The 56,182-nt window shown below is 65.6% G+C and carries 49 protein-coding genes and 1 riboswitch (1 of these 50 cut by a window edge); of the genes, 25 read left to right on the top strand and 24 right to left on the bottom strand.

The features are described from left to right. From F3I16_RS16585 to F3I16_RS16575, 3 genes are all read right to left on the bottom strand, one after another. A protein-coding gene (locus F3I16_RS16585; protein WP_160494813.1) for a TMEM165/GDT1 family protein crosses the window boundary here: on the bottom strand, window positions 1–140 show its start. The gene continues 442 nt to the left of window position 1, outside the view; the window shows 140 of its 582 coding nt (coding positions 1–140); it begins with the start codon at window positions 138–140; its stop codon lies beyond the left edge, outside the window. 49 nt (window positions 141–189) lie between these two features. After that, window positions 190–349: riboswitch (yybP-ykoY riboswitch) on the bottom strand. A gap of 111 nt (window positions 350–460) precedes the next feature. Further along, window positions 461–1,459 carry a class I SAM-dependent methyltransferase gene (locus tag F3I16_RS16580; protein WP_160494670.1) on the bottom strand — a complete coding sequence of 333 codons (999 nt, stop codon included), beginning with the start codon at window positions 1,457–1,459 and terminating at the stop codon, window positions 461–463. A gap of 35 nt (window positions 1,460–1,494) precedes the next feature. Beyond that, window positions 1,495–2,460 carry a 2-hydroxyacid dehydrogenase gene (locus F3I16_RS16575; protein WP_160494669.1) on the bottom strand — a complete coding sequence of 322 codons (966 nt, stop codon included), beginning with the start codon at window positions 2,458–2,460 and terminating at the stop codon, window positions 1,495–1,497. An 83-nt stretch (window positions 2,461–2,543) separates the two neighbouring features. On the opposite strand from F3I16_RS16575, the gene F3I16_RS16570 reads away from it, so the two are divergent. Beyond that, window positions 2,544–3,173, top strand: a complete 630-nt coding sequence (locus F3I16_RS16570; RefSeq protein ID WP_160494668.1) for a LysE family transporter — start codon at window positions 2,544–2,546, stop codon at window positions 3,171–3,173. Between the two features lie 59 nt (window positions 3,174–3,232). Here the strand turns inward: F3I16_RS16570 and F3I16_RS16565 are convergent, their stop codons facing one another. After that, window positions 3,233–4,408, bottom strand: coding sequence for an acetyl-CoA C-acyltransferase (locus F3I16_RS16565; protein WP_160494667.1), 1,176 nt, complete (start codon window positions 4,406–4,408; stop codon window positions 3,233–3,235). 173 nt (window positions 4,409–4,581) lie between these two features. On the opposite strand from F3I16_RS16565, the gene F3I16_RS16560 reads away from it, so the two are divergent. From F3I16_RS16560 to F3I16_RS16545, 4 genes are all read left to right on the top strand, one after another. Further along, window positions 4,582–6,264, top strand: a complete 1,683-nt coding sequence (locus F3I16_RS16560) for a fatty acid--CoA ligase (RefSeq protein ID WP_160494666.1) — start codon at window positions 4,582–4,584, stop codon at window positions 6,262–6,264. Between the two features lie 219 nt (window positions 6,265–6,483). Continuing rightward, on the top strand, window positions 6,484–8,397 hold the full coding sequence (locus F3I16_RS16555; protein WP_160494665.1) for a DUF1302 domain-containing protein: 1,914 nt from the start codon (window positions 6,484–6,486) through the stop codon (window positions 8,395–8,397). 31 nt (window positions 8,398–8,428) lie between these two features. After that, window positions 8,429–9,796 carry a DUF1329 domain-containing protein gene (locus F3I16_RS16550; RefSeq protein ID WP_160494664.1) on the top strand — a complete coding sequence of 456 codons (1,368 nt, stop codon included), beginning with the start codon at window positions 8,429–8,431 and terminating at the stop codon, window positions 9,794–9,796. A gap of 133 nt (window positions 9,797–9,929) precedes the next feature. After that, complete coding sequence (locus F3I16_RS16545; RefSeq protein WP_160494663.1) at window positions 9,930–12,668, top strand: LuxR C-terminal-related transcriptional regulator; 2,739 nt, start codon at window positions 9,930–9,932, stop codon at window positions 12,666–12,668. On the opposite strand, the gene F3I16_RS16540 is transcribed toward F3I16_RS16545, so the two are convergent. Next, complete coding sequence (locus tag F3I16_RS16540) at window positions 12,669–13,502, bottom strand: metal-dependent hydrolase (RefSeq protein ID WP_160494662.1); 834 nt, start codon at window positions 13,500–13,502, stop codon at window positions 12,669–12,671. A gap of 123 nt (window positions 13,503–13,625) precedes the next feature. On the opposite strand from F3I16_RS16540, the gene F3I16_RS16535 reads away from it, so the two are divergent. The 5 genes from F3I16_RS16535 to F3I16_RS16515 all read left to right on the top strand — a co-directional run bounded on the left by F3I16_RS16535 (window position 13,626) and on the right by F3I16_RS16515 (window position 22,244). Beyond that, entirely contained in the window at window positions 13,626–14,654 is a 1,029-nt protein-coding gene (locus F3I16_RS16535; protein ID WP_160494661.1) for an AraC family transcriptional regulator, read from the top strand. A gap of 10 nt (window positions 14,655–14,664) precedes the next feature. Next, a complete protein-coding gene (locus F3I16_RS16530; RefSeq protein ID WP_160494660.1) occupies window positions 14,665–15,312 on the top strand; it encodes an MBL fold metallo-hydrolase in 648 nt (215 codons plus the stop codon). Window positions 15,313–15,397: 85 nt separating this feature from the next. Then, window positions 15,398–16,084 carry an OmpA family protein gene (locus tag F3I16_RS16525; RefSeq protein ID WP_160494659.1) on the top strand — a complete coding sequence of 229 codons (687 nt, stop codon included), beginning with the start codon at window positions 15,398–15,400 and terminating at the stop codon, window positions 16,082–16,084. A gap of 178 nt (window positions 16,085–16,262) precedes the next feature. Next, window positions 16,263–20,021, top strand: a complete 3,759-nt coding sequence (locus F3I16_RS16520) for a PAS domain S-box protein (RefSeq protein WP_160494658.1) — start codon at window positions 16,263–16,265, stop codon at window positions 20,019–20,021. Between the two features lie 87 nt (window positions 20,022–20,108). After that, a complete protein-coding gene (locus tag F3I16_RS16515; protein WP_160494657.1) occupies window positions 20,109–22,244 on the top strand; it encodes a bifunctional diguanylate cyclase/phosphodiesterase in 2,136 nt (711 codons plus the stop codon). A gap of 57 nt (window positions 22,245–22,301) precedes the next feature. On the opposite strand, the gene F3I16_RS16510 is transcribed toward F3I16_RS16515, so the two are convergent. The 4 genes from F3I16_RS16510 to F3I16_RS16495 all read right to left on the bottom strand — a co-directional run bounded on the left by F3I16_RS16510 (window position 22,302) and on the right by F3I16_RS16495 (window position 27,120). Further along, a complete protein-coding gene (locus tag F3I16_RS16510) occupies window positions 22,302–23,213 on the bottom strand; it encodes an acyltransferase (protein ID WP_160494656.1) in 912 nt (303 codons plus the stop codon). Between the two features lie 237 nt (window positions 23,214–23,450). After that, on the bottom strand, window positions 23,451–25,538 hold the full coding sequence (gene pta, locus F3I16_RS16505) for a phosphate acetyltransferase (RefSeq protein ID WP_160494655.1): 2,088 nt from the start codon (window positions 25,536–25,538) through the stop codon (window positions 23,451–23,453). Window positions 25,539–25,576: 38 nt separating this feature from the next. Next, window positions 25,577–26,764 carry an acetate kinase gene (locus F3I16_RS16500; RefSeq protein WP_160494654.1) on the bottom strand — a complete coding sequence of 396 codons (1,188 nt, stop codon included), beginning with the start codon at window positions 26,762–26,764 and terminating at the stop codon, window positions 25,577–25,579. Between the two features lie 2 nt (window positions 26,765–26,766). Next, complete coding sequence (locus F3I16_RS16495) at window positions 26,767–27,120, bottom strand: DUF3565 domain-containing protein (protein WP_160494653.1); 354 nt, start codon at window positions 27,118–27,120, stop codon at window positions 26,767–26,769. On the opposite strand from F3I16_RS16495, the gene F3I16_RS16490 reads away from it, so the two are divergent. From F3I16_RS16490 to F3I16_RS16470, 5 genes are all read left to right on the top strand, one after another. After that, a complete protein-coding gene (locus F3I16_RS16490; protein ID WP_160490005.1) occupies window positions 27,089–27,574 on the top strand; it encodes a peptidylprolyl isomerase in 486 nt (161 codons plus the stop codon). The two genes, F3I16_RS16495 and F3I16_RS16490, sit on opposite strands and share 32 nt — an antisense overlap. A gap of 149 nt (window positions 27,575–27,723) precedes the next feature. After that, window positions 27,724–28,206, top strand: a complete 483-nt coding sequence (locus tag F3I16_RS16485; RefSeq protein WP_160490006.1) for a glutathione peroxidase — start codon at window positions 27,724–27,726, stop codon at window positions 28,204–28,206. Between the two features lie 123 nt (window positions 28,207–28,329). Next, window positions 28,330–29,067 (top strand): nitroreductase family protein, encoded by a 738-nt coding sequence (locus F3I16_RS16480; protein ID WP_160494652.1) that lies wholly within the window; start codon window positions 28,330–28,332, stop codon window positions 29,065–29,067. 278 nt (window positions 29,068–29,345) lie between these two features. Continuing rightward, complete coding sequence (locus tag F3I16_RS16475) at window positions 29,346–29,951, top strand: TetR/AcrR family transcriptional regulator (RefSeq protein WP_160494651.1); 606 nt, start codon at window positions 29,346–29,348, stop codon at window positions 29,949–29,951. Between the two features lie 57 nt (window positions 29,952–30,008). After that, a complete protein-coding gene (locus F3I16_RS16470; protein WP_160494650.1) occupies window positions 30,009–31,118 on the top strand; it encodes an NADH:flavin oxidoreductase in 1,110 nt (369 codons plus the stop codon). Window positions 31,119–31,277: 159 nt separating this feature from the next. On the opposite strand, the gene F3I16_RS16465 is transcribed toward F3I16_RS16470, so the two are convergent. Genes F3I16_RS16465 through F3I16_RS16455 form a run of 3 tightly spaced genes read right to left on the bottom strand, consistent with a single transcriptional unit; the run spans window position 31,278 to window position 35,225 of the window. Then, window positions 31,278–32,447, bottom strand: coding sequence for a glycosyltransferase family 1 protein (locus F3I16_RS16465; protein ID WP_160494649.1), 1,170 nt, complete (start codon window positions 32,445–32,447; stop codon window positions 31,278–31,280). Between the two features lie 21 nt (window positions 32,448–32,468). Next, on the bottom strand, window positions 32,469–33,218 hold the full coding sequence (gene cysZ, locus F3I16_RS16460; protein ID WP_160494648.1) for a sulfate transporter CysZ: 750 nt from the start codon (window positions 33,216–33,218) through the stop codon (window positions 32,469–32,471). Between the two features lie 42 nt (window positions 33,219–33,260). Then, window positions 33,261–35,225: a diguanylate cyclase domain-containing protein gene (locus F3I16_RS16455; protein ID WP_160494647.1), complete on the bottom strand. Its 1,965-nt coding sequence runs from the start codon at window positions 35,223–35,225 to the stop codon at window positions 33,261–33,263. 219 nt (window positions 35,226–35,444) lie between these two features. Between F3I16_RS16455 and trxB the strand changes: the two genes are divergently transcribed. Next, complete coding sequence (gene trxB / locus F3I16_RS16450; RefSeq protein WP_160494646.1) at window positions 35,445–36,410, top strand: thioredoxin-disulfide reductase; 966 nt, start codon at window positions 35,445–35,447, stop codon at window positions 36,408–36,410. Window positions 36,411–36,472: 62 nt separating this feature from the next. Here trxB and F3I16_RS16445 read toward each other — a convergent pair whose 3' ends face one another. The 6 genes from F3I16_RS16445 to folM form a co-directional block, all read right to left on the bottom strand. Beyond that, entirely contained in the window at window positions 36,473–37,060 is a 588-nt protein-coding gene (locus F3I16_RS16445) for a putative glycolipid-binding domain-containing protein (RefSeq protein ID WP_160494645.1), read from the bottom strand. 243 nt (window positions 37,061–37,303) lie between these two features. Then, window positions 37,304–37,645 (bottom strand): HopJ type III effector protein, encoded by a 342-nt coding sequence (locus tag F3I16_RS16440; protein ID WP_160494644.1) that lies wholly within the window; start codon window positions 37,643–37,645, stop codon window positions 37,304–37,306. Beyond that, entirely contained in the window at window positions 37,645–37,935 is a 291-nt protein-coding gene (locus tag F3I16_RS16435) for a DUF1244 domain-containing protein (protein ID WP_160494643.1), read from the bottom strand. The genes F3I16_RS16440 and F3I16_RS16435 overlap by 1 nt, the downstream gene beginning before the upstream one ends. 94 nt (window positions 37,936–38,029) lie before the next feature. Then, window positions 38,030–38,401, bottom strand: a complete 372-nt coding sequence (gene folX, locus F3I16_RS16430; RefSeq protein WP_160079081.1) for a dihydroneopterin triphosphate 2'-epimerase — start codon at window positions 38,399–38,401, stop codon at window positions 38,030–38,032. Further along, window positions 38,402–38,959 carry a GTP cyclohydrolase I FolE gene (folE, locus tag F3I16_RS16425; protein ID WP_160494642.1) on the bottom strand — a complete coding sequence of 186 codons (558 nt, stop codon included), beginning with the start codon at window positions 38,957–38,959 and terminating at the stop codon, window positions 38,402–38,404. It abuts the gene before it with no gap. 21 nt (window positions 38,960–38,980) lie between these two features. Then, window positions 38,981–39,691 carry a dihydromonapterin reductase gene (gene folM, locus F3I16_RS16420; RefSeq protein ID WP_160494641.1) on the bottom strand — a complete coding sequence of 237 codons (711 nt, stop codon included), beginning with the start codon at window positions 39,689–39,691 and terminating at the stop codon, window positions 38,981–38,983. Between the two features lie 372 nt (window positions 39,692–40,063). On the opposite strand from folM, the gene F3I16_RS16415 reads away from it, so the two are divergent. Together F3I16_RS16415 and F3I16_RS16410 are read left to right on the top strand one after the other, a co-directional pair. After that, the gene (locus F3I16_RS16415; RefSeq protein ID WP_160494640.1) at window positions 40,064–41,008 is read left to right on the top strand and encodes a MerR family transcriptional regulator; all 945 of its coding nucleotides are present in this window, start codon (window positions 40,064–40,066) and stop codon (window positions 41,006–41,008) included. 171 nt (window positions 41,009–41,179) lie between these two features. Continuing rightward, window positions 41,180–42,958, top strand: a complete 1,779-nt coding sequence (locus tag F3I16_RS16410) for an acyl-CoA dehydrogenase C-terminal domain-containing protein (RefSeq protein ID WP_160494639.1) — start codon at window positions 41,180–41,182, stop codon at window positions 42,956–42,958. A 347-nt stretch (window positions 42,959–43,305) separates the two neighbouring features. On the opposite strand, the gene F3I16_RS16405 is transcribed toward F3I16_RS16410, so the two are convergent. Continuing rightward, complete coding sequence (locus F3I16_RS16405) at window positions 43,306–44,829, bottom strand: fumarate hydratase (RefSeq protein ID WP_160494638.1); 1,524 nt, start codon at window positions 44,827–44,829, stop codon at window positions 43,306–43,308. Window positions 44,830–45,065: 236 nt separating this feature from the next. Between F3I16_RS16405 and F3I16_RS16400 the strand changes: the two genes are divergently transcribed. The 3 genes from F3I16_RS16400 to F3I16_RS16390 are packed head-to-tail and all read left to right on the top strand — an operon-like array spanning window position 45,066 to window position 47,940. Beyond that, window positions 45,066–46,193, top strand: coding sequence for a diguanylate cyclase (locus tag F3I16_RS16400; protein ID WP_160494637.1), 1,128 nt, complete (start codon window positions 45,066–45,068; stop codon window positions 46,191–46,193). Continuing rightward, on the top strand, window positions 46,186–47,124 hold the full coding sequence (locus tag F3I16_RS16395; protein WP_160494636.1) for an iron-sulfur-binding ferredoxin reductase: 939 nt from the start codon (window positions 46,186–46,188) through the stop codon (window positions 47,122–47,124). The genes F3I16_RS16400 and F3I16_RS16395 overlap by 8 nt, the downstream gene beginning before the upstream one ends. Window positions 47,125–47,166: 42 nt before the next feature. Then, window positions 47,167–47,940, top strand: a complete 774-nt coding sequence (locus F3I16_RS16390; RefSeq protein ID WP_160494635.1) for an enoyl-CoA hydratase — start codon at window positions 47,167–47,169, stop codon at window positions 47,938–47,940. Window positions 47,941–47,997: 57 nt separating this feature from the next. Here F3I16_RS16390 and pyk read toward each other — a convergent pair whose 3' ends face one another. Continuing rightward, window positions 47,998–49,449, bottom strand: a complete 1,452-nt coding sequence (gene pyk / locus F3I16_RS16385) for a pyruvate kinase (RefSeq protein ID WP_160494634.1) — start codon at window positions 49,447–49,449, stop codon at window positions 47,998–48,000. A 165-nt stretch (window positions 49,450–49,614) separates the two neighbouring features. Here pyk and F3I16_RS16380 point away from each other — a divergent pair, with 165 nt between their 5' ends. The 3 genes from F3I16_RS16380 to F3I16_RS16370 all read left to right on the top strand — a co-directional run bounded on the left by F3I16_RS16380 (window position 49,615) and on the right by F3I16_RS16370 (window position 50,892). Beyond that, a complete protein-coding gene (locus F3I16_RS16380) occupies window positions 49,615–49,989 on the top strand; it encodes a tol-pal system YbgF family protein (protein WP_160078873.1) in 375 nt (124 codons plus the stop codon). A gap of 56 nt (window positions 49,990–50,045) precedes the next feature. Then, window positions 50,046–50,471: a DUF4124 domain-containing protein gene (locus F3I16_RS16375; RefSeq protein ID WP_160494633.1), complete on the top strand. Its 426-nt coding sequence runs from the start codon at window positions 50,046–50,048 to the stop codon at window positions 50,469–50,471. Window positions 50,472–50,532: 61 nt separating this feature from the next. Beyond that, the gene (locus tag F3I16_RS16370; protein WP_160494632.1) at window positions 50,533–50,892 is read left to right on the top strand and encodes a PilZ domain-containing protein; all 360 of its coding nucleotides are present in this window, start codon (window positions 50,533–50,535) and stop codon (window positions 50,890–50,892) included. Window positions 50,893–50,979: 87 nt separating this feature from the next. On the opposite strand, the gene F3I16_RS16365 is transcribed toward F3I16_RS16370, so the two are convergent. Beyond that, window positions 50,980–51,906, bottom strand: a complete 927-nt coding sequence (locus F3I16_RS16365) for a LysR family transcriptional regulator (RefSeq protein WP_160494631.1) — start codon at window positions 51,904–51,906, stop codon at window positions 50,980–50,982. Window positions 51,907–52,122: 216 nt separating this feature from the next. Between F3I16_RS16365 and fpr the strand changes: the two genes are divergently transcribed. Further along, complete coding sequence (gene fpr / locus F3I16_RS16360; protein WP_160078876.1) at window positions 52,123–52,902, top strand: ferredoxin-NADP reductase; 780 nt, start codon at window positions 52,123–52,125, stop codon at window positions 52,900–52,902. 265 nt (window positions 52,903–53,167) lie between these two features. On the opposite strand, the gene tsaA is transcribed toward fpr, so the two are convergent. From tsaA to F3I16_RS16345, 3 genes are all read right to left on the bottom strand, one after another. Next, window positions 53,168–53,860, bottom strand: a complete 693-nt coding sequence (gene tsaA / locus F3I16_RS16355) for a tRNA (N6-threonylcarbamoyladenosine(37)-N6)-methyltransferase TrmO (RefSeq protein WP_160494630.1) — start codon at window positions 53,858–53,860, stop codon at window positions 53,168–53,170. 379 nt (window positions 53,861–54,239) lie between these two features. Beyond that, the gene (locus F3I16_RS16350) at window positions 54,240–54,680 is read right to left on the bottom strand and encodes a DUF4345 domain-containing protein (protein ID WP_160494629.1); all 441 of its coding nucleotides are present in this window, start codon (window positions 54,678–54,680) and stop codon (window positions 54,240–54,242) included. A gap of 670 nt (window positions 54,681–55,350) precedes the next feature. After that, window positions 55,351–55,827, bottom strand: a complete 477-nt coding sequence (locus tag F3I16_RS16345) for a DUF2846 domain-containing protein (protein ID WP_160494628.1) — start codon at window positions 55,825–55,827, stop codon at window positions 55,351–55,353. Window positions 55,828–56,182 lie beyond the last annotated feature (355 nt).

Below are 56,182 nucleotides of genomic sequence, written 5' to 3'. Positions count from 1 at the left end.
GCCAGGGTGGCGATGACGATGCCCCAGATGATCGGCCAGGGACGGCGGAAACGTGCGGCCAGGACCAGCGCGAGCAGCTGCGTCTTGTCGCCGATTTCGGCCAGGGCAACGATTCCGGTGGAGACGAACAGGGATTCCAGCATCAGGCATTCCTAAGGGGCGGGTTCGACGGTTAGCTATGACACGTACGACCTCCCCGCCCCGGGTAAGGTGTGCGTGTCATAGGTCTTGTCAAACCCAGGCCTGCTGCAGGCCGGAGGTCGCATGCGCCATGCTCTGTGGAGCAAGTGTGTTGACGCATGCCGGGTGAGCGGGCGCTCACGGGAGACTACTCCCCTAGGACGGGCGGCATTGTGCCCAACTCGCTCTGCTTGGGCAACCCACGTGGGGCGTTGGCTTCCGAGTGGTCGAGTGAAACCCGCGGTAGCGCTGGTACGGGTTTCACTTGCCCTCTCTCTGGCTAGCGGCGAATGGCCCGGTAGATGCGAAAACCCTCGGCGTCCTTGAGCGTCTGGCAGCTACCCAGGTGCTGCTCGATCAGCGGCGGGTATTTGAGGAAGCTGTTGGCCACCAGGCGCAACTCGCCGCCCGGCTGCAGGTGCTGGGCGGCCTGGCGCAGCAGCTGCTCGGTGGCCTGGTAGCTGGTGTGCACGCCCTGGTGGAACGGCGGGTTGCTGAGAATGGCGGCCAGCCCGCTGGGTGCCGCATCGATACCGTCACCGGCGATGACCTCGGCCTCCAGGCCATTGGCGGCCAGGGTCAGGCGGCTGCTGGCGACGGCGAAGGCGTCCACGTCCAGCAGGCTGACCCGGCTGTGCGGGTAGCGGCGCTTGAGCGTGGCGCCGAGTACGCCGGCGCCGCAGCCGAAGTCGAGCAGGTGGCCGGCCGGCATGCCATCCAGCTGATCGAGCAGCAGGGCGGTGCCGCGATCCAGGCGACCATGGCTGAACACGCCCGGCAGGCTGACCACCTGCAGCGGGCCATCGTGCAGCTGCAGCTGGTAGTGCCGGGCCAGGCCTTCCAGGTCGGGGCTGGCCGGCGCCCGGCTCACGCTGACCTGCCACAGCTGGCAGTGGCGGGCGCTGTCCAGCTTGCGCGCATGGCCATAGGCCGCCAGTTGCTTGGCTGCGCGCTCGATACCGCCACGTTTTTCGCCGACCAGGAGCAGCTCGCGGCCGCCCAGGCGGGCGGCCAGGGCTTGCAGCAGGTAGTCGGTTAGCTCGCGCGACTTCGGCAGGAACAGCACGGCGCTATCAAATGCGCGCTCGGGAACAGCAGTGCCGAACTGGCAGCGCCCGGCGAAACGGGCCTGCAGCAGGGCCTGTTCGCCGGCGTGCCAGCTCCAGCCGCGGGCGTTCGGCAGCCGGCCGAGCAGGTCGTCGGCGGGCAGCCCGGCGAGCAGCAGCGGGCCTTGGAACAGCTCCGCCTGGCGCAGCAGTACTTCGCTTCGAGGGTCCATGGGCGGCTCTCCGCTCGGGAAAAAGGGCGCGTAGCTTAGCCGACCACTCGCTGCGCTGCACCGGCGAAGAAGGCCTGGGCATTCTCCGCCAGCTGGCCGACGATGCGCTGGCGCGCCTCGCGGCTGCCCCAGGCGTTGTGCGGGGTGATGATCAGGCGCGGGATATCGGCGGCCAGCAGCGGGTTGCCGTGGCGCGGCGGCTCCTCGCTGAGCACGTCGCAGGCCGCGCCGCCCAGGTGGCCGGCCCGCAGGGCATCGGCCAGCGCCTGCTCGTCGACCAGGCCGCCGCGGGCGGTGTTGATCAGCAGCGCCTGGGGTTTCATCAGGGCCAGTTCGGCGGCGCCGATCAGGTTGCGCGTCTGCTCGGTGAGCGGGCAATGCAGGCTCAGGGCATCGACTTGGGGCAGCAGTTCGGCCAGCGCCAGGCGGTCGGCGCGAGCCGGGCGGCCGGGCAGGGCACCGAGCAGCACGCGCATGCCGAAGGCTTCGGCCAGGTGCGCCACGGCGCCGCCCAGCTCGCCATGGCCGAGCAGGCCGAGGGTCTTGCCCTGCAGTTCGATGATCGGAAAGTCCAGCAGGCAGAACTGGCTGGCCCGTTGCCAGGCCCCGCCGCGCACGGCGGCCTGGTAGTCGGGCAGGCGGGTGGCCAGGGCGAGCAGCAGCATCAGGCAGTGCTGGGCAACCGAGGGCGTGCCGTAGCCCTGGCAGTTGCACACGCGGATGCCCAGCCGGCGTGCTGCGTCCAGGTCGACATTGTTGGTGCCGGTGGCGGCGATCAGGATCAGCTTGAGCTGCGGGCAGGCGGCGAGGGTCTGGGCGTCGAGGCGGACCTTGTTGCTGATCACCACCTGGGCGCCCTGCAGGCGTTCCACGACCTGCGCCGGGGTACTGGCGTCATGCAGGGTCAGGCTGGCGAAGGCCTGGCGCAGGGGCGTCAGGTCGAGGTCGCCGAGATCGAGCGAGAGGTGGTCGAGGAAGACCGCGTGGGCGCTGTTGTGCATCAGCTGTACCTGTTGTCGGCAAGGGGGATTGGCGTAAGGTTGCCAGCCTGAGTCGGTCTTTCCCACTGTTCGTTGGAGGTTGCATGTACTGGGCGGAGTTTCTCACCGTGGCCTTGATCCATCTGCTGGCCGTGGCCAGCCCGGGGCCGGATTTCGCCATCGTGGTGCGCGAGAGCGTGGCCCATGGCCGGCGTGCCGGGACCTGGACGGCGCTGGGCGTCGGCACGGGGATCTTCGTGCATGTCGGTTATTCGCTGCTGGGCATCGGCCTGATCGTGTCGCAGTCGATCGTGCTGTTCAACGCGCTAAAGTGGCTGGCCGCGGCCTACCTGTTCTATATCGGCATCAAGGCCCTGCGCGCGCGCCCGGCGGCAGCGGGGGCGCTGGAGGCGCTGGGCGAGGCTGGCGAGCGTTCGCCGCGGTCGGCATTCATGACCGGCTTCATCACCAATGGCCTGAACCCCAAGGCCACGCTGTTCTTCCTGTCGCTGTTCACCGTGGTGATCAACCCGCACACGCCGCTGTCGGTGCAGGCCGGTTACGGGCTCTACCTGGCGGCCGCGACGGCGCTGTGGTTCTGCCTGGTGGCGCTGCTGTTCAGCCAGGCGCGGGTGCGCGCCGGCTTCGCGCGCCTGGGCCACTGGTTCGATCGGCTGATGGGCGCGGTGCTGGTCGGCCTGGGAGTGAAGCTGGCCTTTACCGAGCTGCGCTGATTCGGCGCCCGAAAAAAAGCCCCTGGCGCAAACCAGGGGCTTTTTCGTTAGCGCTGGGGTTACAGCAGTTCGATGGCGATCGCGGTGGCTTCGCCGCCGCCGATGCACAGCGAGGCCACGCCGCGCTTGCCGCCCTTGTTCTGCAGGGCGTTGATCAGGGTGACGATCAGGCGCGAGCCGGTGGAGCCGACCGGGTGGCCCTGGGCGCAGGCGCCGCCGTAGACGTTGACCTTGGCGTGATCCAGGCCGTGTTCGCGCATGGCCAGCATGGTGACCATGGCGAAGGCTTCGTTGATCTCGTACAGGTCGACGTCGTCCTTGCTCCAGCCGGTCTTCTTGAACAGGTTGGTCATGGCGCCGATCGGGGCGATGGTGAACTCGCTCGGGTCCTGGCTCTGGGTGGCGTGGGCGACGATCCTGGCCAGCGGCTGGAGGCCGCGCTTGGCCGCTTCCTCGGCGGTCATCAGGACCAGGGCGCTGGCGCCGTCGGAGATCGAGCTGGCGTTGGCGGCGGTGATGCTGCCGTCCTTGCGGAAGGCCGGCTTGAGGCCGGGAATCTTGTCCAGGTTGGCGTTGAGCGGCTGCTCGTCGTCCTTGACCACCACCTCACCCTTGCGGCTGGTGACGGTGACCGGGACGATCTCGGCAGCGAGGGCGCCGCTCTGGATGGCGGCCTGGGCGCGCTTGAGCGATTCGATGGCGTAGGCGTCCATCTCCTCGCGGGTGATGCCGTACTGGTCGGCGGTTTCCTGGGCGAAGGAGCCCATCAGGCGGCCGGTGCGGGCGTCTTCCAGGCCGTCGAAGAACATGTGGTCCTTGATCTCACCGTGGCCCATGCGCAGGCCGCTGCGGGCCTTCTCGATGATGTAGGGGGCGTTGGACATGCTCTCCATGCCGCCGGCGACCATCACGCTGTTGGTCCCGGCCTTGAGCAGGTCGTGGGCCAGCATCACGGCCTTCATGCCCGAGCCGCACAGCTTGTTGATGGTGGTGCAGCCGGTGGCGGCCGGCAGGCCGGCGTTCAGCGCCGCCTGGCGGGCCGGGCCCTGCTTGAGGCCGGCGGGCAGCACGCAGCCCATGATCACTTCCTGCACGTCGGCAGGCGCGATGCCGGCGCGGGCCACGGCTTCGCGAATGGCGATGGCGCCCAGTTCCACGGCGGGAACGCTGGACAGGCTGCCTTGGAAGCCGCCCATCGGGGTGCGGGCGCCACTGACGATGACGATATCGGACATCGGTATTACCTCTTGCTGGTGAAGCCAGGTACGGCCAGGTGACGACGATTCTACTCCGTGACCAAAAGAGGCCAAAGAGTCACGTGGAAAATCATTCTTTGGGCTGATTAATGCGCAGGTCGCGCCGCTCTAGATTGAGCGCCATAGAAAAACTCCAAGAAAAGGACCCCGCCATGCTGCAGACCCGTGTCATCCCGCCGGCTGATAACGCGCACGAAGCGCCGCTGCTGATCAAGCGCCTGTTGCTCTCCGGCATCCGCTACGAGAAGACCCGCGAGATCGTCTACCGCGACCAGATGCGCTACAGCTACGCCACCTTCAACGAGCGCGTGGCGCGTCTGGCCAATGTGCTGAGCGCGGCCGGGGTGAAGGCGGGCGACACCGTGGCGGTGATGGACTGGGACAGCCACCGTTACCTGGAATGCATGTTCGCCATCCCGATGATCGGCGCGGTGCTGCACACCATCAACATCCGCCTGTCGGCCGAGCAGATCCTCTACACCATGAACCATGCCGAGGATAAGTTCGTGCTGGTCAACAGCGAGTTCGTGCCGCTGTATCAGTCGGTTGCCAGCCAGCTGACCACCGTGGAGAAGACCCTGCTGCTCACCGATGGCGCCGAGAAGAGCGCCGAACTGCCCAACCTGGTGGGCGAGTACGAGAGCCTGCTGGCTGGCGCCAGCGCGCAGTACGACTTCCCGGATTTCGACGAGAACTCGGTCGCCACTACCTTCTATACCACCGGTACCACCGGCAACCCCAAGGGCGTGTACTTCACCCATCGCCAACTGGTGCTGCACACCCTGGCCGAAGCCAGCGTGCTGGGCAGCCTGGACAGCGTGCGCCTGCTCGGCACCAACGACGTGTACATGCCGATCACCCCGATGTTCCACGTACATGCCTGGGGCATTCCCTACGTTGCCACCATGCTCGGCATCAAGCAGGTTTACCCGGGGCGTTACGAGCCGGAGTTGCTGGTGCAGCTGTGGCAGAAGGAGAAGGTCACGTTCTCCCACTGCGTGCCGACCATCCTGCAGATGGTGCTCAACGCCAAGGCCGGCCAGGGCCTGGATTTCGCCGGCTGGAAGATCATCATCGGCGGCAGCGCGCTGAATCGTGCCCTGTACGAGGCGGCCAAGGCGCGCGGCATCCAGCTGACGGCGGCCTATGGCATGTCCGAGACCTGCCCGCTGATCTCCTGCGCGCACATCAACGACGAGCTGCTGGCGGGCAGCGAGGACGAGCGCACCACCTACCGGATCAAGGCCGGTGTACCGGTGCCGCTGGTCGAGGCGGCCATCATGGCCGCGGACGGGCGCCTGCTGCCCGCCGATGGCGAGACCCAGGGCGAGCTGGTGCTGCGCGCGCCCTGGCTGACCCAAGGCTACTTCCGCGAGCCGGAGAAGGGTGCAGAGCTGTGGGAACATGGCTGGCTGCACACCGGTGACGTCGCCACCCTGGACGACTTCGGCTTCATCGATATCCGTGACCGTATCAAGGATGTGATCAAGACCGGTGGCGAGTGGCTGTCCTCCCTGGAGCTGGAGGACCTGATCAGTCGTCACCCGGCGGTACGCGAGGTGGCGGTGGTGGGTATCCCCGATCCGCAGTGGGGTGAGCGGCCGTTCGCCCTGCTGGTGTTGCGCGAGGGTCAGAGCCTGGATGCGCGGGGCCTGAAGGAACACCTGAAACCCTTCGTCGAGCAGGGGCATATCAACAAGTGGGCGATACCCAGTCAGATTGCACTTGTTACCGATATTCCCAAGACCAGCGTCGGCAAGCTGGACAAGAAACGCATTCGCCTGGATATCGCCCAGTGGCAGGCTTCGGGTAGTGCCTTCCTGTCGACCCTGTGACCGCCATTTCGGGTCTTTTCAGGCTTTTTGCCGGGGCCAAGCAAACGCTTGGCTTACATATTGCTGTCGCAGAGCGGGCTTTCAACCGGCACCAGATTTTGTGACTCAGCGGTCTAGAGAGGTTGGCGCCCGGAAATCACACTTTCGGGGGATCAAGCCGAGAAAGCCGCTGGCTATAGTCCGCACCATCCATAACAAAAAACACATGGAGTAGCGTCGATGACAACAACTCAACCGTTCTGGCGGATGGCCAAGCTGCCGCTGGCCGTAAGTCTTGCCTCCACACTCGCTGCCCCGGCATTCGGTGTCACCTTCAATGTCGGCGAGATCGAGGGGCAACTCGATTCCTCTCTCTCCGTTGGTGCCAGCTGGTCGGTTCGTGGCGCGGACCCAGATCTGATCGGGGTCAACAATGGTGGCCAGGGCCTCTCGCAAACTACCGATGATGGCCACCTGAACTTCAAGAAGGGCGAGACCTTCTCGAAGATCTTCAAGGGCATCCACGACCTGGAACTGAAGTACGGCGACACCGGCGTCTTCGTTCGCGGCAAGTACTGGTACGACTTCGAGCTGAAGGACGAGAGCCGTCTGTTCAAGGACATCGACGACAGCAACCGCAAAGAGGGCGCGCAGTCCTCCGGCGCCGAGATCCTCGACGCCTTCGTCTACCACAACTACTCCATCGGCGATCAGCCGGGCTCCGTGCGTCTCGGCAAGCAGGTAGTGAGCTGGGGTGAAAGTACCTTCATCCAGAACAGCATCAACGCCATCAACCCGGTTGACGTCTCCGCATTCCGTCGCCCGGGCGCCGAAATCAAGGAAGGCCTGATCCCGGTCAACATGTTCTACGTGTCGCAGAGCCTGACCGAGAACCTGTCTGCCGAAGCCTTCTACCAGCTCGAGTGGAGCCAGACCGTAGTCGACAACTGCGGCACCTTCTTCTCGAATGCGGACGTGGCCGCCGATGGTTGCGATGACAACCTGCGTCTGCTGACCAACAACGAAGCGCTGGTCGGAACTCTGAACAGTGTTCTGACGGCTCGTGGTCTGGATCCGCTGGATGTTAACTCGGAAGGCAACCTGGTCAAACGTTCTGGTGACGTCGATGCGCGCGACAGTGGCCAATGGGGCCTGGCGTTCCGCTACTTCTTCGAGCCGCTGGACACCGAATTCGGTGCCTATGCGATGAACTACCACAGCCGCGCGCCGATCCTCAGTGCTACCGCACCGGGGCAGGACGTTTACAACGTGGCTAACGCCCTCCTGCCGGCATTCAATGGTGCGGCCTCCGCCTTGGCGATTGCCGGCAACTCAAGCTATTTCATGGAGTATCCGGAAGATATCCGCCTGTATGGCCTGAGCTTCTCCACCACGCTGCCTACCGGTACCGCATGGAGCGGTGAAGTCAGCTACCGGCCGAATGCGCCGGTTGCCCTGAATACCACCGACGTTCTCTACTCCGCCGTACGTCCGCTGAACAACCCATTGGTTGATAACCCCTATGCCGATGCCTCCGTGCTGGATGGCGCTCCGGGTGCGACTCGTCACGGTTACAACCGCAAGGAAGTCACCCAGATCCAGACTACCTTCACCCACTTCCTCGATCAGGTCATGGGCGCCAGTCGTTTGACCCTGGTCGGTGAGGTCGGCATGACCTTCGTCGGCGGCCTGGAGCACACCAGTGAAGCCCGCTATGGTCGTGACCCGGTCTTCGGTCCGGGCGAGTTGCCGAACGGCTCCTGCGAGCTGTTGAACGATGTGACCCTGGGGCGTGCGGTGGTAGACGGTCAGGCCAACACCGACTTCTCCAACGCCACCAAAGACTGCAACGACGACGGTTACACCACGCACAGCTCCTGGGGCTACCGTGCCCGCGCCATCTGGGATTACCCGGACGTGTTTGCCGGTATCAACCTCAAGCCAAGCGTAGCCTGGTCGCATGACGTGGACGGTTACTCGCCTGGTCCGGGTGCCAACTTCGAGGAAGGCCGCAAGGCTGTCAGCCTGGGTCTGGAAGCCGAGTATCAGAACACCTACACCGCCAACCTGTCCTACACCGACTTCTTCGGTGGCGACTACAACACTTCGATCGACCGTGACTTCGTAGCGCTCAGCTTCGGCGCGAACTTCTAAGCGCTCAGGATCATTGAGGAAAGACATGCAAATGAAAACAACAAAGTTCTTGCTGCAATCCGGTGCTCTGGCCCTGTCTCTGCTGGCTACCAGCGTGATGGCCGCCGTATCGGCCGACGAAGTGGCCAAGCTGGGCAACAGCCTGACCCCTCTGGGCGCGGAAAAAGCCGGCAATGCCGATGGCAGCATTCCGGAGTGGACCGGCGGTCTGCCGAAGAACGCCGGTACTGCGGATGACCGCGGTTTCCTGTCCAACCCGTTCGCCGGTGAGAAGCCGCTGTTCACCATCACCGCGCAGAACGTCGACCAGTACAAGGACAAGCTGACCCCCGGCCAGCTGGCAATGTTCAAGCGCTACCCGGACAGCTACAAGATCCCGGTGTACACGACCCACCGTTCCGCCACCGTGCCACAGAACGTGCAGGACGATGCCAAGTTCAACGCCGCCAACACCAAGCTGGTCGAAGGTGGTAACGGTCTGGAGAACTTCAAGTCCGCCAACCCCTTCCCGATCCCGCAGAACGGCCTGGAAGCGATCTGGAACCAGATCACCCGTTATCGCGGCGGCAGCGTGCGCCGTCTGGTCACCCAGGCCACTCCGCAGCCGAACGGTTCCTACAGCCTGGTGTACTTCCAGGACGAGTTCACTTTCCCGACCAGTCTGACCGACTACGACGCGAGCAAGCCGAGCAACATCCTGTTCTACTTCAAGCAGCGGGTAACCGCGCCGTCGCGTCTGGCCGGTAACGTGCTGCTGGTGCACGAAACCCTCAACCAGGTGAAGGAGCCGCGTCTGGCCTGGCTGTACAACGCCGGTCAGCGCCGCGTGCGTCGCGCCCCGCAGGTTTCCTACGACGGCCCAGGCACCGCTGCCGACGGTCTGCGTACTTCCGACAACTTCGACATGTACAACGGTGCGCCTGACCGTTACGACTGGAAGCTGGTCGGCAAGAAGGAAATCTACATCCCGTACAACACCTATGACCTCGATTCGCCGAAGCTGAAGTACGCCGATATCGTCAAGGCTGGCCACATCAACCAGGACCTGACCCGCTACGAGCTGCACCGCGTGTGGCACGTGACCGGTACCCTGAAGTCCGGCGAGCGTCACATTTACGCCAAGCGTGATGTGTACATGGACGAGGATACCTGGCAGGCTGCGGTGATCGACCACTACGACGGTCGTGGCGCCCTGTGGCGTGTTGCCGAAGCCCACTCGCAGTACTACTACGACAAGCAAGTACCGTGGTACACCGTGGAAACCCTGTACGACATCATCTCCGGTCGTTACCTGGCCCTGGGCATGAAGAACGAGGAAAAACAATCCTACGACTTCAACTACAAGGCCGGCACCAGCGATTACACCCCTGCCGCCCTGCGTCAGGCTGGCGTGCGTTAATCCGCGACCCGCTCCAGGAAAAAGCCGGCCTTGTGCCGGCTTTTTTCTTTCTGGATACAAAGCGGGCTTCAAATGCGCGGAACAAGGGGATAGGCTGCGGGCACTTAGTCTGCCAAGAGCCACCCTGCGCCCCGTGTCCGATCTGTCCCGTTCGCCCAGCCTCGCCAGCTTCCCCCTCAGCTCGGGGGATGGGCGTTTCTTCCGTCCGCCACTGCCCGCCGGCCATGTGCTGCGCCCGCGCCTGTGCGAACGGCTGGCCGAGGGCATGCACGGGCGTCTGCTGCTGGTCTGTGCGCCGGCGGGGTTTGGCAAGAGTTCCCTGGCCATCGAATTCTGCGAGCGCCTGCCCGCACACTGGCAGAGCCTGTGGCTGGGCCTGAGCCGCCGCGACAGTGACCCCGGACGTTTCCTCGAACGCCTGCTGGATGGCTTGCGCCAGTCGTTCCCGGGGCTCGGCGAGGAAGCGCTCGGCCTGCTGAAGATGCGCCAGCGCCACCAGCCATTCGCCTTCGAGGAGCTGCTCGACAGCCTGCTCGACGAGCTGGGCCAGCGCCTGGACCCGGCCGCGCCGCTGCTGCTGGTGCTGGACGACTACCATCTGGCTCAGGGGCCGGTGCTGGATCGCTGCCTGCAGTTCTTCCTCAATCATCTGCCGGCCGGCATGCTGTTGCTGGTTACCAGCCGCCAGCGTCCGGACTGGCACCTGGCGCGTCTGCGCCTGTCGCGGCAGTTGCTCGAACTGCAGGAGCAGGACCTGCGCCTGACCCCCGAGGAAACCCATGAGCTGCTCAGCAGCCAGGGCTCCAGCCTGACCGGCGAAGCGTTGCACAACCTGCTGCAGCGCAGCGAGGGCTGGGTGGCCGGCCTGCGCCTGTGGCTGCTGGCCAGCGACGAAGGTGGTAACGAGGAGCTCGCGCAGGATCTGCACGGGGCCCAGGGGCTGATTCGCGACTACCTGCTGGAAGAGGTGATCGAGCGCCAGCCGGCCGAGGTGCAGGGCTTCCTGTACGACACCGCCTGCCTGGAGCGCTTCTGCGCCGAACTCTGCGATGCGCTGCGCGACAGCCATGACAGCGCCGCGATCCTGCAGCACCTGCAGGCCAACCAGGTGTTTCTGGTGCCGCTGGATGAGCAGGGGCGCTGGTTCCGCTATCACCACCTGTTTTCCGATCTGCTGCGCGCCAGCCCGGCGCCGGGCATGTCCATGCCGCAATCCAGCCTGCACCTGCGGGCCTGCCGCTGGTTCAGCGCCCAGGGCCTGCTCGACGAGGCGGTGGAGCAGGCCCTGCGTGCCGGCCAGCCGGATGTGGCGGCGAGCCTGGTGCAGAACCTGTCCGAGGAGCACCTGCTGGCCGAACAGAATGTCGCCATGCTGCTGCGCTGGAAGATGGACCTGCCCGACAGCCTGCTGAGCAGCACGCCGCGCCTGATCGTGCTGTACAGCTGGGTGCTGGCCCTGGCCTGCCAGCTGGATGCGGCGCAAGATCTGGCCAGCCAGATGGTGCGCTTCCTGCCGGCGCCGACAGCCGAGGAGCAGCAGTCGCTGCTGGCCCAGTGGCTGGCCGTCAGCGGGGTGATCGCCCGCGGCCGCGGCGACAGCCTGCGGGCCGAGGAATACTGCACGGCGGCCCTGGCGACCTTGCCGGCCACGCGCTTCGGTCCGCGCCTGTTGTGCCTGTCGACCCTGGCCAACCTGGCCGTGGTCAAGGGCGACCTGTGGCGCGCGCGCGGGCTCAATCGCGAGGCCCTGGAGCTGGCGCAGCGCCAGGGCAATCCACTGTTCGAAGGTTTCTGCCACTACGAGCGGGCGCGGGTGCTTTTGGCGCGCGGGGAAGCGACCCGGGCCCTGGAGGAGGTACGCCATGGCCTGGGGCGCCTGCATGAATTGCCCGCGCAGCGCCTGTATGCCGTGCGCGCCCGCCTGACCCTGTATCAAGGCTTGCTGCTGAGCTTGTTGCTGCAGCCGGAGGAAGCCAGGCGCTACCTGCAGCTCGGCATCGCCGAAGCGCGTGCTTGCCGCGACATCAGCCTGCTGATCGGTTATTGCGTACTGGCCAGTCAGGAAGGGCGCGCTGGCCGCTTTACCGAGGCCTTCGCCCAGCTGGCCGAGGCCGAGCGCCTGATGCACATCTGGGATGTGCCGCCGGTGTATTACCTGGCAATGATCACCCTGGCCAAGTGCGAACTGTGGCTGACCCAGGGCCAGGTCGAGCTGGCCAGCGCCTGGCTGCTGCGCCTGGCCGACACCTACAGTGGCGAGCATGCGGCGGCGGCGCCGGAGTTCCATCCCCAGCTGTCCCTGCATATCGAGATTCACCGGGCCGCCCTGGAGCGTCGTCAGGGCCTGGTGGACGAGGCCGAGCGGCGCTTGCGCGCGCTGATCGTGCGCGCCCAGAGCTGTGGCGGGCAGTTGATCGGTGGTTTTGCCCAGGTCCAGTTGACCCTGCTGCTGCATTCGGCCGGGCGTGAGCGCGAGGCCCAGCAGCAGTTGCTTGGCAGCCTGGAGGCCGCGGCCGGCGGCTGCGTGCTGCCGTTCCACGAGTTGTTGTCGCATCAGCCCGAGTGGCTGCAGGAGCAGTTGCAGGCGATGCCCGCCAGCGCCTTGACCGAGGCCCTGCAGTTGCACCTGCCGCAAGCCGCAGAGGTCGCCGAGGACTTCGCCGCCCTGGGTGTGGCGGAGACCCTGAGCAGCCGCGAGCTGGCGGTGCTGCGCCTGATCGCCCTGGGCTGCTCGAACCAGCAGATCAGCGAGCGCCTGTTCATTTCCCTGCACACGGTCAAGACCCACGCCCGGCACATTAACAGCAAGCTGGGCGTGGAACGCCGCACCCAGGCCGTGGCGCGGGCGAAAAGCCTGGGGCTGCTGCGCTAGCTAGCGCGCCTCAGCCGAGATGTCGAATTCGCGGCGGTAGTCCAGGATCAGCTGCAGGTTGTCGTGCTGCCAGGGGTGGAAGTCGGCCTTGTAGAAGTCCAGATAGGCGCGCACCAGTGGACGCAGGATGCCGCGGCTGCCCCACAGCCAGCCCAGGCCGTCGCGCCAGATTCGCCAGTTCCACAGCAGGCCGTCGCGCTTGAGCATGTGGACCAGGCCCTTGAAGGTATCCAGGGTGAAGTACAGCGTGCTGTGCAGCATGGCGCGCCGTCTCAGCCAGGGGCTGCCGTACACCTGCTGGTACAGGTCGAAGGCCACGGCCTTGTGTTCGCTTTCCTCCAGGGCATGCCAGCGCCAGAGTTTGGCCATGTCCGGATCGGCGCCTGCCAGCCACTGCGGATTCTTCAGGATGGCGTCGGCCATGATCGCAGTGAAGTGCTCAACCGCCACGGTCGAGGCCAGGTGCACCTTGGGCGGCAGGTGCTTGCGCACGAAGGCCAGGCGCCGTTTCAGACGGCGCTCCAGGTAGTCGAGGTCGTAGCCGCACTGGCGCAGTGCCAGGCTGTAGCGATCATGCTCGCGGCTATGGTGGGCTTCCTGGCCGATGAAGCCGCCGATCTGTTTCTGCAATTGCGGGTCTGTCACCTGGTCGCGGTAATGGCGCACGGAGTCGATGAAGAAGCGCTCGCCATCGGGAAACAGCAACGACATGGCATCGAAGAAATGGCTCTTGAAGGCATTGCCGCCATGCCAGTGGCGGGACCAGGGCTGGGCCAGGGTGAATGCCGGTTGACGCGGCTTGATCTGCAGGTCCGGCGGGGTCGGGCTGGGCATGTTGCCTACCATTTGGTTGTTATTGTTTTCCCGGACTATGGGCTTGCCGGCGTTTAGCGGACAAGGTTATCTTCTGCCAATCTTCGGGTCATTTCCGGCCATTGGCCCAGTGGTGACGCTTCCATGACCAAGCGCCTTGCCCTCCATGCCGAGCTGGTGCCCCTGGCCTACGCCGAGGCCTTGCTCGAGCTGGCCGCCAGCCTCACGGTGCCGCGTGAGCGCTTGCTGGCGGCCGCGGGTGTGCCCCTGCCGGTGCTGCACAATCCCACGGGGCGCCTGTCGCTCGCCGACTTCCACCAGCTGGCCAGTGCTGCTCTGCTGGCAACCGCCGAGCCGGCGCTGGGCCTGCTCCTGGGGCAGCGCCTGAATGCCTCGGCGCACGGCATCCTCGGATATGCACTGCTCTCGAGCGCGACTCTGGGCAAGGCCATCCACTTTGCCTTGAAGTACTACCGGGTGCTGGGGCTGACCTTCGACCTGCAGCTGGTCGAACGGGACGATTGCCTGGAGTTGCGTGCCAGCGAGTCGATTCCCCTGGCCGGTCTCAGCCGCTTTGCCGCCGAAGGGCTGTTCGCCAGCCTCTACGGCATTGCCCGGTTCCTGCTCGGCGAATTGCCACAGGGCGTGGCCGTGGGCTTCGCCTATCCGGCGCCCGAGCATGCCGGGCGCTATACCGAGGTATTCGGCTGTGCCGCGGCCTTCGAGCAGCCCTGGCACTGGCTGACCCTACCCAGGGTCTATCTCGAGCGCCCCATGGCCCTGGCCAACCCGGCCACCATGCAGATGTGCGAGCAACAGTGCGAGGCGCTGCTGGCCACGCTCGATGTACGGGATGGCTTGCTCAGCCGGGTGCGCCGCCTGCTGCTGGCGCGGCCCGGCGACTTCCCCGATCTGGACAGCGCGGCCCGGGCCCTGCACATCAGCGGGCGCAGCCTGCGCCGTCACCTGGCCACTGCCGGCACCAGCTACCAGCAGGTCCTCGACCAAGTCCGCAGGAGCCTGGCCCTGCAATACCTGGGAACCACGCACCTGCCGCTCTACGAAATTGCCGTGCTGCTAGGCTTCAGCGACCCTTCCAATTTTCGCCGGGCCTTTCGCAAATGGACGGGGCGGCAGCCGAGCGATTATCGTGCCGACCCCGTTCACCGATGAGGACTGCCAGATGACCACCAGCCCAGCGCCCAGCCTGATCCGCGAAACCTTTCCGGTCGGGCCTTTGCAGTGCAACTGCACCCTGATCGGCGATCCCGTCAGCAAGAAGGCCTTGGTGGTCGATCCGGGCGGCGAGCCCGAGCTGATCCTGGCGCGGCTGCAGGCCCACGGTCTGCAACTGGTCAGCATCATTCACACCCACGCCCACCTGGATCACTTCCTCGCTTCCGGGCAGCTGAAGGAGCTGACTGGCGCGACCCTGCACCTGCACCAGGAAGACCAGTTCCTCTGGGATAACCTGGAGATGCAGTGCCGCATGTTCGGCGTGCCCTACCGGCCGGTGCCGGCGCCGGATCAGTGGCTGGCCGACGACGAAGAGCTGGCCTGCGGTTGTGGCGTGGCCCTGCATACGCCTGGGCACACCCCGGGCTCGATGAGTTTCTGGTTCCCCCAGGACAAGCTGCTGATCGCCGGCGACACCCTGTTCCGCCGCGGTATCGGCCGCACCGACCTGTGGGGCGGCGATTACGCCACCATCGAGCGCTCGATCAGGCAGCGCCTGTACTGCCTGGACGAAGAGGCCACCGTGATCACCGGACACGGGCCGCAAACGCGGCTGGGCGATGAGATGCGGGAAAATCCCTTTATCCGCGCCTGAGTGCGGGAATCTTTCTCCCCGTACGCTGTTCTAAACTTTGCCAACCAGAATACCGGCAACGCAAATTGCCTCAGGAGCTGCAACCATGTTCACCCCTTCACGCCTGATCCTCACTGCTACCCTGGCCGCCTTGGTGAGCGGCTGTGCCTCGCAAAACCCCTACGACAGCCAGACCTCCGGCACCAGCACCGACGGCATGAGCAAGACCGCCAAGTACGGCGGCCTCGGTGCCCTGGCGGGGGCGGTCGCCGGCGCGGCGATCAGCCATGACGACCGCGGCAAGGGCGCGCTGATCGGTGCCGCGGTGGCCGGCGCCGCCGGTGCCGGCTACGGCTACTACGTGGACAAGCAGGAAGCTGAGCTGCGCCGCAGCATGGAGGGCACCGGCGTACAGGTCGAGCGCCAGGGCGACAACATCCAGCTGATCATGCCCGGCAACATCACCTTCGCCACCGATTCGGCGGATATCGCCAGCAACTTCTATACCCCGCTGAACAACCTGGCGACCTCGTTCCGCCAGTACGAGCAGAACAGCATCGAGATCGTCGGCCACACCGACAGCACCGGCAGCCATGCCTACAACATGAACCTGTCCCAGCGCCGCGCGCAGAGCGTGGCCAACTACCTGCTGGCACAGGGCGTCAATGCCACCCGGGTGACCACCCGTGGCGCCGGCCCGGACCAGCCCATTGCCAGCAACGCCAGCGAGGCGGGGCGCTCACAGAATCGCCGGGTGGAAATCAACCTGCGGCCGCTGCCCGGCCAGCAGTAATCCCGGTTCAGACACAAGGCCCCGTTCAGGGGCCTTGTGCATTTAGGCTGCCGTCCGTCGAGAGAGTCGTACGCCTTAAAATCCTGACTAAACTGCTCAACATATGCCTTGCGTGTGCAGTTTTAAGCGGCCCGGCTCGCCCTCTTGAGCCCATGCCGATAATGGATCAGGAGCGCTCATGGACGACATCGCCTCTACTAGCTCCGCACGAAAACCCTGGATTCCCCTGCTGGTCACCCTGGTTCTGCTGGCCATCCTGAGCGCGCTGGTGACCTGGCAGTGGCTGGTGCTGGGGGCCAACAGCCGGGAAGAGCAGGACGGCCGTTTCGCCCTGGCCGTGGATGGCGTCGAGCAGAGCGTGCGCGAGCGCATGCTGGCCTACGAACTGGTGCTGCGCGGCATGTCCGGGCTGATGGCGGGCAGCAGCGACGTGTCCCACGAGGAATGGCAGCGGGCGACCGACCAGCTGCAGCTGCAGGAGCGCTACCCGGGCATTCAGGCCCTGAGCTGGGGGCGCTACCTGCGCGGCGCCGAGCTGGAACCCTACATCCAGCAGACCCGCGCCAGCGGGCGAGCGGGGTTCCAGGCCTACCCGCCGGGACCGCGCGACGAGTACCTGATTGTCGACTTCATCAACCCGCTGGACTGGCGCAACCGCCGCGCCCTGGGTTTCGACATGTTCAGCGAGGCGACTCGCCGGCAAGCCATAGTGCAGGCCCGTGACAGCGGCGAGGCGGTATTGACCGGGCCGCTCAAGCTGCGCCAGGAAACCGAGCAGGACGTGCAGGCCGGCCTGCTGCTGTATCTGCCGGTGTACCGGCAGAATGCGCCACAGGCCAGCGTCGAGGAGCGGCGGGCGGCAGTGCAGGGCATGGTCTCCGGCACCTTCCGCATGGCCGACCTGATGCGCGGCATCCTCGGCAGCAGCAGCGAGCTGTTCGGCATCGAGCTGACCGACAGCCAGAGTGCCGCCAGTCCGCTGCTGCGCGAGAGCACGGCGCCGGGCCATGTGGCGCGCTTCGAAACCCAGCGCACGCTGAACATCTATGGCCGCACCTGGCTGCTCAAGGTCAGCAGCACGCCGCGCTACGAGCAGGCGGTGCACAACAGCAGCCTGAGCATCGGCCTGGGCACCGGCCTGCTGGCGGCCCTGCTGCTGTCCTTGCTGGTTGGCGGCTACCTGTTCCTGCGCGAGCGCGCGCTGGCCAACGCGGAATGCCTCAATCAGGGCGTGCGTGAGCGCGAGGAAAGGTTCCGCCTGGTGGTCGAGGCCTCGCCCAATGCCATCGTGCTGGCCGACAGCCGCGGGCATATCGCCATGGTCAACCGGCAGACCGAGCTGATGTTCGGCTACAGCCGCGCCGAGCTGCTGGGCCAGACGGTGGAAAAGCTGCTGCCTGAGTCCATGCGCATGGCCCATGCCGGCCTGCGCGAGGACTACCAGGCCGCGCCGGAGCCGCGGCGCATGGGCGGCAACCGCGAGCTGTTCGGCCAGCATCGCGATGGCCGGTTGATCCCGCTGGAGGTGGGGCTGTCGCCGATCCGCGCCGGCAACGAGACGCTGGTGCAGGCGGTTATCATCGACATCAGCGAGCGGCGCGCCGCCGAGGAGCGTTTCCGCCTGGTGGTCGAGGCCTCGCCCAATGCCATCGTGCTGGTCGACGGCCAGGGCCAGGTGGCCATGGTCAACCGGCAGACCGAGCTGATGTTCGGCTACGCGCGCGATGAGCTGCTCGGCCAGCCGGTCGAGCAGCTGTTGCCGGAGTCCCTGCGCAAGATGCACCCGCACCTGCGCGAAGGTTTTCTCCATGACCCGTCGCCGCGGCGCATGGGCGGCAACCGCGAGCTGTTCGGCCAGCATCGCGATGGCCGGCTGATCCCGCTGGAGGTGGGCCTGTCGCCGTTGCGCAGTGGCTCCGACATGCTGGTGCAGGCGGTGATCATCGATATCAGCGAGCGCAAGGCCGCCGAACAGCGCCTGCGCGAACAGGCCGAGCAGCTGGCGCTGGCCAACCGCTACAAGTCCGAATTCCTCGCCAACATGTCCCACGAGCTGCGCACGCCGCTGAACAGCATCCTGATCCTCAGCGAGCAGCTGAAGCAGAACATGGCCGGCAACCTCACCGAGAAGCAGGTCAAGCATGCGGACATCGTCTACAAGGCCGGCAACGACCTGCTGCAGCTGATCAACGATGTGCTCGACCTGGCCAAGATCGAGGCCGGCCGGGTGCAGCTCAAGCTGGAGCCGCTGAACGTGCACGACATGCTGGTGGAGCTGGATGCCAGCCTGCGGCCGATGGCCGAGCTCAAGGGCCTGCGCCTGCTCAACAGCATGGAGCCCGGGGTGCCGCGGGTGATCCACACCGACCGTGGGCGCCTGCACCAGATCCTGCGCAACCTGCTGTCCAATGCGCTGAAGTTCACCGAGGCGGGGGAGGTGGAACTGTCCATCAGCCGCTCGCCGACGCCCCTGGACGATGAGCGCGAGACCCTGCAGATCGTCGTCCGCGATACCGGCATCGGCATCGCGGCGGAGCAGCACGAGCGGATCTTCCAGGCCTTCCAGCAGATCGACGGTTCGACCAGTCGGCGCTTTGGCGGCACCGGCCTGGGCCTGGCCATCACCCGCCAGCTGGTCGAGGTGCTCGGCGGCCAGATCAGCCTGCAGAGCACCCAGGGGCAGGGTTCGAGCTTCATCGTGCAGCTGCCGGTGGTGGCCCTGGCCCAGGTGGAGAGCGATGAACCGCTGAGCAGCGCGCCGCTGCGCAGCGGCCACGGACCGGCCCTGCTGATCGTCGAGGACGATGCCAACTTCGCCGCGGTGATTGCCGAGGAGGCCACGGCCCACGGTTTCTCCAGCGTGCTCTGCCGCAGCGGCAAGCAGGCCATCGGCCTGCTGCAGAGCGAGCGCTTCGTCGCGGTGATCCTCGATATCCTGCTGCCCGACGTCAGTGGCTGGCAGATCTACCGGCGCCTGCGCAGCCTGGTGCACTACCGCGATGTGCCGGTGCACATCATCTCCTGCGTGCCGCAGCCGCAGGACTGGCAGGACGGCGGCACGCGCTACCTGGTCAAGCCGATCGGCCGCGGCGACCTGGAGCAGGTGTTCCACGACCTCGCCGGCCTGGGCCAGGCGGTCCGCCCGCTGCTGCTGGTGGAGGATGTCGAGGTGGAGCGCGAGCACTATCGCGAGCACCTGAGCCAGCTCGGTTTCAGCGTGACCGCGGTGAGCAGTGCCCAGCAGGCCTGCCAGGCCTATGCGGCGCAGGCATTCAGCGCGCTGGTGATCGACCTCGACCTGCCGGACCAGGACGGCTTCGACCTGCTCGAGGCGCTGCATCGGGAGCGCCCGCTGCATTCCACCCTGGTGGTGATTAATACCGGCCTGGATGTCGCCCGCCAGGACCTGCAGCGCCTGCGCCGCTACTCGGCGGTGGTGGTGCGCAAGAACGGCGACGACCTGCGTCCGCTCAGCGCCGCGCTGCAGGGCTTCCTGTCCCTGGTGCGCGAACCGCCGGCCGACAGCTCGAGCCTGGCGGGCCAGCGCGTGCTGCTGGTGGACGACGACGTGCGCAACATCTATGCGATGACCGCGTTGCTGGATGAGGTGGGCCTGGTCGTGACCCCGGCCAAGGATGGCCTCGAGGCCCTGGAGTGCTTCGCGCGCCAGCCCTTCGACCTGGTGCTGATGGACATGGCCATGCCGCGCATGGACGGCTACACCGCCACCCGCCTGCTCAAGGAGGAACACGCCTGCCATGTCCCGGTGATCGCCCTGACCGCCCACGCGATGAAGGGCGACCGGGAAAAATGCATCACCGCCGGCGCCGACGACTACCTGGCCAAGCCGGTCAGCCGCCAGGACCTGCTGGAGATGCTGCACCGCTGGCTGAACAGTGCTCCCGAACCCCTGCGCCGCGCCGGGGGTGGTGCATGAGCCCGGTGCTGTCTTCGTTGCCTGGGGCCGCCAGGGCCGCGGGCGATCATCTGGAGTGGCGCCGGCTGACGCCAGAGGGAGGGCAGCATGACCCAGATGCAGGTTGATGCGCCGGTGGAGCAACAGGTGCTGCTGGTGGTCGACGACCGCGAGGAAAACCTGGTGGCGATGGAGGCCCTGCTCGGCGATGGTGAATGGGACGTGCGCACGGTCAATTCCGGCGAGGCGGCCCTGCAGTGCATGATCAGCGAGGCCGTCGGCCTGGTCCTGCTCGATGTGCAGATGCCGAAGATGGACGGCTTCGAGGTCGCCCGCCTGATGCGCGGCAGCCCGCACACCCGGCACACGCCGATCATCTTTCTCTCGGCCATCGCCCACACCGAGGACTCGGTGCTGCATGGCTATGCCATCGGCGCGGTGGATTTCATCCTCAAGCCCTTCGACCCCAAGGTGCTCAAGCACAAGATCGGCGCGCTGCTGGAGCACGAGCGCCATCGCCACGAGCTGCTCATGCTCAGCCAGCAGCTGGACAGCGCGCGGGCCTTCAATGCCTCGGTGCTGGAGAATGCCTCGGAGGGCATCCTGGTGCTGGACCGGGACGGCCTGATCAGCTTCGCCAACCCGGCCATGGCGCGCATGCTGCACGGCGAAGTGGACGATCTGCAGGGCACCCAGCTGTTGTCCTACCTGAAGACGCCGAGCATGCCGGACGACTGGCAGGCCTCCGAGTTCTACCGGCAATGGCGCGCCGGGCAGACCTACCGCCTGCACGATGCGGTGCTCAACACCTTCAGCGGCGGCTTCCTGCCGGTGGCGCTGTCCTGCTCGCCACTGCCGCAGTACCAGAACGCCATGGTGCTGATCGCCCTGGACATGTCGGTGGTCAGCGACCTGCACGCCCAGCTCGAATCCCAGGCGATCACCGATGCCCTGACCGGCCTGTACAACCGCCGCGGCTTCAACCAGGCGCTGGAGGCGGCGCTGTCACGCATCGATCGCAGCGGCAAGCGCATGGCCGTGCTGTATCTCGACCTGGACGGCTTCAAGCGGGTCAACGATTCCCTCGGTCATGCCGCCGGCGACCAGATCCTGCGCCGCGTGGCCGAACAGCTGAAGACCTGCCTGCGCCCCTACGACATCCTCGCGCGCATGGGCGGCGACGAGTTCACCGCGCTGCTCGACTCGCTGGATCATCCGGAGGATGCGGCGCGGGTGGCGGAGAAGCTGATCGAGCTGGTGTCCGTGCGGCACACCATCGACGGCCTGGAGTTCACCCTCGGCGCCAGCATCGGCATCGCCTGCTTCCCCGAATGCGGGCAGAGCGTGGATGGCCTGCTGCGTGCGGCCGACATGGCCATGTACGAGGCCAAGCGCGCCGGTCGCCAGCAGTACCGCTTCTTCTCCCCGGAAATGAACGGCCGCGCGCGTTCGCGGCTGATGCTCGAGGAAAGCCTGCGCACGGCCATCGAGCAGGATGATTTCGTCCTCGTCTACCAGCCGCAGATCGACCTGGCCAGCGGCCGCCTGCGCGGCTTCGAGGCCTTGCTGCGCTGGCAGCACCGGGTGGCGGGCACCATCTCGCCCGGGGTGTTCATCCCCTTGCTGGAGGAAACCCGGCTGATCAATCGTCTGGGCGACTGGATCTTCCAGAGCGGTATCCAGCAATGCCGGGCCTGGCGCCAGGCGTTCGGCGAAGGGCTGCTGCTCAGCCTCAACGTCAGCCCGGTGCAGTTCAGCATGCCGCACCTGGTCAGCGACCTGCGCCGGGTGCTGGAAGTGCATCAGCTCAAGGCATCGCAGCTGGAAGTGGAAGTCACCGAGAGCGCGCTGATGCAGGACCTCGACACCACCCGCGAGCAGTTGCGGCAACTGCGCGAGCTGGGGGTGCGCATCGCCATCGACGACTTCGGCACCGGCTATTCGTCGCTGGCCTATCTGCGCCACTTCGAGCTGGATACGCTGAAGATCGACCGCCTGTTCATCGCCAACATGCTCGACTCACCGAAGGACGCGGCGATCGTCAGCACCATCATCGACCTGGGCCATCACCTGGGCCTGGAGGTGATCGCCGAGGGGGTGGAAACCATCGCCCAGCGCGACTGGCTGATCGCCCATCGCTGCACCACCATGCAGGGCTTCCTGGTGGCGCCGGGGCTGGCGGTGGACAAGGCCGGGAGCTTCCCGCCGCGGCTCGACTGGGCTAGCTGGGCGCCCGAGGCCTGAGCGGCCGCTGGCTGAACCGCCCGCGGCGTTGCCGAGCCCGGGTTAGAACCGCCCCGACTAGCGGCGGCGGCCGAGAAACTCCTGGTGCAGTCGCTGCAGTTCGGCATCCTTGGCCTGCCACAGCTGGTTGACCCACTGCTGGAAGGCCAGGCGGTAGCCTTCGTCCTGGTCGTAGTTCTGGCCGATGAACTCGGCGGGGATCGCCAGCTCCTCGAAACGCACCACCACCTCGTCCAGACGCCCGCAGAGCAGGTCCCAGAAGCCCGGGTTGCCGCCGGGGTAGTGCAGGGTGACGTTGATGATCGAGTGCAGCTGCTCGCCCATGGCGTCCAGGACGAAGGCGATGCCGCCGGCCTTGGGCTTGAGCAGGTGCTGGAACGGCGAGTCCTGCTGGTCGTGCTTGGCCTGGGTGAAGCGGGTGCCTTCGAGGAAGTTGAACACCGACACCGGGTTGCTCTTGTAGCGCGCGCAGGCCTTGCGCGTGGTGGCCAGGTCCTGGCCGAGCTTTTCCGGGTGCTTGGCCAGGTAGGCCTTGGAGTAGCGCTTCATGAAGGGGAACTCCAGCGCCCACCAGCACAGGCCGATCACCGGCACCCAGATCAGCTCCTGCTTGAGGAAGAACTTCAGCAGCGGCATGCGTCGGTTGAGTTGGTACTGCAGCACCAGGATGTCGACCCAGCTCTGGTGGTTGCTGGTAACCAGATAAGAGTGCTGGTTGTCGAAGCCCTGGTCGCCGGCGACATCCCAGCGGGTGCGGCACACCAGGTTCATCCAGAACTTGTTCACCCCGATCCAGAACTCGGCGATGCCGTGCATGACGAAGCGCAGGCCGCGCTGGATCGCCGGCACCGGCAGAAGCAGCTTGAGCAGGGCCACGGCGAACAGCGGCCAGCAGCAGATCAGGGTATTTAGGGCCAGTAGCAGGCCGGCAATGACGCCACGCAAGGGCGCCGGCAGGAAATGCAGCATGGGGGCAAAAGCCTCCTGGCAGGGGGACATTCTGGGGTCCCGGATCGGTCGAGGTACCTGCGGCAGTTCCCTTGCACGAGGCGGTCGGCTGCCAAGGTTAACGCTTGTGCACTGAACGGCAAGTGCTGGGCCTGACCGTCTGGTCCGGTTTCCATGCGGCTTGGCCGGCGAATTCTAGCGCAAGCGCGCCAGCGCAGACCCGCACCGCGGCATGGCGCCGCGGTGCGGGTGGCGGCTTCAGCCCCTGGCCGCGGCCTGGATCGCGGTGAGGGCGATGGTGTAGACGATGTCGTCGACCAGGGCGCCGCGCGACAGGTCGTTTACCGGCTTGCGCAGGCCCTGCAGCATCGGCCCCACGCTGACGCAGTCGGCGCTGCGCTGCACCGCCTTGTAGGTGGTGTTGCCGGTGTTCAGGTCGGGGAAGATGAACACCGTGGCGCGCCCGGCCACCGGGCTGTCCGGCGCCTTCTGCCGGCCGACGCTGGCGATGGCGGCGGCGTCGTACTGCAGCGGGCCGTCGATCAGCAGCTGCGGGTTCTGTGCGTGGGCCAGGCGGGTGGCCTCGCGGACCTTTTCCACCTCGGCGCCGCTGCCGGAATCGCCGGTGGAATAGCTGATCATCGCCACCCGCGCCGGCACGCCGAAGGCCTCGGCGGAGGCGGCGCTCTGCAGGGCGATCTCGGCCAGTTCGGCGGCCGTCGGGTCGGGGTTCACCGCGCAGTCGCCGTAGACCAGCACCTGGTCCGGCAGGAGCATGAAGAACACCGAGGACACCAGGTTGTAGCCGGGCGCGGTCTTGATCAGCTGCAGGGCCGGGCGAATGGTGTTGGCGGTGGTGTGGATGGCGCCCGAGACCAGGCCGTCGACCTCGTCCAGGGCCAGCATCATGGTGCCCATCACCACCGTGTCTTCCAGCTGGGCGCTGGCCATCGGCGCGTTGAGGCCCTTGCCCTTGCGCAGCTCGACCATCGGCCCGACATAGCGTTCGCGGATCAGGTCCGGATCGAGGATCTCCAGGCCCGGCGGCAGCTCGATGCCCTGGGCCTTGGCCACCGCACGCACCGCTTCCGGCTTGGCCAGCAGCACGCAGCGGGCGATGCCGCGGGCCTGGCAGATGGCGGCGGCCTGCACGGTGCGCGGCTCGCTGCCTTCGGGCAGGACGATGCGCTTGTTCGCCGCCTGGGCGCGGCGCATCAGCTGATAGCGGAACGCCGGCGGCGACAGGCGCGGCTCGCGCGGGTTGCCGCAGCGCTGCTTGAGCCACTCGTGGTCGATATGGCTGGCGACGAACTCGGTGACCATCTCCGCCCGCTCGCGGTCGTCGATGGGGATTTCCTTGTTCAGCCGGTTGAGGTTGGTCGCCGTGTCGTAGGAGCCGGTGCTCACGCTGAGTACCGGCAGGCCGCTGTCCAGGGCGCCGCGGCACAGCTCCATGATCCGCGGGTCCGGCGCGAAGTCGCTGCACAGCAGCAGGCCGGCCAGCGGCACGCCGTTCATTGCGGCCAGGCTGGCGGCGAGGATGATGTCGTCGCGGTCGCCGGGGGTCACCACCAGCACGCCCGGCTTGAGCAGCTGCACGGTGTTGGGCACGGCGCGCGCGCACAGCACGATCTTCGCCACCCGGCGCTGCTCGTAGTCGCCGGCGTTGATCACCCGCGCGCCGAGCAGTTCGGCGATGTCGCGGGTGCGTGCGGCGTTCAGTTCCTCCTGCCAGGGGATGCAGCCGAGCAGGCGGAAGGTCTCGCTCTTCAGCAGCGTCGAGTGCTCGGCCAGGCGCGCGGCGAAATCAGCGCTGGGCACCTTGTTGAGGATGGTGCCGAGTACTTTCGGCTCCTGCGGCCCGCCGAACAGCTGGGCCTGGATCTCGATGCGATCGGACAGCTCGATCATTTCCTGCACCGAGTCGCCTTCCGGCGCCGAGACCAGGATGATCTCGGCGTCCAGGCTCTTGGCCAGGTGCACGTTGACCCGCGCCGCGTAGCTGGCGTGGCGGGTCGGCACCATGCCTTCGACGATCAGCACGTCCATGCCGGCGGCCGCCTGCTGGTGGAGGCTGATGATTTCCTCCAGCAGCTCGTCCAGCTGGCCGTCGCCGAGCATGTGCTCGACCCGTGCCAGCTCCAGCGGCTTGGGCGGCCTGAGGCCGAGGGTGCGGGCGATCAGCTCGGTGGAGCGCTCCGGGCCGTCGTCGCCCGGGTGCGGCTGGGCGATCGGCTTGCAGAAGCCGACCTTCAGCCCGGCGCGTTCCAGGGCGCGGACCAGGCCGAGGCTGATGGAGGTGAGGCCGACACCGAAGCCGGTGGGGGCGATGAAGAAGGTATGCATGTTCTCTCCAGGTGCGGCGAACTGTGGCGCGACAGGGATCAGGGATTGAGCAGGGCCAGGGTGTCGAGGGCGATCTGCCGCTCCTCGTTGGTCGGCACCACCAGCACCCGCGGGCTGCCCGGGCCGTGGATCGCCCCGGTGGCGCCACGGATGCAGGCGGCATTGGCCGTTTCGTCGAGGGCGAGATTGAACAGCTTCAGGTGCGCCACCGTCTTGCTGCGGATCAATGGCGAGTTCTCGCCGATGCCGCCGGTGAATATCAGCCCGTCCAGGCGCGGCAGGGCGCAGCTCATGGCGGCCAGGGACTTGGCCAGGCGGTAGCAGAACACCTCGATGGCTAGGGTTGCGCCGGCATGGCCCTGGGCGCGCGCCTGCTCCAGGCTGCGCATGTCGTTGGACAGGCCGGACAGGCCGAGCAGGCCGCTTTCCTTGTTCAGCAACTGGTCGATGCGCTCCAGGCTCCAGCCCAGGGTGCGCGCCAGGTGGCCGTGCAGGTTGGGGTCGACGTCGCCGCTGCGGGTGCCCATCATCAGGCCTTCCAGCGGGGTCAGGCCCATGCTGGTGTCGCGGCTCTGGCCAGCGACTATGGCGCAGGTCGAGCAGCCGTTGCCCAGGTGCGCCGACAGCCAGCTGCTGGCACCCACGGCCAGTTCGCTCATCTGCGCCGCGCGCTGGCTGACATAGCGGTGGCTGGTGCCGTGGAAGCCGTAGCGGCGCACGCCGTGCTGGCGATAGAGGCTGTCCGGTACGGCGTAGCGGTAGGCGTGTTCCGGCAGGCTCTGGTGGAAGGCGGTGTCGAACACCGCCACCTGCGGCAGCTGCGGGTGCAGGCTCAGCGCCGCCTCGATACCGTGCAGGCTGGCCGGGTTGTGCAGCGGCGCCAGGGGCGCGATGGCGCGGATCGCGGCGATTACCTCGGGCTCCAGCCGGCGCGCGGCGGTGAACTGCTCGCCGCCGTGGACCACGCGGTGGCCGATGCCGTGCAGGGTACCGCCGGCGGCCTCCTGCACCAGCGGCAGCAGCAGGGCGAGGGCGGCGCGGTGGTCGCCGCCGGGCAGTGGCCGGCTGTCCTGGCCGGCGTCGCCTTGCCAGTGCAGCACCGCCTCGGCCGTGCCCAGGCGTTCGGCCAGACCGCTGAGGATAAAGGCCTCGCGGGCCTCGTTGACCAGGGCGAACTTGATCGACGAGCTGCCGCAGTTGATCACCAGAATGTTGCGTGCCGGCATGTCTATTCCTTATCCGGTGTCTGCACCGGGACTGTGCTGTCCGTCTGTGCCGCGGCGCACCAGCCGCAGGCGAAGGGTTGGCCGAGCTGGCGCCGGCGCTGCTCGGCATCGACGACCCAGGGGCGATTCTGCCAGGGCGGCAGGTGGTGCAGGTGCTGAGTATGCCCGCAGGACAGCACGGCCACCCAGTGGCCCTGTTCGTCCTGGCGAAAACCCACCAGCCGGCTGAGTGGGGCGCCCCGTTTGTCCGGCGGCCGGTCGCTTTCGGGCAAGGCCGCAGGTAAACTCGCGCGTTCTTCAATCTTTTGCAAAAGGTCCCACCTCATGCTGATCGCCGCCAACAAGGCAGTCTCCATCGACTATACCCTGACCAACGATGCCGGTGAGGTGATCGACAGCTCCGCCGGTGGCGCGCCGCTGGCGTACCTGCACGGTGCCGGCAACATCATCGTCGGCCTGGAAAAGGCCCTCGAAGGCAAGCAGGCTGGCGACGAGCTGACCGTGGCCATCGAGCCGGTGGATGCCTACGGCGAATACAGCGCCGAGCTGGTTGCCACCCTCAACCGCAGCATGTTCGAAGGCGTCGACGAGCTGGAAGTGGGTATGCAGTTCCATGCCTCCGGCCCGGACGGCGGCATGCAGATCGTCACCATCCGTGACCTCGACGGCGACGACGTGATCGTCGACGGCAACCACCCGCTGGCCGGCCAGCGCCTGCACTTCCAGGTCAAGGTGGTCAGCGTGCGCGAGGCCCTGGCCGAGGAACTGGCCCATGGTCATATCCACGGCGAAGGTGGTCATCACCACTAATAGGTGGCCTGATGGGGGGCGCCGGGCAAAACGACTTATGGTCGTTCCGCGGGCGATCCTGGCTGCTAAGCTGAGTGAACCGAAAAGGCGCCTACGGGCGCCTTTTTTGTCCCCTGCGCAGAATTGTTTGCATACTCAAGGAGTTAGTCATGAGTGCATTTCACGACCTGAATCTGCGTGCGCTGGATGGCCAGGATCTGCCATTGGCGCCCTACAAGGGTCAACTGGTGCTGGTGGTCAACGTGGCCTCCAAGTGCGGCCTGACTCCGCAGTACGCCGCCCTGGAAAAACTGCACCAGGACTACCACGCGCGCGGCTTCACCGTACTGGGCCTGCCGTGCAACCAGTTCGCCGGCCAGGAGCCGGGCACGGAAGAGGAAATCCGCGAGTTCTGCAGCCACAACTACGGGGTGACCTTTCCCCTGGGCAGCAAGCTGGAGGTCAACGGCCCCGGCCGTCACCCGCTGTACCGCCTGCTGGCGGGTGAGGGCGCCGAGTTCCCCGGCGACATCACCTGGAACTTCGAGAAGTTCCTGGTCGGCCGCGACGGTCGCGTGCTGGCGCGTTTCTCCCCGCGCACCACGCCGGATGATCCGGCTCTGCTTCAGGCCATCGAGAAAGCCCTGGGTTGATGACCCGGACGCATTTGCCCAATAGCGGGCAAATGCGCCAATGCTCCGGCTGTTTCACCTGCATGGCTTGTCGAGCGGATTCGCCGCGCTGCTTAATCGGCTGACTTGCCGAGGAGCCCCGCGATGACCAGTTTTCCCCAGGATGATGCCGTGGCCCATGCCTCGCCGGCGGCCTTGCGCGCGCTGATCGAGAGCCGCCGCGCGGTGCGCCGCTTCACCGACGAGGCGGTGCCGGAGGCGGTGATCCGTGACTGTCTGGAGCTGGCCGTGCTCGCGCCCAACTCCTGCAACCTGCAGCCCTGGAGCTTCCAGGTGATCCGCGATCCGGCGCTGCTGGCGCGCCTGCACCCGGTGTGCATGAGCCAGAACGCGGCCAAAGCGCCGCTGCTCATCGCCGTGCTGGCGCGTCCGGATACCTGGCGCCAGGCCTGCCGGAACATCGTCGACTACTGGCCCGAACCCGAGGTGCCGGCGCGCATCCGCCACTTCTACGCCAAGACCGCGCCGTTCCAGTACAACCAGGGCCCGCTGGGTCTGCTCGGCCTGTGCAAACGCCAGCTGGTACGCCTGCTGGCGCTGCGCAAGCCGCTGATGCGCACGCCCAACAGCCGGGCGCAGATGCGCATCTGGGCGGTGAAATCCACCGCGCTGGCCGCCGAGAACCTGATGCTGGCCTTCCAGAGCCACGGCTACGCCACCTGCCCGATGGAAGGCTTCGACGAGGTGCGCCTGCGCAAGGTGCTGGACATCCCGCGCCAGGCGTTGCCGATCATGCTGCTGGCCGTGGGCCGGCAAGGCGAGAAGGGCGTGTACAACCCGCGTCTGCGTTTTCCTCTGGAGCAGCAGGTCACCTGGCTCTAAGCGCGGCCAGGTGGTGGAAATCCAACCAGCGTAAAGGTTGCAGGCTGGGTAGATACTGGTATTCAGCGCAAACTTTTGTAGGAGCCAGCTTGCTGGCGATCAGCGGGACGCGGTCTGCGTATCGCCAGCAAGCTGGCTCCTACAGGATCAGGCCGGGTGGATAACGCTCGGCTTATCCACCGGCCGTTCCTCGCCGGCGCGGCGATCAGAACGCTGCCGGCTTCTGGGACTAAATCACCAAAATCAATAGTGCTGGGCGAAGCGAGACGACCGGTCATATGCTCGCCGCCATGAACACCAGCATTCGATTCGACAAGCGTGACCTGATCCTGGCCAAGGGCTCGGCGGTAATGACCCGCCGCGGCTACCACGGCACCGGGGTGCAGGAGATCGTCCAGGCCGCCGGCATCCCCAAGGGCTCCTTCTACCACTACTTCGCCAGCAAGGAAGACTTCGCCCTGCAGGCCCTGGAGTTCGTCTACCAGCCGCGCCTGCAGCGTTATGCCGAGGCCCTGGCCAATCCGGCGCTGAGCCCGCGCGCGCGCATCCTGGCCTACTACCGCGAGCTGCAGGCGCACTTCCTGCGCCAGGAAAAAGCCGAGTACCACTGCTTCATCGGCAGCCTGAGTTTCGAGATGAGCGAGCTGCTGCCGGCCATCGGCGCGCAGGTCGAAGCGATTCAGCAGGCCTCGGTGGACATCCTCCAGCGCTGCCTGGAACAGGCCCGCCAGGCCGGCGAGCTGCATGCCGAAGAAGACTGCGCCAACCTCGCCAGCTTTATCGCCAACGCCTGGCAGGGTGTGCTGGCACGCCTCAAGGTCGGTCGCAGCACGCAAGCCCTGGATGCCTTCATCACCCGCCTGGAGCTGCTGCTGCAGCCCTGATTTTTTAAAACCCGATTAACGAGACGACCGGTCGACCGACCGGCTTGAGGAGCCCCCATGACCGCCCCCGTACAAGCCCTGTTCCAACCGTTCCGCCTGGGCAACCTGGAATTGCCGACCCGCGTGGTCATGGCACCGATGACCCGTTCCTTCTCCCCGGGCGGCGTGCCCAATGCCCAGGTGGTCGAGTACTACCGTCGCCGCGCCGCAGCCGGTGTCGGCCTGATCGTCACCGAGGGCACCACCGTCGGCCACAAGGCCGCCAACGGTTACCCGCACGTGCCGCGCTTCTTTGGTGCCGACGCCCTGGCCGGCTGGAAGCAGGTGGTCGACGCGGTGCACGCCGAAGGCGGCAAGATCGTCCCGCAGCTGTGGCACGTGGGTAACGTGCGCAAGCTGGGCACCGAGCCGGACGCCAGCGTGCCGGGCTACGGCCCGAGCGAGAAGGTCAAGGACGGCAACGTGGTGGTGCACGGCATGACCAAGGCCGACATCGACGAAGTCATCGCCGCCTTCGCCCAGGCCGCCCGCAACGCCAAGGCCATCGGCATGGACGGCGTGGAAATCCACGGCGCCCACGGCTACCTGATCGACCAGTTCTTCTGGGCCGGCAGCAACCAGCGCAGCGACGAATACGGTGGCGACCTGGCCCAGCGTTCGCGCTTCGCCATCGAACTGATCCTGGCCGTGCGCGCCGCCGTGGGCCCGGACTTCCCGATCATCTTCCGCTTCTCCCAGTGGAAGCAGCAGGACTACACCGCGCGCCTGGTCCAGACCCCGGAAGAACTCGCTGCCTTCCTCAAGCCGCTGAGTGATGCCGGCGTGGACATCTTCCACTGCTCGACCCGCCGCTTCTGGGAGCCGGAGTTCGAAGGTTCCGACCTCAACCTGGCCGGCTGGACCCGCCAGCTGACCGGCAAGCCGACCATTACCGTGGGCAGCGTCGGCCTGGACGGCGAGTTCCTGCAGTTCATGGTCAACACCGACAAGGTCGCCGAGCCGGCCAGCCTGGAAAACCTGCTGGAGCGCCTGAACAAGCAGGAGTTCGACCTGGTGGCCGTCGGCCGCGCCCTGCTGGTCGACCCGGATTGGGCGGTCAAGGTGCGCGACAACCGCGAGCAGGACATCCTGCCGTTCAGCCGCGAAGCCCTCAAGCAACTGGTCTGATCAGCCCGTTTTACCCCTGTGCGCCGGCTTGCCGGTGCACCCTTCGAGCCCCGGCACACCGGGGCTTTTTTATGTCTGGCGGTTGGCGGCATGGGCTTTGTGGGAGCGGATTTATCCGCGATGCCGTTTGCCGTGCACGCATCGCGGCTGCAGCCGCTTCTACGAAAGTCGCGCCTGCAGCAGGTGCGTCTCGAACTGCTCGACGATTGCCGCCCAGCCCTGCTTGCCGGCGTGCTGGCGGGCGTTGAGGCGTACCCGGCGCAGGGTTTCGCGGTCTTCCAACAGCCACTGCGCCGCCTCGATAAAGGCCTGTTCGTCACCGGGCATGGCCAGCGCGCCACTGTGCCCGTGGCGGATGTGCTGGGCGGCGGCGGCCTGGTCGTAGGCGACCACGGCAAGGCCCGAGGCGAGGGCTTCGAGCACCACGTTGCCGAAGGTTTCCGAGAGGCTGGGAAAGAGGAACAGGTCACCGCTGGCATAGTGCGCGGCCAGTTCCTCGCCGCGTTGCAGGCCGCAGAAGATGGCGTCCGGCAGGGCCGCCTGCAGCTGCGCGCGCTGCGGGCCGTCGCCGACCAGCACCAGGCGCAGGCGTTGTTGCGGGTAGCTCGCCTGCAGGGCGCGGAAGCTGCGTTGCAGCAGCGCCAGGTTCTTCTCCGGGGCCAGGCGGCCGACATGCAGCACGGCAAGATCCTGCTCGCCCAGGCCCCAGCTGCTGCGCAGTTCGGCCGAACGCCGCGCCGGGTGGAACAGCTGGCTGTCGACCCCGCGGGCGAGCAGCTCCAGGCGCTGGAAGCCGCGGCGCTGTAGCTCCAGCCGCTGGCTGGCGCTGGGCACCAGGGTGGTGCGGGTGCGGTTGTGGAACCAGCGCAGGTAGTGGGTCAGCAGGCGCGTCAGCAGACCCAGGCCGTAGTGGCCACTGTACTGCTGGAAGTTGGTGTGGAAACCGCTGACCACCGGGATCCCCAGGCGCCGTGCGGCGCGAATGGCGGACAGGCCCAGCGGGCCTTCGGTGGCGACGTAGAGCACGTCCGGGCGATTGCGCCGCCAGCGCCGCAGCAGCTTGTGCAGCGACGACTGGCCCCATTGCAGGCCGGTATAGCCGGGCAGGGGCCAGCCGCGGGTCAGCAGCAGGCTGTCGTCGCTCTGCTGTTGCAGGTCGCCGGCCTGGCGCGGGCGGATCAGCTGCAGGCGGTGGCCGCGCTGTTGCAGGCCCTGGCACAGGCGGCCGAGGGTATTGGCCACGCCGTTGATTTCCGGCGGAAAGGTCTCGCTGATCAGGGCGATATGCAGGGAGGTGACAGTCATGGCAGCAGTGTCGACCGCTGCCATGTAGGCTAGATGACGCCGCGGTTACCGGCTGGTGACAGCGTTCGGCTGGCGTTCGCGCACCCAGAACAGGGTGGCACCGGCCACCGCCGCCGGCATCACCAGGATGTTGACGAAGGGGATCAGCAGCGCCACATACACCGCACCGCCGAAGCCGAGCGATTGCCAGCGCTTCTCCCGCAGCCAGGCGAGCATTTCGTCCCAGCTGACCTTGTTGTTGTCGCAGGGGTAGTCGATGTACTGCACCGCCATCATCCACACGCCGAACAGCAGCCACAGCGGCGCGGCGATCAGGTTGAGCACCGGCACGAAGCTGAGGATCAGCAGCGGGATGGCGCGGGGCAGGAAGTAGGCCAGCTTGCGTAGTTCGCGGCCGATGGTGCGCGGCACCATGGCGCTCAACTCGGCCCAGCTGAAGGGCGGGAAGTCGTCGCGCCCGCGCAGCACCACCTCGACCTTTTCCGCGAGGAAACCGTTGAAGGGCGCGGCGATGATGTTGGCCAGCATGGTGAAGCTGAAGAACATGATCAGCAGCACCAGCAGCACGAACAGCGGCCAGATCAGGTATTCGAGGAAGCTCAGCCAGCTCGGCAGGCTGGGCATGAATGTGTCGACCCAGCCGCCGAACTGCTGCATCGCGAGGACGATCAGGCCGACGAACAGCAGCAGGTTGACCGCCAGCGGCAGCAGCACGAACAGGCGCAGGCCGGGGCTCAGGATCAGTTTCAGGCCTTCACCCAGGTAGTGCGGGCCAGAGAGGGCGGGAGTGGGCATCGGGGGCTCCGGTCGGTGGCAAACGCGCCGACCTTACCGGCTTTACGAGGACGAAGAAAGCGCCGGGGGCCGGTGCAGGTGGGCGCAGTTGCGCGTGCGCTTGGCCTCGTACATGGCGCTGTCGGCCACCTTGATCAGGCTTTCCGCGTCCCCGGCATGGTCGGGGAACAGGGCGATGCCGATACTCGGCGTAACAAAGTCGATGCGCAGGCCGCTCAGTTCGGCCGGCGTGGCGAGGGCGGCGAGCAGGCGGTCGGCGAGTTTTTCCGCGATCTCGGCGCCGGCGTCCTGCAGCAGCAGGGTGAACTCGTCGCCGCCCAGGCGGTAGACCCGGTCTGGCTGGCGCATGGCGCCGCGCAGGCGCTCGGCGATGTTCTGCAGCAGGGCGTCGCCGACGTCGTGGCCGAAGCGGTCGTTGACCTCCTTGAAGCGGTCGAGGTCGAGGTACAGCAGGGCCAGCCGGCCGTGCTGCTGTTGCGCCTGTTCGAGGGCGCTCTTCAGCTGTTCGGCGAAGGCCTTGCGATTGCCCAGGCCGGTCAGCGGGTCGCGGTAGGCCATGTCGAGCAGCTGGTTCTGGTAGGCCACCTGGTCGCTGATGTCGATCAGGATGCCGCGGTAGCCGGTCAGTTGGCCCTGGCTGTCGCGCATCAGCGAGAAACGCGTTTCGTAGTAGCCCAGGCTGCCGTTGCCGCGCCGGAAGGGCGCGGCGAAGCTGGTGCTCTTGCCGCTTTCCCGGGCCTGGATGAACAGTTGCCGGGCGCGCTGGCTGTCTTCGAGGGTGAGCAGCTGGGCGAAGGAGTGCTGCAGCAGTTCCTGGCTCGGGTAGCCGAGCATCTGGCACAGGGCGCGGTTGGTGGCGAGGATGATGCCTTGCGGGTCGAGCTCGTAGTAGCCGTCCTGGATGGTGTCGAGGATCTGCCGGTCGCGGGTCTCGCTCTGCTCCAGGCGCTCGAGCATGCGATTGGCCTCGCGGGCCAGCTGGCCGATCTCGTCATGGTTGCTGTCGCTCAGGCGCTGGGTGCTGGAGTTGGGGGCGATGGCGGCGAATTCCCGGTTCATCCGCGAGACCCGGCGCAGGATCCAGTGGTCCAGCCCCAGGTAGATCAGCAGCAGGGCGAGCAACCCGGCCGTGCTGCTCAGGGCCAGGAAAATGCCGATGGCCTTGCGCCCTTCGTGGTACAGGCGGCGCTCCTTGGTCAGCTCCAGCAGCAGCTCGGGTTCGCCGAGGCTGTTGCCGAGCAGCAGGAACATCTGCTGGCGCTGCCCGTCGAGCACCTGGCGCGGGCTGATCTGGATCTCGGTGAGGCTGCTGCCGTTGCCCGGTGCAAGTTGCACCCAGTCGGTCTGGGTGCCGTCGGGCGGGAGCAGGCGCAGGGCACCGTTGACCTCGGACTGGATCTGTTCGGCGCGTTCGCCGTCGATGAAGTGCCCGGCGATCAGGTTGCCCAGCGGCGGCATGCTGCCCTGGCTGTTGCTGATCGGTCCCATCGCCAGCACCACCGGTACGCCCTGCACGACGACGACCTGGCCCTTGATGGTGTCGACCCCGCTGCTTTGGCGCAGGCGCTGGCTGAGCTGGATGATCCCGTCACGCAGCACCTGGTGGTTGCCCGGCCGCTGCTGGCCGAGCACCAGCAGGTCGGGCAGGTCGGGCGGCAGCCATTGCTCGGCGTAGACCCGGCCCTGCAGGTCGAGGTAGATCATGAAGTCGAAATTCATCTGGCGCAGGGCTTCGGGGTCCATGTTGCGCCGCATGAATTCGGGGTGCAGGCCCTGCATGAAGTCGTAGCTGTCATCCCACTGGGCGAAGCTCAGCAGCAGGTCGAGGTTGCGCTTGAGGCTGTGGTCGAGCTGGATGCGCAGGCGTTCGGCCTCGGCGCTGAGCAGGGCATGGTCCTGGCGATCGAAGCGGCTGAGGATGAGCTGCTGCGAGAGGACGAAGGCGATGCCCAGGGCCAGCATAAGCAGGGGGACGAACAGCCAGAACAGACGTTTGCGCAAGGTCATGCGGAGTTACTGCAGGGGCCTGGAATGGGCCCAGTATAGCAACCCGGCCGGTGTGGCCGGCGTCACATAGCGGCTGGCTATCGGCGGGATTGAGAAACGGCACTGTCTTCTCCCTGCCACGCTGGGTAGCCTTGCCGGCAGTTCCCTTTGCCAGGGCCGTCCGTTTCCCCAAGCCTTCCCCAGGTGTTGGACTTGCCCCTTTTTCTTCTGGAGTCGCTCATGTCCGCCATTCGTCATTCCCGCGTGATCATCCTGGGTTCCGGCCCCGCCGGTTACAGCGCCGCCGTGTATGCCGCGCGCGCCAACCTCAAGCCGCTGCTGATCACCGGCATGCAGGCCGGCGGCCAGTTGACCACCACCAGCGAAGTCGACAACTGGCCGGGCGACCCCCACGACCTCACCGGCCCGGCGCTGATGCAGCGCATGCAGGCGCATGCCGAGCGCTTCGAGACCGAGATCGTCTTCGACCATATCCGTGCCGTGGACCTGGCCGGTAAGCCCTTCACCCTGATCGGCGACGGCGCCACCTACAGCTGCGATGCGCTGATCATCGCCACTGGTGCCAGCGCGCGCTATCTCGGCCTGCCGTCCGAGGAGGCGTTCATGGGCAAGGGCGTGTCCGCCTGCGCCACCTGCGACGGCTTCTTCTACCGCAACCGCGAGGTGGCGGTGGTCGGCGGCGGCAACACGGCGGTGGAGGAGGCGCTGTACCTGGCCAATATCGCCAGCAAGGTGACCCTGGTGCACCGGCGCGAGACCTTCCGCGCCGAGAAGATCCTGCAAGACAAGCTGCAGGCGCGGGTGGCCGAGGGCCGGATCGTGCTCAAGCTGAATGCCGAAGTGGAGGAAGTGCTGGGCACCCCGATGGGGGTGAACGCGGTGCGGCTCAAGCGCCAGGACGGCCAGCGCGAGGACCTGGCGGTGGACGGGCTGTTCGTCGCCATCGGTCATACCCCGAACACTGCGCTGTTCGAGGGCCAGTTGGCGCTGAAGGACGGCTACCTGGTGGTCAACGGCGGGCGCGACGGCAACGCCACCGCGACCAGCGTGCCCGGCGTGTTCGCCGCCGGCGATGTGGCCGACTCGGTCTACCGCCAGGCGATCACCTCGGCCGGCGCCGGCTGCATGGCGGCGCTGGATGTGGAGCGCTACCTGGACGCGCAGCAGACTTTGAACAAGTTCTGAGGCGCGTCCGGAATCAGAAGCCCCGCTTTGGCGGGGCTTTTTCATGCTGCGGCGCGGGCGCTTCAGACCAGGGTGTTGAACTGCAGGGTGCGCGAGCTGATGCGCTGGTATTCGGCGCTGGCGCTCATCAGCAGGGCGTGCTGGTCGACCAGCAGCTCGCTGGGCGCATGGCCTTCGGCTTCGCTGCGGTACAGCGTCTGCCCGTCGCCCTGGCGCAGGCACTGGTAGCGCTGGCTGCGGGCCTCGACGCGCAGGCTGAGCAGGTCGACATAGGCCACGGCGAGCTGCTCGCTCTGCCCGGTTTCCAGGGCGCAGCGCTGCAGGGCAGGGGTGTGGGTGAACGGCGAGGCGGAGAGCATCACCTGCTGGCACTGGCTGAGGTCTTCGCGCAGTTCGTCGTTGAGGAACCAGTTGCCGCGGATGTCGCGGCGCAGGCTGAGGCTGCGCGGGCCCTGGTTGTCGACCTTCAGCCAGAGGCGGCGAAAGCGCCAGCGTTCGTCGCACTTGAGCACATAGGTGGCGGCAATGCTGCTGCCACGGATACTCTGCATCAGGTGGCTGCTGGCATGGATGCCGTCGCTGCCGATATCCAGGTTGAGGTGCTCGACTCCCGGATGGTTCCAGGGTTTCCAGACCAGGCTTTGTTGCATCCTTGCACTCCACGGATCAAGGTCCGGGGGCATCGCGCCGGCCTCATGCTGGCGTCTTCCTGATGGCATCCCGGCGTTCAGTCGGGTGCAGAATAGAGCGCTTGGCGCTGCTTGTCTGTCAGCCAAAGCTGACAATTGCGCCAATTTCTGCGCGGTTTGCCTGCCATTTCGCTGCGGATCGGCACGTGGTCGCCGATCGGCTCCAGGTGCCGGAACCGTGGCAGTGCAGCGGCTTTGCCTGCCTCAGGCCTTGCGGCTGAGCGGTTGCCGGTCGAACTGCACGCCGTTCAGGCCGCTGTTCTGCAGGGCACGGATGTTGCCGTGGTCGTCACCGTCGGGGTTGGCCAGCACGGCGCGGTAGTGTTCGCCGAAGGCGCGCAGGGTTTCTTCCAGGCTGAGGCCTTCGAGCAGCGCCAGGCCGAGGGTCTTGCACGAGCCTTCGTTCTGCCCGCTGGCGTTTTCCACGCCGCCGTTGCGAAAGGCGCTGGGCTGGTAGTCGTAATGCTGGGCGATGAAGGCCAGGGTCTCGGCAAACAGGAACTGCTCGTTGTGCAGGCGGGCGCGGAAGTCTTGCAGCTGGTTCATCAGTGTTTTCCCTTGGCGAAGGCGGCCTGTTGTTCGGCGCTGGCTTCTTTCTGGTGTTTGGCTTTCCACTCGGCGTAGGGCATGCCGTAGATCTCTTCGCGGGCCTGCTCGACGCTGACTTCCACTTCGAGGTCGTCGGCGGCGGCCTTGTACCATTTGGACAGGCAGTTGCGGCAGAAGCCGGCCAGGTTCATCAGGTCGATGTTCTGCACGTCGGGGCGCGAGCGCAGGTGCTGCACCAGGTGGCGGAAGGCGGCGGCTTCGAGTTCGAGGCGTTGTTGGTCGGTCATGGCGGGCTCCCGGACGACGGTGGAGGCGCAGATGATAGAAGGCCGGGGCAGGGCCGGCAACGCCCGCCGCCAGAGCGGTGGCGGGCGCTGGGGCTTAGCGTTCGGCGGCGAGGGTGATCGACACCGACTCGGCGAAGCGCAGGGCGTGCAGCTTGTCGACTTCCACTTCGGCGTAGTGCACGGCCGGGTTGCTCATCACCAGATCGAGCAGTTCCTGGGTCAGGCGCTCGAGCAGGGCGAAGCGGTTTTCCTCGACGTGGCGGATCACCGCCTTGGTGATGGTGCGGTAGTTCAGGGCGTGGTCGATGTCGTTGTCACGCACCGCTTCCAGGGCCGGGTAGAGGATGGTCAGGTTGATCAGCACATCCTGCTTGTTGAGGATTTCCTCTTCCTTGATGCCGATGAAGGTACGCAGGCGCAGATCCTTGACGCGGATTCGCGCCATGCCGGGGTCCAGTCGTGGCATTTACTTGCTCCGTATCAGTTGCAGGAATTCATGGCGAGTGTTGCACGACTCGCGGAAGGCACCCAGCATAACCGAGCTGCTCATCACCGAATTCTGCTTCTCCACCCCGCGCATCATCATGCACATGTGCTTGGCCTCGATCACCACGGCCACGCCGGCGGCGTTGGTGACGCTCTGGATGGCGTCGGCGATCTGCTTGGTCAGGTTCTCCTGGATCTGCAGGCGGCGGGCGTACATGTCGACGATGCGCGCCACCTTGGACAGACCGAGCACCTTGCCGGTGGGGATGTAGGCGACATGCGCCTTGCCGATGAAGGGCAGCAGGTGGTGCTCGCACAGCGAGTACAGCTCGATGTCCTTGACGATCACCATCTCGTCGTTGTCCGAGGCGAACAGCGCGCCGTTGACGATTTCCTCCAGCGATTGCTGGTAGCCGTGGCAGAGGTACTGCATGGCCTTGGCCGCCCGCTTGGGCGTGTCCAGCAGGCCCTCGCGCTCGGGGTTTTCACCCAGGCCGAGGAGGATTTCACGGTAGTGGTGCGGCAGTTGCGGATTCATTGATCGGTCCTCGCGGGCCCCTCAGACGAGGTGGCGACCGCCATTGACGGCAAGCGTGGTGCCGGTGACGTAGGGGTTGTCCAGCAGGTAGCGCAGGCTCTGGTAGATGACCTCGGCGCCGGGCTCGATGCCCAGCGCGGATTCGGCCAGGCGCTTGGCGCGGTAGGCCGCGTCGTCGCCTGGGTTGAACAGGATCAGGGCCGGGGCGATGCCGTTGACCTTGATCGCCGGGGCAAAGCGCGCGGCGAACGACAGGGTCAGGCTGTCCAGGCCGGCCTTGCTGGCGCAGTAGGCCGGGCGCTTGGCGCTGCCGGTACGCACCACGTCATCGCCGATATGGATGATGTCGGCCGGCGTGCTGCGGCGCAGCAGCGGCTCGCAGTGCAGGTTGATCAGGTAGGGCGCGAGCATGTGCACGCTGACCATGCGCTGGAACACCTGGGCCTCGTTGCCGGGCGTCTCGGTCTCCCAGTCGGAGGCGTTGTGCACGATGGCGCGCAGGCAATCGGTGTGTGCTTTCAGGCTGGCGATGAAGCCGAGGATGCCCGCCTCGCTGGCGAAATCGGCCGCCAGGGTGATGGCACCGCGCTCGCGCAGTAGCCGCACGCCCTCGCGCTCGCTGCGGTAGCTGACGATCAGCGGCTGGCCTGCGTCGAGCAGGCGCAGGGCGCAGTGCAGGCCGACACGCTGGCTGGCGCCGGTGATCAGGATGGGGGCAGTTGCACCGCTCATGGCGCCTCGCATACGGAAGGTGGGGCGGTGGCCGGGTAGGCAAAGGGCACCGTTGATGTTGGATAAACTTATACCAGTGATGTGCTTTGTACAACCATGCGCTGTTTGTGGGAATAAGACGGTTCGCCTTGTTGATGCATAACTTACTGTTTTGTATTGATATTATTCTTCTGTTGAGCAGGCTTTCCAGATTTCATCATGTACAGATATCGGGTTGATGTACAGGTTTTGTAGAGCGCTGCGCCTGGGGCGGCCCGGCGGCGCGTCTAGCCGGGCTGTGCGGCGGATGGTGCGTGCTCCGGCTGGCACGGAATTTCAAGGCGGGGCACTGCCTGGGGTACACTCAGGCATCATTTTTCGGCGATCCACTCCATGACCGAATGCGCCAGCACGCCTCCAGCCTCCGATTCCTTGAAACAGGAAGAGTTGTTCCCCATCCGCGAAGTGTCGCGGGTCACCGGGGTGCATCCGGTCACCCTGCGCGCCTGGGAGCGGCGCTACGGGCTGATCCAGCCGACCCGCACCGACAGTGGGCACCGTCTCTACTCGGCGGCGGACATCGAGTCGGTGCGCAGCATCCTGGCCTGGATCGAGCGTGGCGTGTCGGTGAGCAAGGTCGGCAAGATCCTCGCTCGCAGCAACGCGATCAAGATGCCGGCGCCGGTGTACGTCGAAGTCACCTCCAGCGAGTGGAGCGAGTGGCAGGGGCGCATCCGCACGGCCGTGGCGGCCTTCGACGGCGCCCAGCTGGAGCGCCTGTACGGCCAGGTGTTTTCCACCTACCCGCTGCTGGTGGTGTTCCAGGACATCTTCGTGCCGGTCTGGCAGGAATTGCTCCTGCACCGCGATGAAGTGGGGCGCAGCAGCGAGTGGCTGTTCCTCGATGCCTTCCTGCGGGCCCGCGCCCTGCAGCGCCTGCAGCTCGCGACCACGGGGCGCGGCGATGTGCTGCTGGCCGCGCTGCCCGGGCACTGTCGCGAACTGGAGCTGCTGGTGGCCGGGCTGCTGCTCGGCAGTGCCGAGGTCGGCGTGCAGGTGCTGGCGCTGGGCCAGCCGCTGGAAGAGCTGGCCCTGGTCTGCGAGAAGATCCAGCCGCAGGCGCTGGTGCTGTTCTCCAACCAGCCGCCGGCCGATGCCCTGCCTGCGCAGCTCACCCGCCTGGCGCTGGAGCTGCACTGTCCGCTGCTGTTTGCCGGCGATGCCGCCGACCTGATTGAGGACGATCTCCGCGGCTCGCCGATTGCCTGCCTGGGCAATGAAGGGCGCCTGATGCAGCAACGTCTGCAGCAGTTCCTCGCCGGCCACCTGGATACCTGAGCCGGCACTTCTCTCCCGCCGCAAGGCGGTCTTGCTTGTACAGCTTTGCCTCGCGGCGGGTGCGGCGCGGCCATTGTTCGCCTGTCTGCCGAAAAAGTTTGCAGTGGATTGAGCTTTTGATATACAAAAGCTGTACATTAAATTTACATGTACAACTTAAGGGTTCAGTCAATGCCTGCTTACCGCGCTCCCTTACGTGACATGCGCTTCGTCTTCGACGAGGTGCTCGACGCTTATGCCACCCTGCAGTCGCTGCCCAGTCAGCGCGAGTTCGGTAACGATCTCGGTGGCGCCATACTCGAGGAGGCCGCCAAGCTCGCGGAAAACGTCCTCGCTCCGCTCAATGGCCCCGGCGACAAGCAGGGCTGCCAGTACGACCCGCAGAGCAAGGCGGTGAAAACCCCGGATGGCTTCCCGGCAGCCTACAAGCAGTTCGCCGAAGGCGGCTGGACCGCCCTGGCCTGCACCCCGGAGTTCGGTGGTCAGGGTCTGCCCCATGTGCTGAACATGATGGTCGAGGAGATGGTCTGCTCGGCCAACCTGTCGCTGGGCATGTACCCGGGGCTGACCCACGGTGCGATCAACGCGCTGACCGAACACGGCACCCGCGAACAGCAGGACCAGTACCTGCCCAAGCTGATCAGTGGCGAGTGGACCGGCACCATGTGCCTGACCGAGCCGCAGTGCGGCACCGACCTGGGCCTGATCCGCACCCGTGCAGTGCCCCAGGCCGACGGCAGCTACGCCATCAGCGGCACCAAGATCTGGATCACCGGCGGCGAGCATGACCTGGCCGACAACATCGTCCACCTGGTGCTGGCCAAGCTGCCGGATGCACCGGACAGCGTCAAAGGCATCTCGCTGTTCCTGGTGCCCAAGTTCCTCGCAGATGGCACGCGCAACCCGGCGTTCTGCGGCGGCCTGGAACACAAGATGGGCATCAAGGGTTCGGCCACCTGCGTGATGAACTTCGAGGGCGCCCGCGGCTGGCTGATCGGCGAGCCGAACAAGGGCCTCAAGTGCATGTTCACCATGATGAATTCGGCGCGCCTGATGGTCGGCATGCAGGGCCTCGGGATTGCCGAAAGCGCCTACCAGGTCAGCCTCGGTTTCGCCAGGGAGCGCCTGCAGAGCCGCTCGCTGTCCGGGCCGAAGGCGGTCGACAAGCCGGCCGATCCGATCATCGTGCACCCGGATGTACGGCGCATGCTGCTGCGGCAGAAGGTGATGATCGAAGGTTGCCGCGCCCTGGCCTATTTCACCGGCATGCACCTGGATGTCGCCCACGATCACGAAGACCCGCAGGTGCGCCAGCAGTCCGACGATCTGGTGCAACTGCTGACCCCGGTGGTCAAGGCGTTCCTCACCGATGAAGGTTTCAACTGCGCCAACGATGGCCTGCAGGTACTCGGCGGTTCCGGCTTCACCGAGGACTGGGGCATCGAACAGCTGGTGCGCGATTGCCGCATCACCCGCATCTACGAAGGCACCAACGGCATCCAGGCCCTCGACCTGGTCGGGCGCAAGCTGGCCCTTGGCGGTGGGCGCGCGGTACGCAGCTATTTCGCCCTGGTCGAAGGCTGGCTCAAGGCCAACACCGACGCGCCGCATGTCGCCGCTGTGGGCAAGGCGCTCAAGCAGCTGCAACAGGCCACGATGTGGATCGCCACCGAAGGCATGAAGGACCCGGAGCAGGCGGGTGCCGCCTCCGTGCCCTACCTGCGCCTGTTCGCCCTGACCACCCTGGCCTGGTTCTGGTCGCGCATGGCGCTGACTGCCCGGCACAAGCTGGCCGCAGGCAGCAGCGAAAGCGCTTTCTACGGCGCCAAGCTCAAGTCGGCGGATTTCTACATGGCGCGCGTGCTGAGCGAAACCGACAGCCTGCTGGCCGAAGTCCTGGCCGGCAAGGCGACCCTGATGGCCTTCGACGACGAGGAGTTCGCCGCCTGACGTCTGCGCAACCGGCAGCCACGTTCGCCCAAGTCCCTTCGGCTGCCGGTTTTTTATCCCTGAGCATGACCCGTTATCCGGTCTGCTTTTTATGGCCCGCTCCCGGCGGGTCTTTTTTTGCCGGCAGAAAGGTAGCGCCTCCAGTCCTTTGCGCCGCCGCTTTTGTGGGAGCGAATTTATCCGCGATAAACAGGCCAGCTCGGTGCGGGTCCTGATCGCGAATAAATTCGCTCCCCCGAACAACCAGTGCAGCGCCACCGCAAGCGTTTGAGCGCAGCAACGCCTAACAGATACAGGGTCATGAAAAAGCCCGGCACTGGGCCGGGCTTCGTCACTGCTGCGCGGTGTTACTTGATTTCCACCGCCAGGCTGTCGTGGATCTTCTTCTGCCAGATGGCCGGGCCGGTGATGTGCACCGACTCGCCCTTGGTGTCGACCGCCACAGTCACCGGCATGTCCTTCACTTCGAACTCGTAGATGGCTTCCATGCCCAGCTCGGCGAAGGCCAGCACCTTGGACTTCTTGATCGCCTGGGCGACCAGGTAGGCGGCGCCGCCGACGGCCATCAGGTACACGGCCTTGTTGTCCTTGATCGCCTCGATGGCGATCGGGCCGCGCTCGGACTTGCCGATCATGCCCAGCAGGCCGGTGCTTTCGAGGATCTGCCGGGTGAACTTGTCCATCCGCGTGGCGGTGGTCGGGCCTGCCGGGCCGACCACTTCGTCACCGACCGGATCGACCGGGCCGACGTAATAGATGAAGCGGCCCTTGAGGTCCACCGGCAGCGCTTCGCCCTTGTTCAGCATGTCGACCATGCGCTTGTGCGCGGCGTCGCGGCCGGTGAGCATCTTGCCGTTGAGCAGCACGGTTTCGCCCGGCTGCCAGCTCTGCACTTCTTCCGGGGTGATGGTGTCCAGGTTGACGCGGCGCGCGCTCGGGCCGGCTTCCCAGACGATTTCCGGGTAGGCGTCCAGCGGCGGCGGAGTCAGCTCGGCCGGGCCGGAGCCGTCCAGCACGAAGTGGGCGTGACGGGTGGCGGCGCAGTTGGGGATCATGCACACCGGCAGGGAAGCGGCGTGGGTCGGGTAGTCCATGATCTTGACGTCGAGCACGGTGGTCAGGCCGCCGAGGCCCTGGGCACCGATGCCCAGCTGGTTGACCTTGTCGAACAGTTCGAGGCGCATTTCCTCGATCTTGTTCTGCGGGCCGCGGGCTTTGAGCTCATGGATGTCGATGGACTCCATCAGCACTTCCTTGGCCATCACCGCGGCCTTCTCGGCGGTGCCGCCGATGCCGATGCCGAGCATGCCCGGCGGGCACCAGCCGGCGCCCATTTCCGGGACGGTCTTGAGCACCCAGTCGACGATCGAGTCGGACGGGTTGAGCATGGCCATCTTCGACTTGTTCTCGGAACCGCCGCCCTTGGCCGCGACGTCCACTTCCACCTTGTCGCCGGGGACGATGGAGTAGTGGATGACCGCCGGGGTGTTGTCCTTGGTGTTCTTGCGGGCACCGGCCGGGTCGGCCAGGATCGAGGCGCGCAGGACGTTTTCCGGCAGGTTGTAGGCGCGGCGTACGCCCTCGTTGATCATGTCGTCGACGCTCATGGTGGCGCCATCCCAGCGCACGTCCATGCCGACGCGGACGAACACGGTGACGATACCGGTGTCCTGGCAGATCGGCCGGTGGCCGGTGGCGCACATGCGCGAGTTGATCAGGATCTGCGCCATGGAGTCGCGCGCGGCCGGCGACTCTTCCTTCAGGTAGGCCTCATGCATGGCCTGGATGAAGTCGACGGGGTGGTAGTAGGAGATGAACTGCAGGGCGTCGGCGACGCTCTGAATCAGGTCATCCTGCTTGATCACGGTCATGCAAGCGCTCCTCTAATACGGGAACATCGGTAGGGAAGCGCCGGACCACGACCCGGCGCACTGCGACAAAAAAGGCGCCGAAGTATAGCGCGGCAGAGGCCTCGGGCACAGCCGCCGGCAGTCGACGCAGGTCGTATGGACGGCGGCTTTTATTCCGTTGCGCCACCCTGATCGCCCTAGGTTTTTTCTGACCGCGAAGGTAGAGTGAGGCCAGGTGCCAGTACGGGACGGAGCCCATGAGCACAACGACTCCCCGGGCAACACAAAGAAGCCTGCAAAGCCTGTTGTTCAAGCGCTTTGGCATGGCGGTGGCGACCTACGCCCTGGCCCTGCTGCTGTTCTGGGTGGCGGTGCTGAACGACCTGTTCACCGGCGGCTGGCCCGGCGCGATCCTCTTCAGCGCCTTGCTGGTCGGCACCCAGCTGGTCTTCCTGGCCCTGTTCCGCAGCAATTTCAACCTGCGTTTTCGCGACCCCAGCCTGACCGAAGCGCAGATCCTGGTGGCCCTGCTGCTGCACACCCTGCTGCTGGCCAACCTCGACAGTGCGCGCGGCAGCCTGCTGCTGTTCTACGTGATCATCCTGCTGTTCGGCGTGTTCCAGTTGCAGCCGCGAGTCTTCGTGCGCTGCGCCGCCTTCGCTTTCTTCGCCTTTGCCAGCCTCAATCTCTGGGAAGGCTACCACCTGCGTCTGGCCGACCCCGGCCTGGCCCTGCTGCAGTGCTGCGCCCTGTTTGTCGCGCTGGTCTGGCAGAGCCTGTTCGCCAGCTACGTGCAGGCCTTGCGCCAGCGCATGCGCCAGCGCCGCTACGCGCTGCAGGCGCACCAGGACACCCTGCGCGGGATGATGCGCCAGCTCGAAGACCTGGTCGCCACCGACGAGCTGACCGGCCTGTTCAACCGCCGCCACTTCCTGCGCCTGGCCCTGCGCGAACTGGACAACCTCGGCCCCGGCCGCCAGCACGGCCTGGCGCTGATCGACCTGGACTACTTCAAGCGGATCAACGACGTGCACGGCCACGCCGCCGGCGACCGGGTGCTGCAGACCTTCGCCGCCGTGGCGCGCGCCTGCGTGCGCGATGGCGACGTGCTGGCGCGCTACGGCGGCGAGGAGTTCGTCCTGCTCCTGCCGCATGCCGATGCCGATCGCCTGACCAGCTGCTGCGAGCGTCTGCGCGAAGCCTTCGCCGCCGCCGAGCCGGTGGGCGTGCAGGTGGCGAGCCTGAGCCTGTCCGCCGGGATGACCCTGCTCAACCCGGGCGACGACCTCGACGAGGCCCTGCAGCGGGCCGACCAGGCGCTGTACCGGGCCAAGCGTGGCGGGCGCAACCGTTGCGATGCGGCCTGGGAGAGTAGCGGTGCCTGAACTCCATGTGGCCGGCCAGTCCTGGTCGGTGCCAAGCGGTAGCAACCTGCTCGATGCCCTCAACGGTGCCGGCCTGCGCGTGCCCTACAGTTGCCGCGCCGGCAGCTGCCACGCCTGCCTGGTGCGCTGCCTGCATGGCGAGGTGGAAAATGCCGCGCCGGATGCCCTGAGCCCAGAACGCCTGGCCGCCGGCTGGCGCCTGGCCTGTCAGTGCCGGGTGCTGGGTGAGCTCAGCGTGGAGGTCTTCGACCCCGCCCGCGACGGCCTGCCGGCCAAGGTCGTGGCCTGCGACTGGCTCAGTCCGACGGTGCTGCGCCTGCGTCTGCAGCCGGACCAACCCCTGCGCTACAGCGCCGGCCAGCACCTGGTGCTGTGGACCGCCGCCGGCGTGGCGCGCCCCTATTCGCTGGCCAGCCTGCCGGGCGAGGAGGCCTGGCTGGAGTTCCACCTGGATTGTCGCCAGCCCGGCGCGTTCAGCGATGCGGCGCGCCAGTTGCAGCCCGGCGATGGCCTGCGTCTGGGCGAGTTGCGCGGCGGTGCGCTGCACTATGACCCGGACTGGCAGGGCCATCCGCTCTGGCTGCTGGCGGCCGGCACCGGCCTGGCGCCGCTCTGGGGCATTTTGCGCGAGGCCTTGCGCCAGCAGCACGAAGGGCCGATCCGCGTGCTGCATGTGGCCCACGACAGCAGCGAGCATTACCTGGGCGAAGCCCTGCGGGCCCTGGCCGCCGCCCATCCGCAGCTGCAGGTGGAGCTGGTGACGACGACCGAGCTGGCGGCGGTTTTGGCGGAACTGAAGCTTGTTTCCCGGCAAACCCGCGCCTTACTCTGCGGCTCTCCCGCCAGCGTGGAAAGCTTCGCGCGCCGCCTCTATCTGGCCGGCGTGCCGCGCAACCAGATGCTGGCCGACATCTTTCTGCCCCGCGCCTAGGCGACTTGCGTTCGGGGTGCCCCGAATCTGCAAGGAGTTGTGATGAGCGAGCATGTACTGATCGAGCGCGAAGGCGGTCTGCTGACCCTGCGCCTGAACCGCGCGGACAAGATGAATGCCCTGACCCGCGCCATGTACAGCCAGCTGGCCGACCAGCTGGATGCCGCCAACGAAGACCGCAGCGTGCGTGCCGTGCTGATCACCGGCGGCAGCGAATGCTTCACCAGCGGCAACGACGTGGCCGATTTCCTCCAGGCGCCGCCGACCGGGCCGGACAGCCCGGTGTTCCAGTTCATGCGCGCGCTGTTCGATTTCGGCAAACCGGTGATCGCCGCGGTCAACGGCCCGGCCGTGGGCATCGGCACCACCCTGCTGCTGCACTGCGACCTGGTCTATGTCAGCCGCACGGCCAAACTGAAGATGCCCTTCGTCAACCTCGGCCTGTGCCCGGAGTTCGGCTCCAGCCTGATCCTGCCGCGCCTGCTGGGCCAGGCCAAGGCGGCCGAGCTGTTGCTGCTCGGCGAGAGCTTCACCGGCGAGCAGGCCGCGCAGTGGGGAATCGCCAATGCGGCGCTGGAGGGTGGCGCCGAGGTGTTGGCCAAGGCCCGCGAGATGGCCCTGCGCTTCCTCGAACTGGCCCCTTCGGCGCTGGCCGACAGCAAGCGCCTGATGCGCGACCCGGGGCGCGCCGAGCTGCGCCGGGTGATCGAGGAGGAGGGCGCCCTGTTCGGCCAGCGCCTGCGTTCGCCGGAAGCCATCGAGGCACTGTCGGCCTTCATGCAGCGCAGGAAGCCGGACTTCTCCAAGTTCGCCTGAACCTGTCGTGCACAAAAAAGGCCGCTCACTGAGCGGCCTTTTGCATTCAGCGCTGCATCACACCATCGGATCGCCGACATGCAGGATCTTCATGGTGTTGGTGCCGCCGGTGCCGTGGTAGCTGTCGCCCTTGGTCAGGATCACCCAGTCGCCGGGCTCGACCACGCCGCGCTTGAGCAGTTCGTCCACCGCGGCCTGGCTGACCTTGTTGGCCGGCAGGGCGGCCGGGTCGAACGGCACGGTGTAGACGCCGCGGAACAGCGCCACGCGGGCCTGGGCCTCGCGGTGCGGGGTGAAGGCGTAGATCGGGATCGACGAGCGGATGCGCGACATGATCAGCGGGCTGTAGCCGCTCTCGGTCAGGCTGATGATCGCCTTGACGCCGGGGAAGTGGTTGGCGGTGTACATGGTCGCCAGGGCCACGCTCTCGTCGCAGCGCTCGAAGGTGCGGCCGATGCGATGGCTGGACTTCTGGCTGGTCGGGTGCTTCTCCGCGCCCAGGCACACGCGGGCCATGGCCTGCACCGCTTCCAGCGGGTACTCGCCGGCGGCGCTCTCGGCCGAGAGCATCACCGCGTCGGTGTAGTCCAGTGCGGCGTTGGCTACGTCGGAGACTTCCGCGCGAGTCGGCATCGGGCTGTGGATCATCGACTCCATCATCTGCGTGGCGGTGATCACGGCTTTATTGAGGCGGCGGGCGTGGGCAATGATCTTTTTCTGGATGCCGACCAGCTCGGCATCGCCGATTTCCACGCCGAGGTCGCCACGGGCCACCATCACCGCGTCGCTGGCGCGGATCAGGCCGTCCAGGGTGACGTCGTCGGCCACCGCTTCGGCGCGTTCGATCTTCGCCACCAGCCAGGCGCTGCTGCCGGCTTCGTCGCGCAGGCGGCGGGCCAGCTGCATGTCGGCGGCATCGCGGGGGAAGGATACGGCCAGGTAGTCCAGGTCCATCTCGGCGGCCAGCTTGATGTCGGCCATGTCCTTCTCGGTCAGCGCCGGCGCGGTCAGGCCGCCGCCGCGACGGTTGATGCCCTTGTTGTCGGACAGCGGGCCGCCGATGGTGACGCGGCAATGCAGCTCGTCGGCGCCCTTGAGTTCGACCTGCATGACCACGCGGCCGTCGTCCAGCAGCAGTTCGTCGCCGACGTTGCAGTCCTGGATCAGCGCCGGGTAGTCGATGCCGACCACCTCCTGGGTGCCCTCGGTGCGCGAGTGGCTGGAGGACAGGCGGAACAGGTCGCCGTCCTTGAGTTCGATGCGCTTGTTGGTGAACTTGGCGATGCGGATCTTCGGCCCCTGCAGGTCGCCGAGCAGGGCCACGTGGCGGCCGTGCTTGGCGGCCAGGTCGCGGACCAGTTGCGCGCGGGCCTTGTGGTCTTCCGGCGAGCCGTGGGAGAAGTTCAGGCGGGCCACGTCGATGCCGGCGAGGATCAGCTGTTCGAGGACTTCCGGCGAGTTGCTGGCGGGGCCGAGGGTGGCGACGATTTTGGTACGACGCAAGGTCATGCAGGGACTCCAGTTTCAAGGCGTGCCGCGAGGCTACTACGGGCAAACACTGTAGTCATTGTTCCGTTGCACTACCTTGAAATTGCCCGCAACGGGGTGGCCGACGCCCGGCTTCTGCAGAAATTGCCGCGCCGGTCGATACACTGCGCAGTGGAGGAGAACACCATGCGTACCCTGATCCTGCTTTCTACCCTGGTTGTCCTGGCCGGCTGCAGCCGCATGGCGCTGGACGGCCACCTGAACGATGCCTACCGCAATTACGACCAGGGCAACTGCGAGCAGGCCCTGCTCGACCTGTCGCAGGCCGAGCGCACCAGCCGGGCCCGGCGTTACGTGCAACCGGAGATCTCCCTGCTGCGCGGCCAGTGCCTGGAGCGGCAGAACCTGTTCGTCGATGCGGCGCAGACCTATCGCTTCATCATCAACCAGTACCCGAGCAGCGAATATGCCTACCGCGCGCGGGCGCGTCTGGAGACCCTGGAGCAACTCGGGCATTATCGGCAGCACGAGCCGGCCAAGGCCTCGCCCGCCAGTCTCTAGGGCAGGCCCCTGACATGGACTGTGCGCCGGGAGCCCGCCATTCGAAGGAGTGAACCATGCGTCTATTGCTGTTGTGTGCCCTGTTGCTGCCGGCCCTGGCCTCGGCGCAAATCTACCGCTGGACCGATGCCCAGGGCCGCGTGCATTTCGGTGAGCAGCCGGGCGGCAGCAATGCCCAGCAGGTGGAAGTGAAGCCGCAGGTGGTCGAGCGTGACGCCGCCACCCGCGAGCGCGAGGCGCGTACCGAGCAGTTCTACGATGCCCGCCGCGAGGAGCGCGCCAAGGCCCAGGAGCAAGCCGCCGAGGCCCAAGCCAAGCGGGCCGGCGAGTGCCGCGAGCTGCGCAACAACCTGGCGCAGATCCAGCGCGACGGCCGCTACTTCGTCGGCGATGACGCGGGCAACCGCACCTATATCAGCGACGAGGAGCTGGAGAGCGCGCGCAGCCGTCTATCGACCCGCATTGCCGAGCGCTGCAGCTGAGCCTGGCGTGAGCCGGGGACTGCGCCCATACTCCAACACTCTTCCGTAGCGATTGGCCGTCATGCAGATTCAGCGCCACATCGAACGCCACCAGTTGCCGTATTACCTCAAGGTGTTCAACCGCATCACCGACAAACCGATGGGCTACATCGGCAATGTCTCCCTGGACGGCCTGATGCTGATCAGCCAGCTGCCGATGCTGGTCAATGCGCGTTTCGACATGCGCCTGAAGATCCCCGGCCGCGATGGCCAGGTCCATCACATCGACTTCTGCGCCACCTGCCAGTGGAGTCGCGAGGATGTCACCCCCGGCAGCTATGACTCCGGCTTTTCCCTGGTGGCGCCACCGGCCGAGTACGTCGAGATGGTCGATGCCCTGCGCTACTACTTCAGCTTTCGTCCCTTGCAGGCCTCCGCCTGACGCCTGAACACTGCACTCGTTGATCGACACAACGCCGCGCCGGCACCGGCGCGGCGTTGTGCTGTGTTCCGCGCGCGGGCGTGCCTCTCAGGCGATCGGCGGCAGGATGATCTCGTCGCTGCGGTTGATCCCGGCCGTCAGCTCCCGGCACAGCTCGAGAAACTCGCGCATAGCGGCGGTCTGGTACTTCTGCCGGTGCCAGATGAAATAGAACTGCCGGGTCAGGTCCAGTTGCGGCGTTTCCACCGGCACCAGGCTGCCGCGGCGGAAGGCATCGCGCAGCGCCAGGCGCGAGATGCAGCTGATGCCCAGGCCCGACTCCACCGCACGCTTGATCGCCTCGGTATGCTCCAGCTCCAGGCGGATATTCAGCGGCGCCGGGTGATGGCGCATGGCCTGGTCGAAGGTCAGGCGCGTGCCCGAGCCCTGTTCGCGCAGCACCCAGGCCTCGCGGGTCAGCTCCTCCAGGCTGGCCTTGCCGCTGCGGGCAAAGGGATGCTCGGGCGCGCAGAACACCACCAGTTCATCTTCCACCCAGGGCTGCACTTCGATATCGGCATGCTGGCAGTTGCCCTCGATCAGGCCCAGGTCCAGCTCGTAGTGCGCGACCTGCTGCACCACATGGGCGGTGTTCTGCACATGCAGCTTTACCCGGCACTCCGGGTGGCGCTGCATGAAATTGCCGATCAGCAGGGTGGCCAGGTAGTTGCCGACGGTCAGCGTCGCCCCCACTGCCAGCGAGCCGAAGCCGCTCTTGCCGTTGAGCAGCTGGGCGATCTCACGGGCCTGTTCGAGCAACGCCACCGCCTGCGGCAGCAGCTGCTTGCCGAGGGCGTTGAGGCTCAGGCGCTTGCCGGCACGGTCGAACAGCTGGCAATTGGATTGCCGCTCCAGCTCGCTCAGCGAGGTACTGGCCGCCGACTGCGACAGGGCCAGGGACTGCGCGGCCTGGGAGACGCTCTCCTGCTTGGCCACGGCGACGAAGACTTCGAGTTGACGCAGAGTAAATCGCATATCGATATAACCGATAAACCATATCTTGATAATCCACTTAACAGATATTGTGGCCCTCACTAGAATGGCGCGCAATGCTGCCGACACCGGCAGACCGGACATTTGCCTCGCCCCATACCCGCACCGGCCGTGCCAGAGGCCTTGGTGTTGACTTGCCGCAACACGTGCAAGCGGTTTTGCAGGCAACCTGAACAGAGAGTCTTGAGGAACCAACGCATGAGCAACCTGAACGTCGAGCGCATCGTCAGCGTGCATCACTGGAACGACACCCTGTTCAGCTTCAAGTGCACCCGTGATCCGGGCCTGCGCTTCGAGAATGGCCAGTTCGTCATGATCGGCCTGCAGCAGCCCAGCGGTCGCCCGCTGATGCGCGCCTACTCGATCGCCAGCCCGAACTGGGAAGAGCACCTGGAGTTCTTCAGCATCAAGGTGCCGGACGGCCCGCTGACTTCCCAGCTGCAGCACCTCAAGGAAGGCGACGAGATCATCATCAGCAAGAAGCCCACCGGCACCCTGGTGCTCGATGACCTCAACCCGGGCAAGCACCTCTATCTGCTCAGCACCGGCACCGGCCTGGCGCCGTTCATGAGCGTGATCCAGGATCCGGAAACCTACGAGCGGTTCGAAAAGGTCATCCTGGTGCATGGCGTGCGCTATGTGAACGAAGTGGCCTATCGCGAGTTCATCACCGAACACCTGCCGCAGAACGAGTTCTTCGGCCAGGCACTGAAAGACAAGCTGATCTACTACCCGACCGTGACCCGTGAGCCGTTCGAGAACCAGGGCCGCCTCACCGACCTGATGCGCAGCGGCAAGCTGTTCGCCGACATCGGCCTGCCGCCGATCAACCCGCAGGACGACCGCGCGATGATCTGCGGCAGCCCGAGCATGCTCGACGAGACCAGCGCAGTGCTCGATAGCTTCGGCCTGAAGGTCTCCGCGCGCATGCGCGAGCCGGGCGACTACCTGATCGAACGCGCCTTCGTCGAGAAGTAAGCACCCCCCGTTCGCGAAAAGCCCGCCAATCGGCGGGTTTTTTGTTGTTCAGGCGCCAACAGCCAGTAGTCACGCTGATAGGACGTAGGTTGGGTTGATGAGCCGCGCGACGAAGCCCAACGTCCTGCCCCAGGCTGCCGGGCTGCGCTGCGCCCAGCGCCAACCTATCCGCGTATGCGCGCTGTTGCATACGGGGTAAGCCACGCTCGCCACCTCATGCCAACACGGGCCTGCACCCTTGCCGGCCTGCGCAGGCGTGCGCGCGCTACTCGCGTACCACCTCCAGCACGCGGATCAACCCCGGCTGCGGATAGTGCCAGCGCACCTGCACATCCCAGAACAGCACGCCATAGCGCCGCTCGGCATCGGGTACCTGATAGGCCGGGCGCGGGTCCTGGGCCAGGCACTGCTCGATCAGCTCGACCAGCGGCTCGTCCAGGCGCAAGGCGTGCTGCCGGGCCTGGCCCAGGGCCTCGGTGCTCCACTGCACGGGAATAGGCACTGGCGCCGCCTCGGCAATCTCGTTGCGTGCTTCGGCGAGGCTGTCAGCATAGGGCACATAGGGCTTGATATCCAGCACGGGCGTGCCGTCGAGCAGATCGATACCCGACAGCCACAGCCGCCCGGGCTCGACCCTGTCCAGGCGCACCACCGACTGGCCGATGCCATTGGGCCGGTGGGTCGCGCGGCTGGCAAACACCCCGATCGACGCATTGCCACCAAGCCGCGGCGGGCGCACTTTCAGGCGTGGCTTGTCTTCCAGGGCCTGGTGAAAGAGAAACAGCAGCCAGACATGGCTGACCCGCTCCAGCCCCGCAACGGCCGCGCCCTTGTCGAACGGCGCTACCAGTTCCAGCACCCCGCGGGCGGCCGGGGCCAGTTGCGGTTGCCGAGGAATGGCGAACTTCTCCTTGAAGCAGGAGCGAACAAAGCCAACGGGGGTGACGGAGTAGGGCATGGCAGTACAGGGCGGTTAGGGCGTGCGCGCATGGTAGCCGATAGCGCCGGCGGCCGGACTGTTTGCGGGCTCTTGCGGGGGGAACGAGTCGATATATGGCGCTCACGCGCCGAGGCCTGGCGTCATGGTTAAGCAGTCACAGGCAAAGCCTACCGCCCGCCTGACGGCGAACGGGTGATCAATGGTGGTGGTGGAAAGCAGCACTGTCGGAACAGGCGAGTCCTGCAGCGGAACAAGGCCGATAACAATCATGATCCTCGGGATCGTATGAACGCTTGGCCCCCGCTGCGCGAACTACAGAATGGCCAGGGCGCTGCCCACTGCGAGGCCGGATATACGAATACAACCGCGCTGACGGCAGGATCGTAAAAAGCTGTCCTCACTGCTTGTGGAGAGAGTCCATATACGCATTGCCAGGCTCCAACCGCACTATTTGTTGTGCCGTGCTTGGTTGGCTTTTGAATAGCGCAGCACAGACTATGAATAGTGGAATTTCGATGCTCGTTGCCAGCAGTGCGAACCAGTGAAAATTACCATCGACTGAGAAGCTGACTAAACGGCCTGCCGCTAGGCTGCCAAGGAATACGGTTTCTAGCAGAAGTGCGGAACGTATGTGCTCTTTATTGAACGCGCCAGCGATTATCAAGACGCCCAGGCCACAGTACAACCCCATGATTGCGCGAAAAATATGCAGTTCATTGTCTTGAACTGATAGCCCCACAATGCCGCCAAGAACTGCTTTGGGGGCGATGCCATAGAGTAGGCCTATGGCGATAACTGATATTCCGGACACAAGTAGAAATTTCTGAATTCCTTTCATGCTGCATGAGTCCTTGCTTTGGAGCCTAACGTTTGGTTAAGGGGCCGGCTTTAGCCGGCCCCGAGTGAGCGAAGCGAACGACTTGAACCATTTGTTATGCCTTACTCACAGTACTTACCATAGTGTTTCTCAAGAGCCTCCATGCTTAATGCATGAGTGATTTTGCTTCTTTTGATGGAGTAAATAATTGGCTTGTTTATCCATTTGGGGAAGTCAGACTTTAAGCTGCAGTAAAGTGAGGTGGCTTTTTTGAATTCAGCCTTGAATTGGCAAGAATCCATGTCTGGGCATGTGCAAGATTTCTTAGGGCTAGTCGCTTTTTTAGTGCAGGCCATTACTTTTTCTGAGACAGCGTCCATGGCTAGGCTTAGTTGATTTGCTCTATGGATCTCCTTTTCATTTTCAAGCGTTATGGGCTTGGCATGTAATGGTAGTGAAATAAATATAAGTAATAAGAGTAAGGCTGTATTGATTCTCATGATTTTTACGGCGTGTCTTGGGGCATAACGTTTGGTTAAGGGGCCGGCTTTAGCCGGTCCCGAGTGAGCGAAGCGAACGGCTTGAATCAATTGTTAGAGGACTGCACCGTTCCGAAAGTTATAATTCGCCTTATTAATATATTGATGCTTCCAGCCTTAAATGTAGTGGCTTCAGGGCTCGACAGATAGATCTACTTATGTATCTGTGTAAGTTTTGTTTTGATGGCGCTCTGAGCCTTTAGTATTTTATTGTCATCAGTGACTTGGGCTATGATGTCTGTAAAATTTTCACTATGCGCCCTGAAGAAATAGTTTTTCCCTTTCTCAAGAAAATAATCCATTTCTATACTTTTGGAGAATTTGCTATCGTAAAACTGAACTTTATGGTTTCCTTCTGGTAGTTCCAGATAGAAGTATTCTCGATCATTCAGTTCGGCTAGCTTATTGCCGTTAACTACTATGTCCGGTTTTGTTGTGTGGAGTTTTATAATGCCTGTTGCTAGGGCGGCATAATCGATCCCGTCATAGCGATAAAAATAAACTCCTGCAGTGTTCGTGGTTGGAGTGGTGAAATTTAATGTTGTATCTATGGTGGTTGCTGGTTGTGTAGCACACCCAAGAATCAGGGAGGATAATATTATAAAGCTTAGGCTAAGTATTTTTTTCATATTATTTCTGTTTTGGTAATGATCTGTAAGTGCTTGGAAATATGTTTCAGATATAGTCTGGTGTTGCAGGTCGGATATATCACTCAGCGTTTGATGATTCTCAAATAAATCATCCTGCGTAGTTAACTGCGCAGAGTATAAATGACTAATTTTCTATTGCCTGCTGGATGGTCATGGCTGAAGAATTTTCTATTTGATTTAGTCTCCATTGCAGTCTCAATACACTCTAGCGATTAAGCTAACGGGCGGCCAAAAGCGCAGCTTTTGGACGTCCAGCGAACGAAGTGAGCGGCAGTTGAGTGCTGTAATGGACTTTCCCCGCGCCACACTCTAGATGTCGAGTGGCGTGTTACCG

This window comes from Pseudomonas sp. L-22-4S-12 (assembly GCF_009799935.1).
Classification (GTDB): domain Bacteria; phylum Pseudomonadota; class Gammaproteobacteria; order Pseudomonadales; family Pseudomonadaceae; genus Aquipseudomonas.
The sequence above is the reverse complement of the archived record's forward strand: the minus strand, read 5'-3'. Positions and strand labels throughout refer to the sequence as shown.

Bases quoted from the DNA above. Each gene is read 5' to 3' on its own strand.
- F3I16_RS16565 (WP_160494667.1), bottom strand. From the start codon at position 4,408: ATGTCCGATATCGTCATCGTCAGTGGCGCCCGCACCCCGATGGGCGGC.
- F3I16_RS16415 (WP_160494640.1), top strand. From the start codon at position 40,064: ATGACCGAATGCGCCAGCACGCCTCCAGCCTCCGATTCCTTGAAACAG.
- F3I16_RS16510 (WP_160494656.1), bottom strand. From the start codon at position 23,213: ATGCTGCATTTCCTGCCGGCGCCCTTGCGTGGCGTCATTGCCGGCCTG.
- F3I16_RS16455 (WP_160494647.1), bottom strand. From the start codon at position 35,225: ATGACCTTGCGCAAACGTCTGTTCTGGCTGTTCGTCCCCCTGCTTATG.
- F3I16_RS16475 (WP_160494651.1), top strand. From the start codon at position 29,346: ATGCTCGCCGCCATGAACACCAGCATTCGATTCGACAAGCGTGACCTG.
- cysZ (WP_160494648.1), bottom strand. From the start codon at position 33,218: ATGCCCACTCCCGCCCTCTCTGGCCCGCACTACCTGGGTGAAGGCCTG.
- pta (WP_160494655.1), bottom strand. From the start codon at position 25,538: ATGCATACCTTCTTCATCGCCCCCACCGGCTTCGGTGTCGGCCTCACC.
- fpr (WP_160078876.1), top strand. From the start codon at position 52,123: ATGAGCAACCTGAACGTCGAGCGCATCGTCAGCGTGCATCACTGGAAC.
- F3I16_RS16345 (WP_160494628.1), bottom strand. From the start codon at position 55,827: ATGAAAAAAATACTTAGCCTAAGCTTTATAATATTATCCTCCCTGATT.
- F3I16_RS16465 (WP_160494649.1), bottom strand. From the start codon at position 32,447: ATGGCAGCGGTCGACACTGCTGCCATGACTGTCACCTCCCTGCATATC.
- F3I16_RS16440 (WP_160494644.1), bottom strand. From the start codon at position 37,645: ATGAACCAGCTGCAAGACTTCCGCGCCCGCCTGCACAACGAGCAGTTC.
- F3I16_RS16435 (WP_160494643.1), bottom strand. From the start codon at position 37,935: ATGACCGACCAACAACGCCTCGAACTCGAAGCCGCCGCCTTCCGCCAC.
- F3I16_RS16470 (WP_160494650.1), top strand. From the start codon at position 30,009: ATGACCGCCCCCGTACAAGCCCTGTTCCAACCGTTCCGCCTGGGCAAC.
- F3I16_RS16485 (WP_160490006.1), top strand. From the start codon at position 27,724: ATGAGTGCATTTCACGACCTGAATCTGCGTGCGCTGGATGGCCAGGAT.
- F3I16_RS16580 (WP_160494670.1), bottom strand. From the start codon at position 1,459: ATGGACCCTCGAAGCGAAGTACTGCTGCGCCAGGCGGAGCTGTTCCAA.
- folX (WP_160079081.1), bottom strand. From the start codon at position 38,401: ATGCCACGACTGGACCCCGGCATGGCGCGAATCCGCGTCAAGGATCTG.
- F3I16_RS16525 (WP_160494659.1), top strand. From the start codon at position 15,398: ATGTTCACCCCTTCACGCCTGATCCTCACTGCTACCCTGGCCGCCTTG.
- folM (WP_160494641.1), bottom strand. From the start codon at position 39,691: ATGAGCGGTGCAACTGCCCCCATCCTGATCACCGGCGCCAGCCAGCGT.
- F3I16_RS16520 (WP_160494658.1), top strand. From the start codon at position 16,263: ATGGACGACATCGCCTCTACTAGCTCCGCACGAAAACCCTGGATTCCC.
- F3I16_RS16375 (WP_160494633.1), top strand. From the start codon at position 50,046: ATGCGTCTATTGCTGTTGTGTGCCCTGTTGCTGCCGGCCCTGGCCTCG.
- F3I16_RS16405 (WP_160494638.1), bottom strand. From the start codon at position 44,829: ATGACCGTGATCAAGCAGGATGACCTGATTCAGAGCGTCGCCGACGCC.
- F3I16_RS16445 (WP_160494645.1), bottom strand. From the start codon at position 37,060: ATGCAACAAAGCCTGGTCTGGAAACCCTGGAACCATCCGGGAGTCGAG.
- pyk (WP_160494634.1), bottom strand. From the start codon at position 49,449: ATGACCTTGCGTCGTACCAAAATCGTCGCCACCCTCGGCCCCGCCAGC.
- F3I16_RS16575 (WP_160494669.1), bottom strand. From the start codon at position 2,460: ATGCACAACAGCGCCCACGCGGTCTTCCTCGACCACCTCTCGCTCGAT.
- F3I16_RS16500 (WP_160494654.1), bottom strand. From the start codon at position 26,764: ATGCCGGCACGCAACATTCTGGTGATCAACTGCGGCAGCTCGTCGATC.
- F3I16_RS16535 (WP_160494661.1), top strand. From the start codon at position 13,626: ATGACCAAGCGCCTTGCCCTCCATGCCGAGCTGGTGCCCCTGGCCTAC.
- F3I16_RS16410 (WP_160494639.1), top strand. From the start codon at position 41,180: ATGCCTGCTTACCGCGCTCCCTTACGTGACATGCGCTTCGTCTTCGAC.
- F3I16_RS16390 (WP_160494635.1), top strand. From the start codon at position 47,167: ATGAGCGAGCATGTACTGATCGAGCGCGAAGGCGGTCTGCTGACCCTG.
- trxB (WP_160494646.1), top strand. From the start codon at position 35,445: ATGTCCGCCATTCGTCATTCCCGCGTGATCATCCTGGGTTCCGGCCCC.
- F3I16_RS16550 (WP_160494664.1), top strand. From the start codon at position 8,429: ATGAAAACAACAAAGTTCTTGCTGCAATCCGGTGCTCTGGCCCTGTCT.
- F3I16_RS16490 (WP_160490005.1), top strand. From the start codon at position 27,089: ATGCTGATCGCCGCCAACAAGGCAGTCTCCATCGACTATACCCTGACC.
- F3I16_RS16495 (WP_160494653.1), bottom strand. From the start codon at position 27,120: ATGGAGACTGCCTTGTTGGCGGCGATCAGCATGAGGTGGGACCTTTTG.
- F3I16_RS16570 (WP_160494668.1), top strand. From the start codon at position 2,544: ATGTACTGGGCGGAGTTTCTCACCGTGGCCTTGATCCATCTGCTGGCC.
- tsaA (WP_160494630.1), bottom strand. From the start codon at position 53,860: ATGCCCTACTCCGTCACCCCCGTTGGCTTTGTTCGCTCCTGCTTCAAG.
- F3I16_RS16380 (WP_160078873.1), top strand. From the start codon at position 49,615: ATGCGTACCCTGATCCTGCTTTCTACCCTGGTTGTCCTGGCCGGCTGC.
- F3I16_RS16555 (WP_160494665.1), top strand. From the start codon at position 6,484: ATGACAACAACTCAACCGTTCTGGCGGATGGCCAAGCTGCCGCTGGCC.
- F3I16_RS16365 (WP_160494631.1), bottom strand. From the start codon at position 51,906: ATGCGATTTACTCTGCGTCAACTCGAAGTCTTCGTCGCCGTGGCCAAG.
- F3I16_RS16480 (WP_160494652.1), top strand. From the start codon at position 28,330: ATGACCAGTTTTCCCCAGGATGATGCCGTGGCCCATGCCTCGCCGGCG.
- folE (WP_160494642.1), bottom strand. From the start codon at position 38,959: ATGAATCCGCAACTGCCGCACCACTACCGTGAAATCCTCCTCGGCCTG.
- F3I16_RS16400 (WP_160494637.1), top strand. From the start codon at position 45,066: ATGAGCACAACGACTCCCCGGGCAACACAAAGAAGCCTGCAAAGCCTG.
- F3I16_RS16370 (WP_160494632.1), top strand. From the start codon at position 50,533: ATGCAGATTCAGCGCCACATCGAACGCCACCAGTTGCCGTATTACCTC.
- F3I16_RS16350 (WP_160494629.1), bottom strand. From the start codon at position 54,680: ATGAAAGGAATTCAGAAATTTCTACTTGTGTCCGGAATATCAGTTATC.
- F3I16_RS16540 (WP_160494662.1), bottom strand. From the start codon at position 13,502: ATGCCCAGCCCGACCCCGCCGGACCTGCAGATCAAGCCGCGTCAACCG.
- F3I16_RS16530 (WP_160494660.1), top strand. From the start codon at position 14,665: ATGACCACCAGCCCAGCGCCCAGCCTGATCCGCGAAACCTTTCCGGTC.
- F3I16_RS16515 (WP_160494657.1), top strand. From the start codon at position 20,109: ATGACCCAGATGCAGGTTGATGCGCCGGTGGAGCAACAGGTGCTGCTG.
- F3I16_RS16560 (WP_160494666.1), top strand. From the start codon at position 4,582: ATGCTGCAGACCCGTGTCATCCCGCCGGCTGATAACGCGCACGAAGCG.